Source organism: Pseudoalteromonas sp. KS88 (genome assembly GCF_004766475.1).
Classification (GTDB): Bacteria; Pseudomonadota; Gammaproteobacteria; order Enterobacterales; family Alteromonadaceae; genus Pseudoalteromonas.
The window spans coordinates 57672-115342 of the sequence record NZ_PYHV01000001.1 but is presented as its reverse complement, the minus strand read 5'-3'; the positions used below and the strand labels follow the sequence as shown (position 1 = coordinate 115342).

Here is a 57671-nt window from a genome sequence, read left to right as displayed (position 1 = left end):
CATTTAGCCCATTTAGAGCTTGAGTTAGAACGTTACACACTGGCACTCGATTATATCCAGCACCCAATTAATTTTTATGTAAATAAAAATGCGGAGCGTGCTGCTTTAATGTACCTTTGGCAGAGCAAAATATATTTAACAATGGGGAGTTATTATCAAGCTCTCAAAGCAAATAAAGACGCTCTGCAGATTATATCACCTTCCATGGATATTCATTTAGATTTAGCTGTAAATCTAGCTCAAATTGAACTTAAGCTTGGTAATACAAAGGATGCAAAAACAGCATTAGGTTTGGTTAACGTAGAAAAATTAAATGGTTCGAAGGCGCGCCTCAAACTGCAATATTATTTAGCTTCTGCAAATAGTCATTTACAAACAGGTGAATTTAACCAAGCAATAGAAATTGCACTGATACAATTGGAAAAACCAACTAGTCTTCGCTTTTTAGATGAACAAGCGCAATTACAATATTTAATCGCTGTAGGATATAGCCAGCTGGGGGAGCACAAATTAGCCTATAAATATTTAAAACGTTATTCTTTAAGTAATGATGCACTTAGTTTGCAACGTCGAAATAATAAGGTACTTCAACTTGAATCGCATTATAAGTTTGATTTACAAAACCAGAAGCTTGAACTGCTCGGTAAAGATAATACGTTAAAAGAGCAACGTTTAGCACAACAAGAACAAGCCTTTACTAACCATCGACTGCAACAACAGCGTTGGGTCTTAGGTGCCATACTATTGCTAAGTATAGTTGGTTTTGTGTATTGGCGGTGGCAAAACCAGCGTTATTTAGTGGTATTAAAACAGCGCGTTAACGAGCGAACACAAGAATTAGCAAAAAGTAATGAGCGATTAAAAGCAATGAGTTTTACTGATAGTTTAACTGATCTACACAATCGTCATTACTTTTTTAGTGTTATAGATGAATTGCTAATCGATTTTAATTCTCCACCAATTAACACTGAGCGCCAGCGTTTAGTATTTGCCTTAATTGATATTGATAAGTTTAAAAACATAAATGATACCTTTGGTCATAATGTTGGTGATCAGGTATTGGAGCAATTCTCTAATATTTTAAGGCAACAAATTCGCAGCGAAGATCTACTCATTCGCTGGGGAGGAGAAGAGTTTCTGCTTGTAATTAAAAATGTCAGTTATTGTGAAGCCGAGCAAATAGCAGAGACGTTGCGCAGTGTAGTTGCCAACCACATTTTCAAGTTAAATAACGACGAAAGCCTAAACGTAACGTGCTCAATTGGGTTTGCTTGTTACCCATTGTTAGCGACAGAACCAGATTTATACAATTGGGAGCAAATTATCGAATTGGCAGATGGTGGTTTATATTTAGCAAAAGAAAATCAAAGAGATGCCTGGGTGGGTATTAAAGCTGGTAATTCAATTTTGCACCACCAAAGTAAAGAGGTAGTAAAAAATTATCGTGCTCACTTAGTGCAACAGACACTTCACGCTTCGACCAACATTGAAAGAACATTAAACTATTAAGTCCAATGTAATTTAAGGTGAACAAGACGGGCCTTAGTTGGTTCATTGTTATTGAGTAACGATGTGTTTGGAGCTAATGGTATGCCAAGTCGCCCAGTATAAATCGGAATGTGTTATAAGATTTTAAATAGTTGCTAGGCTGCTAATTTATATTGATTTAATCAATAGGTTCATATGGCATTTATCAAAAGTATTAATTTTACTGGAGTGCTTGGTTATCTGTATTTCCTGATAACAATTAGTATGATTGGTATCGCAAGCGCTAGAAAAATTTTTTGGTGGTTTGATTGGCAGGACAACTTTCACTTTTATCATATAGCGCAAAACTTTTTTGGAATTGGGTTAGCTGCGCTTTTACCTGCTTATCTTATTTTATGCTATGAGCGTACGCGGATGTGGATGGTTAGTTGCTGTGTCGTATTATTTTCGATGTTGTTTCAGGGGAATATAAACGCTTTTATTTAAACCCTATAGGAATTTATCGGTTTTTACATGTGTCTCTATTTTACGGTGATATTGGTTCAATTGGTGTGTTTTTAGAAATACTTGTTTTGCCTTTTTTTTGGTTGTGGATTTTTAAGTGTATATCAAAATCTCAGTGGCAAAACAATCTCTAAGCGCTAGATTTTTTAAGCAACAATAACGAGGGAACTGTTATGGATGTAGATGATATTCGCGTGTTTATACCCTGTAAAGATTATGCAGCGTCGCAGTCTTTTTATCAGGCACTCGGCTTTAAAATGGATTATGTGACAGATGATTTATCGTTGTTTGAAAACGGCGGATGTGCCTTTTTTCTACAGCGATTTTACAATGAACAATTTGCAAAAAACTTAATGCTGCAATTATCAGTTACTGATATTAACGTGGTGTTTGAAGAGGTGAAAAAGCTAGATGAGTTTAATATTAAATTTGAACCTATTAAAACAGAGCCTTGGGGGAAAGTAATCTATCTTTGGGGACCAGCAGGTGAGCTCTGGCATATTACCGAGTTCAGCTAGTGATGGCAATTAGCTTGTAATGTATAAAAAGTCATGGTGTCAGGTATTACATATCAGGCCGCGTTTATGCATAAATATCTGTAGTTATACTGACGGGCTTTTATAACTAAACGGACTAAATTCATCCATAATAATTAGTTGATAAATTTAAAGCTGGGTTGTGTATCGTTTGTCTTGTCGATACTATTTTAATGAATAAGGTTATTAAACGAAGATGTTAGGCGAGTTTAAATTTAAACAGCGCATAGATAAAGAGTTACACATGGATCGAACTGCACCCACCTTCAATTTTTCAACCCAGCCAAAACTCACAAATGGATTAAAATACCTCGGTATATTTGGTGTTATTTACTTGGTCTTTATTTTTGTTTATAGCGTATTTTATTGGCAGTTTGTTTCCAAAATCAGCACTGATTTTATAGATCATGTTCTATGGTGGCTAAAAAACACCGGAGTGTGGTATCTTTTTGCGCCAATATGCTTGGTGTATTTTTCTTATTACTCTGGGCGTCAATCACTCATCAAATGCTTTTTGACTGTAGGTTTTCCTATGGTTTTGAGCTCTGTTATTTTGCAAATTAGCTTTGATTATAGCTATTTAAAAGCTGATCTTTTTGGTTACTTTGTGCTGTACTTGCCTAAGCAAATAGGGATTTTTATGATTACCTGTTTGTATTGGTATTTATTTGTAATGGACGATAAAAATACTGCAATTAATGTATGTGATGAACCTACCACTAAAAGCGAATACATTAACCTAGAACATAAAGGCCGCCCTTATAAACTTGATATGGAGTCTATCTGGTTTATAAAATCCGCAGGTAATTATATTGAAATAGAAAGTATACATGGGCAGTTTTTAAAAAGAAGTAGCTTGAAAAAAATACAGCTTGATGCACCTTCGTACTTTTGCCAATGCCACCGAAGTACCCTTGTAAACTTAAAACATATTTGTGCTCTCAATAATCAAGCCTCTGGACACGCGATAGCAACATTAAGTAATGGCTCTGAGATTAATATAAGCAAACGCTATAAAAATAGCATTAAAGAGCAGTTAATTGACTACCCAATAAAAGCGCGTTAACCCAACCGCTGTAAACGAGTATTGATCACTTTGTCTATCAACTTAGTTTATTGGCCCCTTAAAATGTTCATTCGTACCAAAGTCACTGTTTTTAAGGGCTGCAGCGCATACACTGCACTTCGAATTAAAACTCACAGGTACAAATTATGGCATATCAAACTCAGCAGGTTACACGTGTTTTGCACTGGTTAAGTGCATTTTTTATTATTGGTTTACTCGGATCAGGTATATATATGGCTGATGGTAATGACTATGCCTTGTATGACTGGCATAAAGCATTTGGTGTTATTGCATTTTTACTCGTTATCATTCGTCTTTATCACCGAAAAGATAATCCATGGCCATCCTCAGCAAAGGGAACGTCACACGAAAAATATGTTCAGTATATGCATCAGTTTCTATTAATAGCCTGTGTTTTAATGCCAGTATCTGGGCTTATTTACTCTGGATTAGGTGGCTTCGGCGTTGATGTTTTTGGTATTGAAGTTATTCCATCTCGCTATAACGAAAAGGCTGAAGTGCTCGCGTACAATCAAGCTGGCAGCGATCTAGGCAAAGCAGTCCATTATTACTTAGGGTATTTAATGACAGCGCTTGTCATTGTTCATGTATTTGCCGCTTTGAAGCATCACTTTATTGATAAAGATAATACGCTTAGCGCTATGATAAAAGCTAAAAACACCCATTAAAAATAACAAGGAATTTTTATGATGTACGATGACAGTAAAATTAGTTGGATTTTTAGAGTATTGCTCTGGTGTGGATTGCTTTTCACTTGCACAGTCAATGGGAAAGCGCATGTTAAAATCGATTTAACTGACACTGATGATTTCAGTGATTTAACACATTTTGGCGATGCAATAGCAGATAAACGGATTGTTTATTTAGATGAGCTGACCCATGGCGAACATGAGGTCTTTGCACTGAAATCTCGGTTAGTAAAGTATTTGCATCAACACCATGATTTTGATGCTTTAATTTTAGAAAGTGGCTTGTTTGATGTCAATGAAATAGACAAGGCCTCTCGTAACACAAAGGATAAACGAATTACGAATATGGCTGCTGGAAATATATTTTTTTCATACGCTAAAGATCCTGCTTTTTTAGATTTAATGGACTACATAGATTCGCAACGTAAAACGCATAATCCATTAGCGCTGTCAGGTTTTGATGGACGGTTAAGCGGTGAATTTTCGCTAACACGTTTTGTAAGACAGCTTGAGAAACAAGTAAAATCGATACCCGTTTCAGACTCACTCTTGGCTGAGTGGCCTATATTTTCAAAGCAATTACAAGCAACACTATCACGCAACTTTTATCACTGAATGAAATGCAAATTAAACAACACATACAAACCGGTTATGACTATATGGATGCACTTAATGGTGCGGATAAAGCCCATGAGTTTGATTCACCCAGTTATTACGCACGATTGCTAGAGGGAGTAATTCGTCTATTTGAAGTTCATTATTCTGTTCGTCGTTTTGATGAACATGATCTGGTCATGGCAAATAACATACATTGGTTACTACAAAATATTTATAAAAATCAAAAAGTCATAATATGGGGTCACTATGTGCATGTTAATCGCCAAGGCTATTTAGACTCGCGATCGAATAATGTGACCACTGCTTTGGATAAAGCCTATGGTCAGGAAAGTTACATTGTGAATTTTGCAGCCATGTCAGGGGAGTATCGTGAATTTAGAGATGGCACAATAAAGAAGATACCGCCAATTAATGATCAACATCTGGCTTATACATTTAACGATACATTTTCAGATGCGCCTCAGGCTATTTTTATACAACCCAAACAGTTTACTACCGCAAAGCAACATGGACTTCTTTTGTCTGGTCATGAATATATACCGGCGAGTTCGATTCCTGTTAACTTGTGGCGCAACCATTTTGACGGTGTGTTTTTACTAAACAAGGTATCAGCAAGCAATTGATAGGCTTGAGTATATTAATCTCATTTTAAGATCAGGTGTCTGCGCGCTATTAGCCTCTTACCTTAATGATTAATTAAAGTAAGAGGTTAATTGCTAAGCTGAAAGCTCACTTCTTACAATTGCGGCGCCTGCACTTAGAGCATTGAGTTTCGCGTTAGCAATCTGCTGGGGCAGGGGAGTCATGCCACAGTTGGTACAAGGGTAGAGTTTATTTGCATCAACATATTGCAATGCTTTACGAAGGGTATTAGCTACTTCTTCAGGTGTTTCAATGTGGTGCGTTGCAACATCAATGGCACCGACCATTACTTTTTTGCCACGAATGAGTTCGAGTAATTCCATCGGCACGTGTGAGTTGTGGCACTCAAGCGAAATGATATCAATACTTGACTGTTGTAGTTTAGGGAATGCTTCTTCGTATTGTCGCCATTCAGAGCCCAACGTTTTTTTCCAATCTGTATTGGCTTTAATACCATAGCCATAACAAATGTGTACTGCGGTTTCGCATTTTAGTCCTTCAATAGCTCTTTCCAAACAGGCAATGCCCCACGCATTTACCTCATCAAAAAATACATTAAATGCGGGTTCATCAAATTGGATGATATCGACACCTGCAGCCTCAAGCTCTTTGGCTTCTTGGTTTAGAATTTTGGCAAATTCCCATGCAAGTTTTTCACGGCTTTTATAATGCGCGTCATAGAGGGTATCAATCATGGTCATTGGGCCTGGTAGCGCCCATTTAATTGGTTGATTTGTGTGTTTACGCAAAAATTTCGCGTCTTCAACAAACACCGGTTTTTGCCGGCTAACGGGACCTACAACCGTTGGTACATTGGCATCATAGCGGTCACGAATTTTAACGGTTTGGCGTTTTTCAAAGTCAACACCATTAAGGTGTTCAATAAATGTGGTAACAAAATGCTGTCGTGTTTGTTCGCCATCACTGACAATATCAATTCCTGCTTGCTTCTGATCGAGAAGCGACAAGCGTAATGCATCGAGCTTTCCTTGAGCTAATTCGTCATCATGTAATTTCCATGGTGACCACAGAGTCTCAGGCTCACCTAGCCACAATGGTTTTGGTAAGCTGCCAGCAGTTGAAGTAGGTAATAGTGTATTCATACTTGTTTCTCAAAAATAGATTAACCCGAAGGTATTGGCCGACTATGGCTGTGAAAAATTAGCAGACCACTGCTCAAGCACATTTTGATAGGGCTTAATAAAGTGCTCATGGGCAAACTTACCTTGCTCTGTTGCTAATTGACTGCGCTCTTGTCGGTCATACACTATTTGTGTTAGCGAATGATCTTGGTTTTTTAAACTTGGGCGATACGCTTTACCTGCAGCTGCATTGGCGTTATATATCTCTGGACGATAAATCTTTTGAAATGTCTCCATAGTACTGATAGTGCTTATAAGCTCAAGACTGGTGTAGTCATTGAGTAAGTCACCAACAAAATAAAATGCCAGCGGTGCGACGGTATTTGAGGGCATGAAGTAACGCACATTCAAGCCCATTTTTTTAAAGTATTGTTCAGTTAATGAGGTGTCGTTAGGTTGATACTCAACGCCCAATACAGGGTGCTGATTCTCAGTGCGATGATAGGTTTTATTATCAGACACGCTTAAGCAAATAACTGGCGGCTTCGAGAAATTTTCCTTATAAACGGATGAATCTACAAAATATTGAAACAGTTTGCCATGCAGTTCACCAAAATTATCTGGGATGCTAAAAGTTGGCTGATCTTTATTATAATTTTGCAATAAAATACTAAAATCATAATCTCGTACATAAGACGAAAAATTATTGCCAACAATGCCTTCAATACGTTTATTGGTTGTATGGTCGATAATATAAGTCTTTAAAACTTCAATTGATGGAAAAGTTTGGCCGCTGCCTGCCACATCAATGTTGACCGAAATAATTTCAAGCTCAACTGAATACCGCTCTCCTGTGCTGTTATCCCAATTAGCTAATGCATTAAAACGATTATTTATCATTTTTAAGGCGTTGCGTAAATTTGCTTGACGATGGTGGCCACGGGCTAAGTTAGCAAAGTTGGTGGTAATGCGTGTATTGTCTGAAGGTTCATAATGCTCATCTAGATTGATACGCTTTAATGTAAATGAAAAATCTGTACTCATAATATGTGTATCCAATATTGTGTATTTCTACGAATGTAATGGTTCAACCGTCACTGTGTGACGTTGAAAGTTGCATTATTTATACGTGGATCGGTACATGAATAAAAACGGTATAATTTCACATCAAACATGAGTCATATTCATGACTTTTTATTGTAGGTGATGGCTTGGATGGTATTTATGGTTTTTCAAAAAGATTATATGTAATAAATGGTTTTAGATGGCTAGACGTTCATAGGTGGCGTGAGTTACATGCATTAGTTTCATTTCAAACATGAAGATTATTCGTCTGTTATCGTCACTATTTTTGCCAGATAAGCCAGGCTGTATTGGTATACTTTAGCTTGGGTATAGTTACCAATAATAAAAGAGACGAATGGAATGAGTGAATTAGTATCGATAGTAGTTGCTTGTGCTTTATTAGGCAGTGGAGTTGGATTTTTAGCAGGGTTATTAGGAATTGGCGGGGGGTTAGTTATTGTGCCTATTCTGAGTTGCATCTTGCTTTACTGGCAAGTACTACCTACTGAACAAGTCGTATTGGTTGCGATCGCGACGTCACTTGCGTCTATTTTATTTACGTCAACATCTTCAGCTATTGCACATCACAAAAATGGGAATGTGCCATGGGATATAGCACCCTGGATCATGTCAGGAGTTGCGCTTGGTGCACTACTTAGTGGCTTTATGGCTGCACTGCTGCCTGAACAGATTGTGCGCTGGGTATTTGCTGTCAGTGTTGTTTTAATTGGACTGAAAATGTTGTTTGGCGGTAATGCAGATTCATCAAGTTCGCACAGAATACCCAATAAATGGCTTCTTAGCGTTTATACAATGCTTACAGGTGGACTGTCGGCGATGATAGGGATAGGAGGGGGAGCTGTACTTGTGCCTTTACTGACTTTTTTCTCAATCGATATGAAAAAAGCGATCGGTTGCGCTTCTGCATGCGGTATCGTCATCGCCTTATTTGGCTCGCTTGGGTATATTAGTACAGGGAGTACTTATTTGTCATTGAATGATGGGTTTGCAGGCTTTGTCTATATACCGGCTTTAATAGGCATTATTTGTACTTCATGGTTTACGGCACCCCTTGGTGCTCGGGCAACACACTATCTACCAGTCAAAACAATCAAAAAGATATTCTCATTACTGTTGTTTGTTATGGCAGCAAATATGCTGATTAATTAAAAGCAGTTGCAGCGTATAAACATCATGTAGATAAATACGCTGCTTGTAATTGTGTCAATAAAGGGAAAAGTGGTTCTGTTGACTTTACATGTTAGCTACTAGTACCTAAGTGACCCACTTTCACTAATATAATCGTATCTTGTTCTACAAAAGGGTGGTGCTCGCTCATATGTGGACTGCGTATCCATGTGCCTTTTGGATACTGTCCATGTTCATCGCAAAATATACCACTTAAGACCAAAATCTCTTCACCACCAAAGTGCCTATGCGGGACAAAAATTTCTCCTGCGGGCCATTTAACTAAAGCAGTGTGTTCAACATCATGCTGATGTAGTGGCATAACCTGTAACCCACCTTGACCTTGTTGCCAAGGTGTCTCAAGCGTATTAATTCTTACAGTAACGCCGTCATCAGGTAGAAACTGGTTCAGCTTAACAAACAATGTACATCCTGATTCACTGAAAGGTTGATGGGCGCTGCCTGGGGGGTTACGAATATATGTTCCAGCAGGATAATCACCATGTTCATCACTAAATACACCTTCAAGGACAAAAATCTCTTCGCCGAGAGGGTGATTGTGGCTTTTAAAGTGAGAACCTGGATCATATCGCACAATGCTGGTGGCATGACCGCTTTCAGCTTCTTCTCGGGCGAGAATTTTACGTGTTACTCCCTTTAATGGGCTAGGCTGCCATGTTTGGTGTTCGCTGTTTATTACAACCTGTTGGCTGAAATCTAAATTAATATGTTGCATGGGTGCCTTATCAATAGATTCTAGTGTATATAAAAATTTTTATACGCATCAAGCTTTAGCCAAGTTCACCTCATATAATTTAGAATAGAACTCAATGTAAGCGTAGTTACACTGAGCTGAGATTTCTATTTATGTAAGCTCAATAATTTAGGCCGCCTTGACTAACTTTTTATGTATTTTTATTTTAGGTAGTCAACAACGAGTTGCGTCATTGATTCTACACCGAGTTGCAATGCTTCTTCATCTACAAAAAACTGTGGAGAATGGTTACTAGGTGCTGTTTTGGCGTTTTGATCTCGAGGAGTGACACCTAGAAAGTAGAATAACCCCGGTACTTCTAATGCATAATAACTAAAATCTTCAGCGCCTGTGATTAAATCGGTGGTTATAATATTTTCAGCCCCTGCAACGCTTGCTAATGAAGGCGTCATTTTTTCAGTGAGTTCTACATTGTTTATAGTGACAGGGTAACCATGATCGATATGAACATCTGCTTGTGCGCCTGCAGATTCCGCCACAAGCTCGGCGGTTTTGGTTAGACGCGTTTTTATATCGGCGCGCATAGCTTGATCAAATGTACGAATAGTGCCTATTAATTCCACATTATCAGGAATAATATTAGATCGAACCCCGCCATTGATAGCCCCGTAAGAGATAACAGACGGGGCTTTAGTCACATCTACCTGACGAGATGAAATTGTTTGTGTTGCCATGACAATTTGTGATGATGCTACAATTGGATCTACACCATTCCATGGTCTTGAACCATGCGTTTGACGGCCTTTTACGTTAATCGTAAAAGAATCTTCACTTGCCATTAAAGGGCCAGCACGAAATCCTATTTGATCAGTGTTGAGTGAACTGGTGACATGTAAACCAAACACGGCAGCGGGCTTTTCTTTAAACAGGCCTTCTTTTAACATTAGCTCTGCACCTCCTTCCTCACCTTTGGGGGCACCTTCTTCAGCAGGTTGAAAAACAAATAAAATATCGCCCGCTAAATCTTCTTTTATTTGTACGAGCGATTCAGCAACAGCCATTAAAATAGCAACATGGGTATCATGCCCACAAGCATGCATGACGCCGACCTCATTGCCACGGTATGTTGAGGTTTGTGTTGAAGCGAATGGAAGATCAACTTGTTCGGTTACTGGAAGGGCATCCATATCAGCGCGTAAGGCAACAAGAGGCCCTTTTTTACCGCCTTTTAATCGTGCCACAACCCCGGTATGTGCAATGCCTGTTTGCACTTCTAGACCTAACATCTTTAAATGTTTTGTAACGTATTGCGCGGTTTTAAATTCACGATTACTTAATTCTGGGTATTGGTGCAAATGTCTTCGCCATGTGATGACTTTTTCACTGACACTCAAATTAGCCTGCTTTAATGCATTATCAATATTATTTGCATAACTAGGCGCTGTCATTGCAGCAAAAAATACACTGGTATAAATAATTTTGTGTAACATGAGATTCCCTTTTATTATTGATTTATCAAAGTCAATGTAGAGTAACTTATGCTGAATGAACAGGATAAGGCGATAATTAACCAAGGTGAATGGTTTAATAACTGCGCTGTAGAGTTACAAGCCGCACTATTAGAAAACGCAAAAATTGTTACTAAAAATGCAGGAGAGGCTCTATTTTTGCGCGGTGATAGTAACTGTGGTCTGTATTGTGTTTTAAAGGGGGTCGCGCGCGTCAGTGGCGTTAATGGTGAAGGCAAGGAGGCTGTATTGAGTTTTATTCCTCAAGGTGTTTGGTTTGGTGAAGTGGCTCTTTTTGATGGTGGTACCCGTACGCATGATGTTTATGCCCAAACACCACTTCGACTCGTGCATATTACAGTGCGTTGTTTATCGCGGCTTGTAGAGCAATCTCCAATCTATTGGCGAGACTTTGGCGTTCTCTTATCACAAAAAATGCGGTTAGTTTTTTCTTCATTAGAAGATCATGCACTATTGTCTGCATTACAGAAGATATGTAAACGCCTGCTGTTGGTCGCGTCATACGATAAACAATCGTATTCGATAGTCATGTCGCAACAACAACTTGCAGATATGACTTATCTTACCAGGCAAACGGTTAATCAAATATTACAACATTTACGCCAGCAAAAGGTGATTGCGTTACATTATCAACGAATCGACATTATTGATAAACCTGGCTTATTAGCAATATCAAATCTGAACCTATAAATGAAACTTGGTGTAAAACTTGCTATGTATTCTTATCTTAATAAATACGAAAGGGAAGTTTTGCGATGGTGGGGCATTTATTTAATAATCAATACCGGGTAAAGCCTTATACAGCACCAAGTGCTGCAGAAATTCAAGTACCACCAAGACCCGTCGCACGCATCAATGAAGCGGCCAAAAATAGCCAGCCTGATATTGCCGCACAGTTAAAGTCTCCCCATTATGATAAGAGTTTTTTAGAAGAAGCTAAAGAAGCCTTGGTTTATCAACGTTTGGGCGTTGATAAAGAAAAAATTGATGAGTTAAAAGCGGCAATAGAAGATCTTGCCAAAAAAATGCAATCCAATGATGACAAAGACTTAAGCGCGCAGATGGATGCGTTACAAAAAATGTTAGAGCAGGAGTTTCAAAAAGGAAGGGAGCGCATGGACTCATTACCTGAGCATGAAAAGGGGAAAATAATTAGTGCATTGGTTTAAATTAACCTAAAGCCTGGATAATGAAACTATCTCAAGCGGCTACTTTTAACGCTACCTGCGTTGAATTTACTTACAATAGGGCTGCTATTGGCTCTTAAATTTACCTTGTGATTCCAAAAAGTCTCCGACCGGAGACGGATAAATAATCTGTTATTTATTACTCTTTAGCAGATTTCAAGCTAAGTTAGAATGTCGTGTAGCCGACATTCATACCTAATTTAATTTGTTACTCTGGATTCATGCATAATAACAAGAGAAAAATCATGAAAACACTTGAGCAGCAATTAGGTAATTATGGGCTTTATCATCGCTCAAAAAGGAATGTACTGACTCACTTTTTTGGTATACCAATGATTGTGTTTGCTGTGCTCTGTTTACTCGCCCGAATTGAACTTACTTTTACTGGGTATGAAATCAATGGTGCTCATGTATTTATTTTGGCCAGCGGAGTTTACTACTTAGTTTTGAGCCTTTCGTTAGGTTTAATAATGACAGCAATTTTAGTTGTAATGGGCTTAGCTGCAACCGTAATCTCTAAATTAAGCTTTCATGAATGGCTGATTATTAGCATCAGCTTATTTGCAATAGGTTGGATACTGCAGTTTATAGGTCATTATTTTGAAGGTAAAAAGCCCGCTTTTGTTGATGATATAGTAGGTTTAATTATTGGTCCATTGTATGTCCTTGCTGAAGCGCTTTTTTTGCTAGGCTTATATCGTGATTTAGAACAAAAAATTGAAACTATCTCGGGCTCACCTAAACCTTAATAAGCGTCATTATGAATTTTAAAAATAAAACAGTATGGATCACCGGTGCATCATCAGGTATCGGGCAAGAATTAGCGGTTCAGTTGGCACATTTAGGTGCAAATATTATTTTATCTGCGAGAAACACTGATAAATTGGAAGAAATTAAAGCGGCTTTAGATGGTGATAATCACTCTGTTATCCCATTAGACTTATCTCAACCAGAACATGTTTTTGAATACGTTAAATCAACAATGGATGAAATAGGGCGTGTTGATATCTTAATTAATAATGGCGGTGTATCGCAAAGAAGTTTGTTTTTAGAGAATGACTTTTCGGTTTATCGACAGTTAATGGAAGTCAATTATTTTGGATTAATTGCACTGACTAAAGCGGTGTTACCCTCTATGGTTGAACGTGGTTGTGGCTCTGTCGTTTCTATAAGCAGCGTTGCGGGTAAAGTGGGGTCTAAATTTCGTACCGGATACTCAGGCAGTAAGTACGCAGTGGTTGGCTTCATGGATTGCTTAAGGGCGGAAGTAGCTGATAAAAATATACATTGTTTAACTATTTGCCCAGGTTCAATAAAAACAGCAATTGCGCATAATTCACTTAATGAGCATGGCGTTGCGCAAAATAAGCCGGAGCACTCGATTGAAAATGGTATGGATGTGTCAGTTGCCGTTAAACAAATGATAGATGCGATAGCTAAACAAAAAGACGAAGTCATCGTAGGCCAAGGATTAAGCGGGCTTGCACCAACAATTAAACGGTTTTTCCCTGGTTTATTTAATCGTATAACAGCTAAAACAAATTACAGGTAACGTTTCTATATACTGTTTTGCGTAACGAGTTTTGTATTGCTGCGTTTACAGTAAATGCAGTGGATACACCCAACCCACCTTAAGGTGCGAGCGTCGTTGGAAATAAAAGCGATTTAGGTCATGGATTGATTGCAAGTAATAGTGGTGCTATTGGTAAAATCGATAAGGCAAAATAAATTGCTTTTAAACCAACCCTTTGGGCGCTCCACCGGCACTTTTTCTCAGTGTTATTCCTTCTTAAAGGGATGGTCATTCTTGCAAACTAACGCGTTGATATTAAGCCCCTGTGAAACGCTGAATTCTGCATCTTGAGGTGGTTTGGTTATAATCCTGTATTTGTGCTTGCACGCTGGGGTTATAGCACTTAAAGTGTCTACAAGTTGTAAAAGAGTAATTAAAAATGACACAAAAACAAACTCAACCTGATCAATCTAAAGAATTAACGCCCGAAGAACATGCTAAAGCACAACAAGAAAGTGCAATGTGGCAGCGTGAGTGTTTTCAAAATGCGCAAAAGCATTTAGCTGAAAAAGGTATTCTTCCGAAAACATTAATTGAAAAAGAGAGCCGTTTTATTGCTCCTTTATGTGCACTGTGGAAATTTAAAGCACAAACGGGTAAAAACTATTGGGTGATAACAGGGCGTTTACCTACAGATCATGCCCAAGATACAGCAGCTGAAAACCCGCGTGATGCGCTGCGCTATTTTTCTCTGCAATGGCAATTAAAAGCAGACCAAATCATGCAGTCTGGAAATCTGGATAAAACCCAGGTGGATTTTGCAAACTTATTAGTTAATCGTGCTCACGGTTTATATGAAATGTATGAAAGAGATCACCTTTGGGTTAACGAAGCAAGCTAGATAAGTCCAGCTTATTAAGAACTGTTGAACTTTCAAGGTGAAATTCAAAGCAGCCTGATTAGTATTTAGGCAAGGCGTCGGCTATATAGGTTGGTGTACGCCTTATAAATAGGCGATAATGCAGCATCAATGCTAAACATGCGCTGTCCTTAGGGTATTGCGTTAGCCCACTATTTTACAAACCTGGTGCCGCGATTAAATCGATACATCGATACTAGGAACAGACAAAAATAAAGCGAGCTTTGTAGCTCGCTTTTTAATGCACTAACGTGAATGGTTTGGTATCAAACTGATTTATAGGACATTGCATGCGTTGGCGCGCAATACCAGCTTCCATAAATACGATACCTTGTTGTGTGAAACCATTGCGTCTAAAACGTTCAACCTCGTTTAAAATACAATTTATACTAATATTGTTAAAGCCCTGTTGTTGAGCTAAATTAACCATATAGTTTAATAGTGACTTATATACAGACCGGTTACGATGTTCAGGTAATACCGCAATCCTACCAATTAAACCGTCATTGCATAATCTACCTGTCGCGACTGGCGATTCAGTGTCATCTGTTACGAGTACGTGTAATGCGTTATTGTCTAAGTTGTCGAACTCTATATGCTTTGGTATATGTAGTTCACATACAAAAACACGCTCTCTAATATGTTGTAATAAATCCTTTCGCGTATCCCATTCTACCTTGTCGATATGATAACTCATTGCATCTTACCTCTAACAAAACCAAATACCTTCATTTAGTAGTGTAGTAAAGGATTGAGTAAATTTTAAACTATTTTTTGAACTTTTAATTTGTTCAGCGGTCACGCTAACGTCATCAGTTAATAATTTTACTACTGCTAGGTCTGTTTTTGGCAGTAAAAAGTTTTGGCCGTTTACACTTAAAATAATTTCATTATCAGTACTTTGGTATATTGCTCTGGTGCCGCCTAAACGTTCAAAAATCTCGTCAGAATCATCTATCAATTGAGCGACTTGTTCAGTTGTATAAAGATCTTCTGGTGGCATTAAATCCATTTCATGCTTAGGTTCACTGGTTGTTTGACCTAACCATGACTTAAATAAACTATCGTCCTTTAATAATGCGCTGAGTAATTGCTTAACCTCAGTCGCTTCTGTAGTGCTAAGAAGTCCCTTTGACTCTCTGGTTTCAAGGAGCGGATCAGAGTAGCGGGTGCTGCCAGCTTCTTTATCAATCACATAATCGGCAAAGCTCGATAATAAATCCTGCTGATTCGGGGCTCTAAATCCAACAGAATAGTTAATTGCATTTTCAACCGCATAACCTTCATGGGGACAACCTGGTGGGATATATAAAATATCACCTGGTTCTAAAATACAATCAATAACAGCAGGGAATTGTTCTACCTGTAATAGTGATTTATTTTGTGCAAACTGTTTTAAATTACTGTCTGGCATACCTACACGCCAATGCCTTTTGCCTTCACCTTGTATAATAAAAACATCATATTGGTCTAAATGTGGGCCTACACCACCACCGGGCGTGGAATAGCTGATCATTAAGTCATCAATCCGCCAATTAGGAATAAATCTAAAAGGTTCAAGCATTTGTGCTGCATCTGGGTGCCAATGATCTACGGCTTGTACGAGTAAAGTGGAATGTTGCTCTGTTAATAACTCGAAATCTTCAAAAGGACCATGGTGAGCTTGCCAGTCGTTATTTTGGTTGGTGATAATACGAGATTCAATACTTTCTTCCATGGCAAGGCCTGCAAGCTCATTTGCATCAAGAGGGTCTTCAAAATCGCGAAACCCTTGTTTAATTAGCAAAGGTTTTTTCTGCCAATATTGATTTAAAAATTCTTGTTCTGACAGGGAGTTAATCGTTAATTGATACATGTTTTTCACCATTTACAAACGAATAGAGATAAAAAAAGCGAAAGGGGAGCCTTTCGCTTTTTAAATGTTTTAGCTTTTTGTTTACGCTAAATTGTCGATGAACTCTACTGCGCGGCCGATATAGTTGGCTGGCGTCAGTTTTTTCATTTCTACTTTAGCTTCTTCTGGTAAATCTAAACCATCTATAAACTCAGCCATAATTTCTTGATTAACACGTTTACCACGAGTTAAATCTTTAAGCTTTTCATAAGGTTTTTCAATGCCGTATTTACGCATAACGGTTTGAATAGGCTCAGCAAGAAGCTCCCAGTTTTGGTCAAGCTCTTCAAGTAAACGCTGCTCGTTTACTTCTAACTTGCTAACACCTTTAAGTGTAGATTGGTATGCAATTAACGCATAACCCATGCCTACACCTAAGTTACGAAGTACTGTTGAGTCAGTAAGGTCACGCTGCCAGCGTGAAACTGGCAATTTTTGAGCCAAGTGACCAAAAATTGCATTAGCAAGACCTAAGTTACCTTCTGAATTTTCAAAATCAATAGGATTAACTTTGTGCGGCATTGTAGATGAACCAATTTCACCTGCAATGGTTTTTTGCTTAAAGTGGTTAAGGGCAATATAGCCCCATGCATCACGGTCAAAATCAAGTAATACGGTATTAAAACGCGCAATCGCATCAAACAGCTCTGCAATATAATCATGAGGTTCAATCTGAGTCGTAAATGGATTGAATGTTAAGCCAAGGCTAGTTACAAATTGCTCTGCATGGTTATGCCAATCGTAATCAGGGTAAGCACTCAGGTGGGCGTTGTAGTTACCAACAGCGCCATTAATTTTACCTAGCATTTGTACTTGCGCAATTTGGTCACGTTGACGCTTTAATCGCATGTATACGTTAGCAAACTCTTTACCCATAGTAGAAGGTGTTGCTGGTTGACCGTGAGTACGGGTCATCATGGGTACAGCTTTGTACTCAATCGCTTTTTCTTTGATTGCATTCAGTAGTTGATCACAGTAAGGAAGTAATACTTCATCACGTGCTTCAGTGAGCATTAAACCATGAGACAGGTTATTGATGTCTTCTGACGTACATGCAAAGTGAATAAATTCATTAATTGCATGTAACTCGGCGTTATCAGCTACTTTTTCTTTAAGTAAGTACTCTACCGCTTTTACATCATGGTTTGTAGTACGCTCGATATCCTTTACACGTTGTGCATCGGCTTCGCTGAAGTTATCAACAATCGCGTTAAGTAAAGCATTTGCTTCGTCGCTAAATGCCGGTACTTCTTTGATGGCATCAGCAGCAGCAAGGGCTTGTAACCAACGAACTTCGACTGTTACACGGTATTTTATCAAGCCAAATTCGCTGAAAATACTGCGTAGTTCAGTGGTTTTGCTGCCATAGCGACCATCCACCGGAGAGATAGCTGTTAACGCTGAAAGCTCCATAATAACTCCTAAATTTTAGTTTTGAACGATAATTATATGTGGTTTTTAGCAATGGCGATTATTTTTCTTTTTGCAAAGAAAAAATGGCGGCGCTTACCGCCCATTTGTCGCCAAAGTACTGCACTTCGAATGCCCGCTAATAATAATGCGCGTATTTTGTGTTGTACTAATTGCTGTTTTAATAAATCAGGTTTGCCATAAACCTGAATGCGGTGCCCAAGGGGGCTAAGCACCTTTGAATATATATCTGCAAGGGCTGCGATTAATGTTGCATCAGTAATTGCAAAATGGTCTAAACGACGCTTTATATCATCAATACCTTTGCCAAGATCAGCTAAGCTACTTGATTTTGCACTTAGTGCGCGCTCAAGCTGCATTAGGCCGCCGACATACTTGACGATTTCAACATCTTTCTTCTCGCCAGCACTGAGCTGATCCAGTAAGCATTGATAACCAGCTCTAAGATTTTCAGTCCCTTGATACACGTCTTCTGGTGAATCAGGGTTAGTTACGACAATACTTGAAAGTAATTTTTCAAGGTCATAATCATTGCTACTGCCATACTGGGCAATTTTTTGTACTTGCTTGGCAATTTGACACATTGCTGCCAAAGCCATTACTTGGTTTTCTGTCATTATTTGATCACCGAGTCGATGATTCCGCCACCAAGGCATACTTCATTTGCATAAAAGACAGCTGATTGGCCTGGCGTTACGGCTTTTTGCGGCTCATCAAAAAGTACACGTGCCAAACCATCATCGCCTACAAGAAGGGTGCAGTTAATATCTTCTTGCCTGTAACGTGTTTTAACTGTGCAGCGTGTTGTGCCTTTAGGGCCGACTCTATCAACCCAATGTAATTGGTTTGCATTTAAACCATTACTATAAAGGCGAGGGTGATCTTTGCCTTGGCCTACAACAAGCACATTGCGTTCTATATCTTTATCCACAACGTACCATGGCTCACCAGAGCCTTCTTTCATGCCACCAATTAGTAAACCTTTACGTTGACCAAGTGTATGGTACATTAATCCTTCATGCTCACCGACATTATGACCCTCGGTGTCTTCAATCACACCAGGTTGTGCGGGTAAGAATTTTTGTAAAAAGTCTTTAAATTTACGTTCACCGATAAAGCAGATACCTGTGCTGTCTTTTTTATCGTGAGTAATGAGGTCTTGTTCTTCAGCAATACGGCGAACTTCAGGTTTAGCAATATCACCTACAGGAAAAAGTGTTTGTCCAATGTGCTCATGGCTTAAGGTATACAAAAAGTAGCTTTGATCTTTATTATCATCAAGGCCACGGCACATTACATATTTATCATCACGTAATTCTCGACGCACATAATGGCCTGTGGCGATATAATTAGCACCAAGTGCACCTGCTGCAAATTCAAGAAATGCTTTAAATTTTATTTCTTTGTTACACATGATATCAGGGTTCGGCGTACGGCCGGCTTTGTATTCTGCTAAAAAATACTCAAAAACATTATCCCAATACTCGGCTGCAAAATTAACAGTGTGCAGTTCTATATCAAGCTTATCGCAGACCGCTTGCGCGTCTTTTAAGTCTTCAGCAGCAGCGCAATATTCATCATTATCGTCTTCTTCCCAGTTTTTCATAAACAAGCCTTCAACTTGATAGCCTTGTTGTTTTAATAAATAAGCTGATACAGAAGAATCAACACCGCCGGACATGCCAACAATGACTTTAATGTGACTATTTTCGCTCATGGATATTTTCGCTTATACAGGTTGCTGTCATTTTATACTACTAACCACAAGAGAGAGTCAGAGTGCGAATTATAAACACTCATATAGCTTATGGCGTATGAAAGGCCGCGATTATAGCATGTAAAATAGAAGGCAAGCCACCCAAAATATCAGTTTTGTCTTGCCTAAAAAACACCAGTGAGTGATATGAGGAGGGCTCAAAAATGGAGTTGTATTGACCAGGGCAATAGTATTCTCGCAAACGGTAATTACTCGCCTTGGAGTAACTTATATTCGCCATTTTTAATATTATCTAAGGTGTATTGACCAATCTGATATCGAATTAACCGCAATGTTGGGTGACCAATGTGGGCTGTCATACGTCGCACTTGGCGGTTTCTGCCTTCAGTTAAGCTGATGCTCAACCAGCTTGTAGGAATGTTTTTGCGCTCTCTAACAGGAGGTGTGCGTGTCCATAAATGCGGTGGCTGAAGACGTTCAACTTTTGCAGGTAGTGTCATCCCGTCTTTTAACATAATGCCTTTTCGCAACATATTAATGACTTCGTCTGACGGTTCACCTTCAACTTGTACCCAATAAGTTTTGCTGGTTTTTTTATTCGGGGAAGTGAGCGCGTTTTGCAATTTACCGCAGTTAGTCAAAAGTAAAAGGCCCTCACTGTCTCTATCTAAGCGTCCTGCAGCATAGACGTGTTTAATATCAATAAAGTCAGCAAGTGTTTGGCGATTACTGTCATCAGTAAATTGACATAACACATCAAATGGTTTGTTAAACAAAACAATTTTTCGCTCACTTAAAGGGATCTGCGCTTTTATTTCTCTTTTGTTCTTTGTATTTATTGGCTGTTTGCTGGGAGAAGACAAATCTCTGTTAAAACTTCGCCCGCTGCTGCGTCTGTTCTTGGGTTTATTTGTTGTCATCATTAAATACACCGTGCTGGTTTTGGCAGTCCTGCAATTTTAGTTGCTTGCTTAGCCGGGCCTTTTGGGAAAAGCTTATAAAGATAAATACTGTTGCCTTTGTCTTCTCCAAGCGCTTTAGCCATGGCTTTAACTAACATTCTGATGGCGGGACTGGTATTGTATTCAAGATAAAAATCGCGGACAAAGTTTATAACTTCCCAATGCTGTTCAGTAAGAGCAATACTTTCTTGTTCGGCTAAAATTGGTGCAAGCTCAGGTGTCCAAAGTTGATGATCAAGAAGATAGCCTTGTTTATCTGTTTCGATTTGTTGATTTTTAAATTCTAGCATGAGTTACCAAGTTATAGACTGAGAGGAAGATAGGGTTTTTGCTACGAATATTTCATAATCGATTGCGGTATTTTGTTGCATAATTTCAATGTTACGGGCTTTAGCGTCGTCGGATAAAAGTAGAAGCTTGTCACAAAGCTGGAAATAAAGCTTCTGTGAGTAACAAGCATCCCCGACCAATAAAACAGTGTCGTTTTGTTGTATTAAGTTTACTAGACGTTCGTTATCGTAATAACTAATTGGTTTAGAAAAAATGTGTAATGTGCTCATAAATTAACAACCTGTTGTTGCGCACTAATTAATTGACTTTGAGCTTTAAAGTTTAAAGGTTTTGCATTGATTATCAGATCATTTTTACTCAGATTATAGTCAAGTAAAGACTTCTCACATACATAGATATTTTCAACGTCATAAATTTCTAATGTTTTTATACTTTTAAAATAATTTTTCAGCCCTAAAGATTCAGGGTTTTGATTTTCTTTTAATGCAAGAACAGCAGGGCCAGTAAATAACCAGCTTATATTTTGTTCAATAGCAGCAAATATGAGTGTCATGTCTAGAGCATCTCGAATATGCATATCATCAAAAGGGCTATGTTGACTTAATACAAGGACGTTAATCATTTAAATTGCACCCATTTATCAGCTTCACTGGCGAGCATCGCAAATTCGGCAAGGCCTGCAACGGTAAATAAATTCGTGGCTGCAATATTAAGACCACGCTTTTCAGCCGCAGTAATACACAGCATAAGTTTAATACCGCGTTGATGTAGCGTTTGCCAAAGGTTTGCAATAGCAAGCTCATCTGTTGCTAAATTAATGTCTTCGCTGGCATGGTACACGCCTTGTTGATATAAAAAAATAGTATCAACGCTATGCCCTTGTTCTAGACAAGTGGTTGCAAATTTGAATAGTCGTTGAGTGGTGTCGTGATCTGACGGTGCGCAGTGTAATGAAAGTACAAATCGTGCCAAAACATATCCAATAAAAAAGCCCCTAAAGAGGGGCTATTTTAACAGAACTTTTTAATTAGTCATTATTTGCGCCAAGTAGAGCAAGTAATGAAGTAAATAAGTTATATACGCTCAGGTATAAAGAAACAGTTGCGCGGATATAATTTGTTTCGCCGCCGTTAATAATACGGCTAGTATCAAACAAAATAAGTCCAGACATAATTAATACTACAGCTGCATTAAGCACCATAAACATTAAAGAACTGCCAATAAAAATATTAACAATACTTGCAACTATAACAACGATTAAGCCAACCGTTAAAAAACCACCCATAAAAGAAAAATCTTTTTTGGTATTCAGAGCATAAGCTGAAAGACCTAGGAAAATTAATGCTGTAGAACCTAGCGCTTGCATGATAAGCATAGAGCCATTAGGCATTGCTGCATAGTGGTTTAAAAGTGGGCCTAAACCGGCACCCATTAAACCTGTAAAAGCAAATACCCAAGCTACGCCTGATGCGCTATCGGCTTTTTTGTTGACTACAAAGAGTAAGCCAAACGAAATAAGTGTGAAAACTAACCCCATAAAATAAGGTAGTTGTAATGCCATTGATATACCAGCCGTCACTGCACTAAATGCTAATGTCATGGCCAGTAAGAAATAGGTATTTTTAAGTACCTTGTTTGTTTCAATGGTCGACATAACCGGTTTAGCGGTATTGTACGAATGATTAAATGCCATTGTAGAGCTCCTTTAAGTGAAACTTGTTGTAGTTCCGATAATTAACTAGAGTTAGATTATCAAGAGTTACATATTTGGGCAAATGTTTGTACTTCAATAGACCATTAAATAAATATAAAAGTTCCCATTTGTCTGATAATTCGACTGGTTTGTGTGAAGAGTGTGCAAATTAATTGTTTTTTAAGCACTTGAAAAGTTTTTTGCAAAAAAAGCTTCACAAAGAGCACGGGTTTATCTATTATGCACGCCGTCGGAGAGATGGCAGAGTGGTCGAATGCACCGGTCTTGAAAACCGGCAGGGGTTTGTAGCCCCTCTAGGGTTCAAATCCCTATCTCTCCACCACCTAATTTAAAATAGTTATGAGTACACTCTTACTCGTAACTTATAGCAGTTTCGGAGAGATGGCAGAGTGGCCGAATGCACCGGTCTTGAAAACCGGCAGGGGTTTGTAGCCCCTCTAGGGTTCAAATCCCTATCTCTCCACCATATATAAAAACCCGCTATCAGCGGGTTTTTTTATGTCTTGTGAAAAATAATTACGACCATAGTCTCTGTTTCGAAGTAGCAAAACATCATGCATGATTAACTTAAATACTTTTTATATCTAGGACGCTTAATGAAACATAGGCTTGCAAAGAGCGTTGCATTGTCGCTACTTTCTCCCATTATCATCGGTAGTTTGTTAGGTGCTTATTACGCACTAACCTTAAATGGTGATTCGATCACAATCTTTTTTAATTTGCTCATGAGTGCAATTGCCAATGCCCATATCGTCGGCTTAACGATGGCAGCATTTGTTGTACCTGGATATTTGTTGATGTTTAAATATGCCAAAGTGAATTATTCGGGTGTGCTTACACTCGGGTTACTCGGTGGCGCTATTTTTAGTTATTTGCTTAGTGCAACGCAAGGAATGGTCTTTTTAGTGAATACCTCAATGTCTGCTGTTGCCGCTGGTTTATTTTTATATGGATTAAGAAAAGCAAGTTTAAAAAAGACTGAGCGCCAATAGTGGAAATAATAACCAAGCCTGCTGAAAATTAGCGTAAATTATCTTTTTTTGACTTGAAAAGGTTTCAATTATTGGCCACAAAGAGTACCTTTAACTACTGTATGTTTGATAAGAAGTAGTTTGGTATGCAAAAGCAAGAATTTTACCAGTCATTAGTTAAACAAACTGAGTCGCTAATTACTGGTGAGACAAACATTATAGCTAATATGGCTAACATTAGTGCGTTACTTTTTACATCATTAGACGATGTAAATTGGGCGGGCTTTTATCTAATGGATTCTCCATCAGAATTAGTACTCGGTCCGTTCCAAGGCAATCCAGCGTGTATACGTATTCCTGTAGGAAAAGGGGTCTGTGGAACAGCTGCTGCGACTGCAAAAACTCAACTTGTTGAAGATGTGCATGCATTTGCAGGTCATATAGCCTGTGATGCTGCTTCAAACTCTGAAATAGTAATACCGATCCTTAAAAACGGTAAAGTGTTTGCTGTTTTAGATATTGACAGCCCGAGTATTGCTCGCTTCAGTAGCGACGATCAAAAAGGTCTTGAAGCATTAGCTGCCTGTTTTGAGGCAACGCTTGCATGAAAGACTTATTAAATGTACAGGATTATCTGTTTGCCATTGCTGATGTTGGTGATTGGGAAGGGGATGAAGAACACGTAGCGGAAACGCTAAACGATTTGATTCATATTGCTTGGGAACGTCTTCCAGATGACCTTGAATGTGAATTAATCGATGAAATTATTAATGGTATTTGGGAACACCTTCGTGGCGATATGGCGCTGGTTGAGGCTGAGTTCGAAGAGTTGACCGACTGGGTAACACACTATGTCGATTCGTCAATTGACGAAAAGATGTAACAAAAGGTTCTAAAATGGAAACCACAAACAAGCTAAAAGATATCAATGAAGTACTGGATTTTTTATATCAAGAATTTCCAGAATGTTTTAAACAAAAAGACGGCATCAAACCGCTTAAAGTAGGTATCTTTAAAGATATTGCTGAGCGTATTGAAGGATCTGAGAAAGTAAGTAAAACTCAGGTACGTCAAGCTTTAAGAAAATACACATCGAACTGGCGTTATTTAGAAGCCGTTACTAAGTCTGAATTTCGTATTGATTTAGATGGGAATCAGGGTGAAAAAGTAGAGCAAGAGCACATTGATCATGCTCAAAAAGCGCTTGAAGAAAGCCGTGCTAAAATGGCAAAACGCAAAAAAGCACAGCGTCCTCGTAATGATTCAGACACAAAATCTTACAAAAAGAAACCGGGTCAGTTCGCCAAAAATGGTGAGAAAAACGCTAAGGTTAACAATACTAATGCTAAAGCAGCACCTGCTAAGCGTTCAGGTAAAATTGAACCTTTACCATCAAGTGAGGTCAAGGTTAATAACAAGGTTAAAGTTAAACTTGGCCAAGCACTTGTAAATGCGACTATCACTGAAGTGAACAAAGATGATGTTCATGTTGAGTTAGTAACAGGCATGCAAGTTAAAACAAAAGCAGACAGCCTTTACATAGTTTAAGCTGTATATAAATTAAGGAGTTGTGTATGAGTCAAAAGTTTACGCTCATTCCGTTAGTCGCGGCCCTATATTCAGGGTCTTTATTTGCATCGACAGACGTTGTTGATGTTTTGACAGTAAAAGACTTGCCTGTATTGGAGCAAGAAAGTCAGCATAGTACGGCTAGCAAACGGGTGGCGAACTTATTTACTCGTGCACACTACAAACCTATTCGTTTTAATGACGTGCTTTCTGGTAAAGTATTTGATCGTTATATCGAATCCCTTGATTTTAATAAAAGCGTCTTTTTGGCTGCGGATGTTGCGTCCTTTGAGCAATACCGCAACCAATTTGATAATGCATTGACGACTGGCAAGCTTGATTTTACGTTTGATATATTCAATTTGAGTATGAAAAGACGGTTCGAGCGATATGATTATTCATTAAAATTGTTAGAAACTGAAATGACGTTTGATAAAGACGATGAATATTATTTTGATCGTGAAGATGCACAATGGGCATCATCTCAAGCCGAGCTTGATGAGCTGTGGCGAGAGCGTGTTAAATATGATGCGTTACGATTAAAAATGACAGGTAAAGATTGGCCCGGTATTAAAAAAGTACTTACCAAGCGATACCAAAACGCACAAAAACGTTTAGTACAAACTAAAAGCGAAGATGCGTTCCAAATTGTTATGAATTCATTCGCTAGAAGTATCGAGGCTCACACTTCTTACCTTTCACCGCGTCGAGCTGAACAGTTTAAAATGGACATGGATCTCGAATTAGAAGGGATTGGTGCTGTTTTAGGCTACGATGAAGATTATACTGTGATCCGTAGTTTAGTACCTGGTGGTCCAGCGGACAAATCAGAACAAATTAAGTCGGATGACCGTATCATTGGTGTAGCGCAAGATGGTGAAGAGTTTGTTGATATTATTGGTTGGCGTTTAGATGATGTAGTTGACCTAATCAAAGGCCCTAAAGGTACCAAAGTTCGCTTACAATATCTTAAAGGCGCTGATACACACGGTACACCTAAAGTCGTTGAGATCATTCGTGATAAAATTAGGTTAGAAGATCGCGCTGCCAAATCGGAAGTATTCGAAGCTAAATACTCTGATCTAACCAGTAAAATTGGTGTAATTGAAATTCCGGGTTTTTATAATAATTTATCGAAAGATGTCAAAGTTGAGCTCGCGAAATTAAAAGAAGCTAAAGTTGACGGCATTATTATAGACCTTAGACAAAATGGCGGCGGTTCGCTATACGAAGCAACGCAACTTTCAGGGCTGTTCTTTGATCAAGGTCCTGTGGTACAAATTCACACACTCAACAACCGAATTGAAGAACAAAAAGACAGGGATGGTATAACGTTTTACGATGGCCCATTAACTGTTTTAGTTGACCGTTACAGCGCGTCAGCCTCTGAAATTTTTGCCGCTGCTATGCAAGATTATGGTCGAGCGATTGTGATAGGTGAGCAAACCTTTGGTAAAGGGACTGTTCAGCAGCATAAAGGTTTAGGCCGCGCTTATGATTTGTATGATAACCCTTTAGGCAGCGTACAATATACCATTGCTAAATTTTACCGCATCAATGGTGGCAGCACTCAGCATAAAGGTGTGATCCCGGATATTTCATTCCCGTCAGCAATAGACCCGGCAGAGTGGGGTGAAAGCCAAGAAGATAATGCGTTACCATGGGATAGTATTATCAGAGCAAAATATAATTCTGTTGATAATTTAAAATCTGCTATTAACCATGTATCGCAACAACACATTGATAGAATCAAGAAAGAGCCTGAATTTGGTTATGTGTTTGAAGACATTGCTAGGTATAACGAAGAAAAAGATCGTAAAACAATTTCTTTAGTTGAAGCAAACCGCATTAAAGAAAAAGAGCAGAATGATGCACTAGCACTTAAGCGTACAAATGAGCGCTTAGTTCGTCTTGGTGAACAGCCAGTAAAAGACTTAGAAGATGTTCCTGACGTTCTTGATGATTTAGACCCATTTCTTGAAGAAGCGGCATTAATCACACAAGATTACATAAAGTTTGGACGTATAGCTAAGAAATAGTAACGATTTAAAACTACAAAAAAGGCGCTTAAGCGCCTTTTTTGCTGCCTAAAGCATATGAAATTGATATAATCGATGATTAAACCCAGAACGAGATGATGTATTATTGTATCGTTTCTGTGCTAAAAAATAATAATTAAGCGTGTAGACAACAACACGTGGGAGTTTCAATTTTGAATCCAGTAGAAGAAAAACCAATCAACAAAGCGAGTTTTTTTGACGCGCTAATACCTATTTCTGTGCTCATCTGTTTATTAGGTGCTGCCGTATATTTATTCGGTGATAGTTCATCATCAGGCCCAAATCAAATTGCATTGTTATTTGCAACGTTTACAGCGGCTTTAATTGGGCTAAAAAATGGCTATACATGGAAGAAGTTAGAAGATGCCATGATCGAAGGGATTACTTTGTCGTTAGGTGCGATTTTAATATTACTCATGGTTGGAGCCTTAATCGGTACGTGGTTGCTTTCAGGCACAGTGCCAACTTTGATTTATTACGGATTGCAGGTTATTGATCCTAGTTGGTTCTATGCCGCAAGTTGCTTAATATGTGGCATAGTTGCTATGAGTATTGGTAGTTCATGGACTACAGCTGCGACCATCGGTACTGCACTTCTTGGTGTTGCTACAGGTTTAGGCCTAGACTCGGTGGTTACTGCGGGCGCTGTTATATCAGGAGCTTATTTTGGTGATAAGTTAAGTCCTCTTTCAGAAACCACTAACTTAGCTCCAGCTGTTGTTGGGGCTGATTTGTTTGAACATATACATCATATGCTTTGGACAACTGTTCCGAGCTTTATTATTGCTTTGATTATTTTTATTGTAATGGGATTTAATGCTAGTGCAGCAAATGAAGCAGGGCGTATTGATGAAATTACGCTTATTCTAGAACAGAATTTTAATATTGGTTTAGAAATGCTGGTCCCTTTGATTGTGCTACTTGTTTTAGCCATTAAGAAAATGCCGGCATTCCCTGCAATCTCGATAGGCGCCGTTATTGGTGCTGTTTGGGCAATGCTATTTCAATCGGACTTAATAGCGAGCCAAATTGACGTTTCTCAAGGGCAGTTAGTTGGTTATTTTAAACTTATCTGGGCCACTTTTTTCGACGGGTTTAATATAATCACTGGTGATGAAAAAATGGATTCACTATTAAGTGGTGGTGGCATGGCAGGTATGTTAACTACAACTTGGTTGATCATGACTGCTTTGATGTTTGGCGCGATTATGGAAAAAACAGGTTTATTAGATATATTTGTTAAAAGTATCTTAAAAATAGCTAAAAGCACGGGTTCATTAATTACAGCGACGATTGCTACTTGTATAGGTACTAATGTGATTGCTGCTGATCAATATATTGCTATTGTTGTACCTGGTCGTATGTACAAAGACGAATACGAAAAGCGCGGTTTGAAGCCTGTTAACTTATCAAGAACGTTAGAAGATGGCGGTACTATTACCAGCCCACTAATCCCTTGGAATACGTGTGGTGCATATATGCAAAGTGTTTTACACGTAAACCCGTTAGATTACCTTTTCTATGCTTTCTTCAATTTAATAAATCCATTTTTGGCCGTAGTTTATGCTTATCTAGGCATTAAAATTTTACGCATAAAGCCAAAGCAACACGCATAAAATAAATGCTCCTCCAAAGAGGAGGAGCAAATTTGGAGTTACCCTATGACTGCAATTAAAAAGCCTAAAGCGCAATATCTTAAAGACTATAAAGCCCCTGAATTTAAAATTGAACATGTTGATTTAACCTTTGAATTAAAACCATTAAACACGCGTGTTAGTGCTGTTTTACAATTAGAAAGAACAGATAAATCAGATGCAGACTTAATCTTGGATGGGGTGGATTTAACACTTATCTCAGTAGAGTTAAACGGCTCAAAGTATGCTGATTATCAAGTAGAAAAAGAACAATTAATTGTAAAGAACTTACCTCTTAGCTGCCAGCTACGTATTGTTACTGAGACGTCTCCTGATACCAACTCTTCATTAGAGGGTCTATACCTTTCAGGTGGAGCCTATTGTACCCAGTGCGAAGCACAAGGTTTTAGAAAGATTACCTACTTTTTAGATAGACCCGATGTTCTTGCGAGCTTTGATGTAACAATAATAGCAGAGCAAAAATATGAGCACTTATTATCAAACGGTAATAAGATTGCTGAAGGTCAATTGGATAATGGGCTTCATTTTGCTAAATGGCAGGATCCATTTAAAAAACCGAGTTACCTATTTGCACTTGTAGCAGGCAGTTTTGATGTACTAACAGATAAGTACATTACTAAAAGTGGTCGCAGTGTGGATCTGGCATTATTTGTTGATAAAGGAAATTTATCTAAAACACCGCATGCTATAGCCTCTTTAAAGAAATCAATGCAGTGGGATGAAGAACGCTTCAATCTTGAATATGACCTTGATATATATATGATTGTTGCTGTTGATTTTTTCAATATGGGTGCAATGGAAAATAAAGGGTTAAATATTTTTAACTCTAAATGTGTTTTAGCAAATCAAGAAACTGCAACAGATAAAGACTACCACACGATTGAATCGATAGTAGGACATGAATACTTCCATAATTGGACTGGTAATCGTGTTACTTGCCGTGACTGGTTTCAGCTCTCATTAAAAGAGGGGCTGACTGTGTTTCGTGATCAGGAGTTTAGCAGTGACTTAGGTTCGCGAGCGCTCAACCGTATTGATGCGGTAAAAGTGATGCGTACACATCAATTTAGTGAAGATGCAGGCCCAATGTCACATGCAATTAGGCCAGAAAAAGTCATTGAAATGAATAACTTTTATACTGTAACTGTGTATGACAAAGGTGCAGAAGTTATTCGTATGATGCATACCCTTTTGGGTGAGCAGAAATTTCAACAAGGTATGACACTTTATTTTGAGCGTCATGATGGTCAAGCTGTGACCTGTGATGACTTTGTCTGTGCAATGAGTGACGCATCAGGTATTGATCTTACTCAGTTTAAATATTGGTATAGCCAACCAGGCACACCAAGGTTGTCTGTTAAGCAATCGTTTGACGAAAACAGCGGAACATTAAAAGTAGCGATTGAGCAGCATCCTCCAAGTAATTATCCTGCGCATAAACCTCTGCATATTCCGTTTGCAATAGAACTGCTCGATGATAATGGTAGGAGTCTGGATTTAAAATATCAGAATGTCTGCATTGATTCAGTATTGAATGTGACAGAAACATATCAGGAATTTAACTTTGATGGCCTTACAAAACAGCCTGTAGCTGTGCTACTAGAAGACTTCTCAGCACCATGCATTCTTGATCATGAAATTAACGAAAGCCAACTTTTGCATATTATGCGCTATGCTCGCAGTGATTTTTCTCGTTGGGATGCTCAGCAAACCTTGTTCATAAATGCTGTGAAAAATGCCATTATAGAATCTGAAAATGCTGTACTTAGTGACGCTGTAATAAATACTCTGTCTGAGCTTGTATCAGATAGTACTGGCGATCTTGCACTGACCGCAGAGCTATTGAAACTTCCAACGTTCGATACACTCGCAGCTGAGTTTGAAGTTATACCCGTAGATGAGATAGTTGATGTTATCGCATGTTTTGAACAACAAATTGCGCAACAACTCTACCATCCAATTTTGTCATGCTATAACAGCCTCGTTGATGATGGTTCGCTTAATGCCAGTGCAGTTGCAATACGTGCTTTAAAAGGGCAATGCTTACATTATCTAGCTAAGCTTGAAACTAATGATGTAGCAGCTTGCTTAGCCCTTGGTGCAAAATCAACTAACATGACGAATGTGCTAGCGAGTCTGAGCGCCGTTGTTAAGGCTCAACATCCGTTGTGTGATGAGTTACTTGCTAGCTTTGACAGCCAATGGCGACATGATGTGCTCGTAATGGATAAATGGTTTGCTTTACAAGCGATGCAATCCAAAGAAGGGGCAATTGAGCATATAAAACGCTTATATGATCACCCATGTTTTGATTTTTCCAATCCAAATCGAGTTCGTGCACTTGTGGGTAGCTTTAGCCATTTTAATACTGCACAGTTCCACCGTGAAGATGGCACAGGGTATGCGCTTTTGGGTGATTTACTTATTAAGCTCAATTCAATCAATCCTCAAAATGCATCTCGTATGTTAACACCATTTATGTCGTGGAGACGCTATGACACTAATCGGGCCCAAGGAATGAAAGCTCAATTAATGCGGTTAGCGACCTTAGAAAATTTAAGTGATGACTTATTTGAAAAAGTTGAAAAAGCTTTAAAATGACTTATGCGTGAGTATTACTTTTTTTTAAACCTGACTTACAACCAGTGCTTAGATTACTACGATGGTAAATATAGATCAGTCCAGGTTATTGAGGATGGGGGTAAAAAAGTTCGCTTTGATGCCCACCATTTACGTCCTTTTATTTCTTCTTTAGGAGTGAGAGGGCGCTTTCGTTTATTGTTAACATTAGATAATAAGTTTATTCGCTTAGAGCGGGTTAGCTAAGTATTTTCTAAAAAAATTAATATTTATATTGTATTTTTGTTAATTCAATTTGTCCTATTGTTAATTTACGTGTATAAATTATCTGGTAGGACGTCTTACCATTACGTAAACGCTAATTAAATTGTAAATTTATAGTCGTTTGAACGCGTTCTGTTTGTAATTTTTATGTTTCGGTTCTATCGTTACTACTACACTAAAAACAACAACTTGATCACAAAATGCCCGCGACAAGGGGAACACACAATGATAAGAAGATCGCTTTTTGTTAAAAACAAAATAGTTTTAGGCCTAGCTGCTGCAACGCTTGGTTTATCTGCCGGTTCAGTTAATGCTGCTAATTTTGATGTTGGTGGCTTTGACGTAACGTTTGATTCAAATTTTTCATATGGGCAAAGTATACGTGTCGAAGACCGTGACTTTTCTCATATAGGTAAAAGTAATAATCCTGCATTTAATTGGACAGGTTATAACTCTGCACTTAATCCAATTTACTCATCAGCAGATGTTTGGGCGCAAGACGGCGCTTATTCGAATAACGGCGATGCTGGAAACCTTAATTTTGATAGCGGTGAGTCGTTCTCTAAATTATTAAAAGGAACACATGATCTATCAATAAGTAAAGATAATTACGGTCTCTTTACCCGCTTCATGTATTTTTATGATTTTGAATTGATGGACGGTGATCGTGCTTACATCAATCCGACTTCTGGTTCTGGTGTTGACCCATGTGATGATGACAATACTAAAGAGCAAGTTTGTGCTGACTTTAGGTTACTAGATGCATACGTTTGGGCTAATTTTGACTTGAATGATGGCAATAACCCACTTTCAATTCGTTTAGGCCAACAAGTGGTTAACTGGGGGGAAAGTACACTGATATCTCATGGTATCAATGTAAACCCTGTTGATATTGACCGTTTAAAAGCACCTGGCTCTGAGCTCAAAGAAGCATTTATTCCTGTAGGCATGCTTTGGGCTTCTTTAGGAATTACTGATAACATAAATCTTGAAGCGTTCTATCAGTATGACTGGCACGAGACACGTTTGCCTGTAGCTGGCAGTTATTTTTCTACCAATGATTTCGCATCAGAAAATGGCTATCAACAAAATATCCAATTAGGTTTTACTGCTAACCCTGATATTGACCTTGAGTTTTTGACAAACAGTCTTAATTCACTGCAACAAAATTGGGTTGCTGCAGCCACTGCGCAGGGTATAAATCCGCAAAGTGCTGAAGGTCAAGCGCTACTTGCAAACATGTATTTGGCTTACCCAACAAAAGTTGCTCTTAAGGGTAAAGGTAACGCGGGTAAAACTGACCCTGATAATGGTGGTCAATATGGCTTGCGTCTAGGTATGTTCCTGCCAGAACTTAATGACACAGAAGTAGCACTATACCACATCAACTATCACAGTCGTCGTCCACTTATTTCTGGTAAAGTTTCAAACTTTACAGGTGAAGCAATTGGCGCTGACTTAGCAATGATTTTGTCTCCTGATGTAACAATTACAGAAGACAATGTGACTGATCTAAACGCGTTTACGCAAGGTCAATTAGTATATCCTGAAGATATTAAGTTATATGGTCTTAGCTTTAACACCTCTTTGGGTGAAACTGCATTTGCTGGTGAATTTACCTTCCGTGAAGATGAGCCACTCCAGATTGATGATGTAGAGTTACTGTATGCGGGTATGCCTGAGCAATTAGCTGTTGCGGGACTTCGTCCAGACCTTGCTGGCATCTCACAAATGAGTGAAGGCGATGCTACAAGCGTTGTAGGCCCTGGTGAAACAGCACAAGGTTATATTGAGCGTAATACAGCACAAATTCAATTTACCGCAACACACTTGTTTGGCCCGTCACTAGGTGCTGACAGCTGGGCTGTGGTGGGTGAAGTCGGCGGTGTTAGAATTAATGACATGCCAGAGTACGATGAGCTACGTCTGAATGTATCAGGTACTGGACGAAGTGGTGTAATTACAGGCCCAGGGTCTGTTGATTATTCTACTTTGCACCTAGGCCTTTCGAATGGGCCTGAAACAAACCCATTCCCAACAGCCTCTGCTTGGGGTTATCGTTTAATCGCAAAAGGTGATTATTATAACTTTTTCAAAGGTGTGAATTTTTCACCACGTTTTGTATTTTCTCATGACGTAAATGGTATTACCCCTGATCCTATGTTTTTATTTATTGAAGATCGTAAATCATTGGGTATGACTATGAACTTTAACTATCAAAATGCGTGGTCATTTGACTTTAGTTACAATACGTTCTGGGGTGGCGGTCAAACAAATACTTTCTCTGACCGTGATTATGTTTCTTTCAATATTAAATATTCAATATAAGGGTATCATCATGATAAAAAAACCTACCCTCATCGCACTAGCAGTGTGTGGCTTGTTCGCTACAAACGCTTCTTTTGCTAAAATGACAAGTGAAGAAGTTGCTCGTTTAGGCAATGATTTGACGCCAGTGGGCGCAGAAAAGGCAGGTAATGCTGATGGTTCTATTCCAGCATGGACTGGCGGAATAACAAAGGCCCCAGCAGGTTATTCGCCGGGTATGCACCACATAGATCCGTTTGCAGACGATAAAGTATTATTTACAATCGATAAATCAAATCTAGCTAAGTACAAAGAACATCTTAGCCCAGGCCAAGTTGCATTATTCGAAGCGTATCCTGATACCTTCAAAATGAATATATATAAAACGCACCGTAGCGCTTCAAACCCACAATTTGTGTATGATGCTACCAAAGAATATGCACCTACAGCCGAGTTAATTGAAGGCGGTAATGGTATTAAGAATACGGCAATTGGTATTCCGTTTCCAATTCCAAAAGATGGTTTAGAAGCTATTTGGAATCACTTACTTCGTTATCGCGGATTATCGATTGAACGTTTTGGTGGTCAAGCTGCACCGACTGCTTCAGGTTCATACAACATGGTTGGCTTCGATGAGCAGTTACTTGTTAAGTACTCAGATCCAGAAGCGACCCCAGCAGAGTTGCAAGAATCTAATATTTTGTTCAAGTTTAAACAAAAAGTAACACAGCCAGCACGTTTAGCAGGTACTGCATTACTTGTACATGAAACTATGGACCAAATATTAACTCCTCGCCAGGCATGGACATACAACTCAGGACAACGCCGTGTTCGTCGCGCACCGAATGTTGCTTATGATGCGCCGGGTACAGCTGCTGATAGCCTTCGTACAACGGATGACTTTGATATGTTTAACGGTTCTCCAAACCGTTACACGTGGACGCTAAAAGGTAAGCAAGAACTGTATATTCCGTACAACAGTTACAAGCTGCACAGTGATAAGCTAGAGTACGATGATATTCTGATGGCCGGTCATATTAATCCTGAACACGTTCGTTATGAAAAACACCGTGTTTGGGTTGTTGAAGCAAACTTAAAAGAAGACACTCGACATATTTATAAAAAGCGTGTTTTTTATATTGATGAAGACAGCTGGCAAATACACGTAACCGATATTTATGATAATCGTGACCAAATGTATCGAGTTGGTATGGCGCATGGTTTAAATTATTATGATGCGCTTACAAACTGGAGCACGCTAGATGTTTATCACGATCTTAACTCTCGTCGTTACCTTGCAATTGGTTTAGATAACCAAGAAAAAATGTATGATTTCTCAAAATCATTCAACGATAACGAGTTTACGTCTAACGCATTACGCCGCGCTGGTCGTTAAATAAAAGACAGGCACCTAATGTTTATTAGGTGCCTTTTATCAATTCACGTTTGTCTTTCTGACACACACTGGTTTTTCCATTTGCACGATTGATGACAAACTTACTCTCCTCAAGGCGATTTTAATATATGAAGTATTTGCTTTATGCGGGGTTAACCACCTTGGCCTTTCTTACATTTATTGTTTCGGCAGCAACGCCACGTCCTGCTATAAGTGCAGCTAAAGCACAAGAAACGCTTTTAACTGATATTGAATTCAATGGCGAAAAAATCGTCGCAGTTGGTAAGCACGGCACAATTGTTACCAGTAAAGATGCAATTAAATGGGACCAAGCTTTCGTACCTACCCAAGTATTACTCACTGCTGTTGATTTTATTGACGGTCAAGTTGGCTGGGCTTGTGGTCATGATGCCACCATTATTCATTCACTAGATGGAGGGGCTAACTGGCAATTACAACAAGTCAATGAGCAATTAGATAAACCGTGTTTAGATATTATGTTTACTGACAATTTAAATGGCTATGCAGTTGGCGCCTATGGCATGTTTTATGAAACATCAGATGGCGGTAAACAGTGGAACAAACGATTTTTAGCGTCACTATTGCATGAAGATGATAGAGATTATCTTGCTGATCTTAAAGAAACTGATCCCGAAGGTTATGAGATTGAAACAAGCTCTATTTTACCGCATTTCAATAGAATAGTAGCTACTGAAAATGAACTTATTATTGTTGGTGAAATGGGCTTGATGGCGCGTAGTTCAGATAATGGAAAAACTTGGCATCGCGACGACGAAATCTATCCAGGTTCATTTTTCACCTATGCAAAAAATGATCAAGAACAGGCATTAGTCGCAGGCTTAAGAGGTAACATCTTTACCCGAACAGCGACAGAGCCGTGGGTGCACTTAAAAAACAATAAAACAGCTACAGTGAACAGTATTTTAGACATGGGTCAACAAGGTTGGTTACTACTTGCCAATAGTGGTGTTATTTTTCACTTAAAAAATAACAAGCTACAAGTTGAACAATTACCAAATGGTAAATCAATACTAGATGCAGTTATCTTTAAGGATCAACTTATTATGGCATCTGAAGATGGGATTAAAGTGAAGGGGATTACTCCGTAATGCAAGGGATATTAGATTTCTTAGAAAAAGCGGTGTTTCGTCATCGATTAATCATGCTCATCAGTTTTGTATTGTTGACATGCATACTTGCCTTTAAAGCAACTCATATTCAACTAGATGCTTCTTTTAATAAAAACATACCATTGAATCATGACTACATGAAAGTGTATTTGAAACATGAGAAGCAATTCGGTGGTGCAAATAGCATTTTGATTTCTGTTTGTGATGATAGTGGCAACATATTTAACCCTGACTTTTTCACGCAGTTGAAAGCAGTCCACGACCAGCTTTATTTTATACCAGGTGTTAATCGACCTCTTGTAAACTCTATATTCTCGCCAAGTGCGCGTTTTGTTGAAGTTGTTGAGGATGGTTTTGCTGGTGGCCCAATTATTCCCGCAAACTTTAAAGCAGATCAACAAGGCTTAGCTGTAGTTAAGCAAAATATTGAGAAAGCGAAGGTTGTTGGTCGAATGATCGCGTCTGATTATTCGTGCGCTATGGTAAGTGCGCAGTTATTAGAAACAGATCCTCAAACACAAGAGAAGCTAGACACTTTAGCTTTCGCTGAAAAGCTTGAGTCTCAAATTCGTGAGCCACTAAGCACTGAGAATGTCAGTATACATATTATTGGCTTTGCTAAAATGGCAGGTGATATTGCTGAAGGTGCCAAAGGGGTTGTGCTGTTTTTCGCAATCGCTATTGCCTTTACTTTTATCATGGTTTGGTTATTTTGTGGCAGCCTTAAACTGACTGTATTACCTATTGCTTGCTCGATCATTGCGGTTGTTTGGCAGTTAGGGTTATTGTCAAGTCTTGGTTTTGGTCTGGACCCAATGTCAATTCTGGTGCCGTTCTTAGTCTTTGCCATTGGCGTGAGTCATGGTGTGCAAATGATTAATGCAATTGGCAAGAAAGTGGCGCAGGGTAAAGCAACGCGCGTTTGCTGTCAGTCAAGCTTCAGAGCATTACTTGTACCTGGAGGTATTGCATTACTTTCAGATACAGTCGGTTTCCTAACCTTGCTGACGATTGATATTGGTATCATCCGAGAGCTTGCGATTACGGCTAGCTTAGGTGTCGCGGTTATCATTTTTACAAATTTAATATTGCTTCCTGTGTGGGCGTCATACATGCGCTTTGAAAACACAGTGCACATTCAATCAGGCAACACTGACAAACCCAATGCGTTAGATAAACTACGTGAGTTACTGGTTAAGGCAACAGATCTTAAAATTGCTAAAATCATCATAGCATTCACTTTAGTACTTTTTGCATTGGGTTACTGGCAAGCAGATAAAATGCGAATTGGTGATTTACATGCAGGCGCACCTTCATTGCACCAAGATGCTCGCTATAACCAAGATACCTTTTTGATATCGGACAAATACACAATTTCTTCAGATATTTTGAAGGTGTTGGTTGAAGCTTATCCTGCCGCATGTACAGATCATGATGTGATGCAACGGATCAGTCGTTTTCAATATAAGGTTGAAAATTTAGCAGGCGTACAATCTGCGGTTAGCTTAAGTTCAGTCGCGCAGTCCGTTAATGCCGGATACAACGAGGGTAATTTGAAGTGGCAAACATTACCGCGTAATACGGCAAGTTTGGTTCAAGCAAGTGCACGAGTTGAAACAAGCACGGGCTTGCTCAATGGTGATTGCTCGGTGATGCCTGTGATTATATTCTTAGATGATCATAAAGCTGAAACTATCGACAATGTTATTAGCAGGGTTAAGGAGTTTGCTGTGCAAGAGCAGACCGATAAACTACAGTTTAAGTTAGCATCGGGTCCAGTGGGTGTTATGGCGGCAACCAATGAATCAGTCGCAGCTGCGCAATTACCTATGATGATATATGTATATGGTGCTGTAATTATTTTATGTCTGATTAGTTTTAAAAGTGTTAAAGCGACTATTGCTGTTGTGTTACCGCTTTATATCGTATCTACTCTTGCACAGGCCTTAATGGTACAACTGCAAATTGGGTTAACAGTATCTACATTACCGGTAATAGCGTTAGGTGTGGGTATAGGTGTCGATTATGGAATTTATATTTTGTCATCAATGATGGGGCAACTTAAGCAAGGTGTTTCTCTACCTACAGCTTACCGTAATGCATTGGTAGAAAGGGGCAGTGCCGTATTGTTCACAGGTATTACCTTAGCGATTGGTGTAAGTACATGGATTTTCTCTGATCTTAAGTTCCAAGTTGATATGGGTATTCTTCTAACCTTTATGTTCTTGGTGAATATGCTCGGTGCTGTGCTGTTATTACCAGCGATAGGCAGCCTGCTCTGGACCGACCAGAAAAAATAATGTGAATATTTTTGCTCCTAAATGGCCGTAATAGGCCATTTATATCTATATTTTGTGAATAGATGACCAAATAGCTGAAATGCTTAAAATGTTTTCATCGAAAGGGCTGTTTATTAGCTGTAAAAGGGTTAGAATTTACCTGACTCCACACAATTAAATTGCTGTACACATATTCTATCCAGTAAGGGTAGTAATAGATTAAGGAACATACAATGACACGAAATGAAGGGCAAGCCTCGGTTATCTTAGATAATGTCTGCAAGCTGATCCAGAAAAAAGTTCACGCTGATAATGTGTTACTCGTTGAGAAATTCGCCAAAGCCTTGTACAGCAATATGTCTAAAGAGGATTTGGCAAATCGCAATGATAGTGACTTATATGGCGCTGCACTAAGCCTATGGAATTCGCTAGAAAAAAATACCTCTGATAATGCGGTCATCCGTGTTTTCAATCCAGAAGTAGCTAAAGATGGTTGGCAGTCATCGCATACAATCGTTGAAATTATTGCTAAAGACATGCCGTTTTTAGTTGATTCTGTTCGTATGGCTATGAGCCGCGCAAACATTGCATCTCACTTACTTCTGCATTCTCCATTAAAAGTTAAACGCAATAATGAAGGTCAAATTGCTGCAATCTCAAACCTAAAAGCAGATCAAGAATCAACTTCTACAAAAACTGTTTTCTTTATTGAGATTGACCGCCAAACAGATTCTGATGTTATTGATTCGTTCAAACGAGAGCTAGAATCCGTTTTGGTTGATGTGTCTACCGCTGTAGAAGATTGGCAGCCAATACGCGAGAAACTTATCGCTGTAAGTAAAGAGTTACCAAACAGAAAACAGCACACCAACGAAATTGAAGTTGCAGAAACTGTTGAGTTTTTAGATTGGCTGGTAAAAGATAACTTTACTTTAATGGGATACCGTCAATACGACTTACAACCCGTTCAAGGTGATTATCAGTTAAAAGGTAAAATGGAAACAAGTCTAGGCTTGATGAAAAACGTGACAGACGATCACACTCGTTTATTGTCAGAGTTACCTGAAGTTGCACGCCAAGAAGCACGTAGTAGTAATTTACTGATTCTAACTAAAACGAATTCTCTTTCTCGTGTACACCGCCCAGCCTATATTGACTATGTGGGTGTGAAGCGTTTTGACGACGAAGGTAATGTAATAGGTGAAGACCGTTTTATCGGTTTATTCTCATCTAGTTTCTATAATAACAGTGCCGCTGATGTTCCTGTTTTAAAAAGTAAAATAAACCGCATAATGGAAATGTGTGATTTTGCCCAAGGCACTCATGCATATAAAGCAGTATTAAATATTTTAGAAACTTATCCACGTGATGAATTAGTACAAGCACGCGAGAGTGAACTTCTTGAAGTCGCAATGGGTGTACTTCAAGTACAAGAGCGCGATATGTGTCGCCTTTTTGTGCGTAAAGATGCCTATGGCCGCTTTTTCTCATGCATGGTTTATGTTCCTCGTGAACGATATAACACCGCACTTCGCCGTGAAACACAAACTATCTTAGCTAATGCATTTAATTCTGATGAAAAAGTTGAATTTACTACTTTCTTCTCAGAGTCTACCTTAGCCCGTACTCATTACACTGTGCGTGTAAATAACAACGATATCGAATTTAAAGTGAAAGACATAGAAAATAATTTAATCGAAGCGGCCCGCACATGGGAAGACAAACTCCAATCTGCTCTTCTTGAGTCAGCAGGTGAGTCTCGAGGTAATGACCTTAACCGTAAATACAGCAACTCTTTTGCCCGTTCATACAAAGATGAAGTTTTACCAAGCGCAGCGGTTGTTGATATTGAAAAGCTTGAAATGCTTAATGACGAAAACAAGCTCGAAATGTTGTTTTACCGTCCTCAAGAAGAAGCTAACACAAATATTGTACGCCTGAGTTTATTCCATAAAGACGAGCCAATTCATTTATCAGATGTTATGCCAATGCTTGAAAACTTTGGCTTACGCGTTATTGGTGAAACTCCTTATTCTGTTAAGACTAGCGATGGTCGTATCAATTGGATCATGGACTTCTCAATGCTCCTTGATAGCCAAGGCGTTGCTGATTTTGACAAGGTGTCGGCGCGTTTTCGTGCAGCATTAACTAATGTATGGGCTAACCGCCTTGAAAACGATGGTTTCAACCGCTTGGTTCTAATGGGTGGGCTGACAGGCCGTGAAGCATCAATTTTACGTGCTTATGCTAAGTATATGCGCCAAATCGGTGTAACATTCTCACAAACTTATATCGAAAGCACTTTTTCGAATTACCCACACATAGCAACGCAGATCGTTAATTTGTTTGCGAAAAAATTCTCAGTTAAAAGCCCTGCAAGTAGCAAGACACTGGATAAACTAATCTCGCAAATTTATCTTGAACTTGAAAACGTTGCTAATTTGGATGATGACCGTATCATTCGACTATACGTTGACATGATAATTGCAACGCTTCGTACTAACTACTTCCAAAAAGATGATACTGGCACGTTTAAGTCTTACGTATCATTTAAAGTACAGCCAAGCTTAATTCCAGATATGCCTTTACCTCTACCGGCGTTCGAAATATTTGTTTACTCGCCACGCGTAGAAGGTGTTCATTTACGTGGTGGTAAAGTAGCGCGTGGTGGTTTACGTTGGTCTGACCGTCGTGAAGATTTCCGTACTGAAGTACTGGGTTTAGTCAAAGCACAACAAGTAAAAAATACTGTTATTGTGCCGGTTGGTTCTAAAGGTGGTTTTGTTTGTAAACAGCTACCGACTGAGCGCGATGCGTTCTTTAAAGAAGGCCAAGAGTGTTACAAAATTTTCATTCGCGGTTTATTAGATATTACAGATAACATTATTCAGGGTGAGATTGTTCCTCCTAAAGATGTTACTCGTCATGACGAAGATGATGCTTACCTTGTTGTAGCTGCCGATAAAGGAACTGCAACCTTCTCAGATATCGCCAATGGCATTGCCAATGAGTATAACTTCTGGTTAGGAGATGCGTTTGCATCAGGTGGTTCAGTCGGTTATGACCATAAGAAAATGGGTATCACCGCAAAAGGTGCATGGGAGTCAGTTAAACGTCACTTCCGTGAAATGGACATAGATTGTCAATCAACCGATTTCACAGTGGTTGCTGTAGGTGATATGGCAGGTGATGTATTTGGTAATGGTATGCTTTTATCAAAGCATATTCGTTTACAAGTAGCTTTTAACCATATGCACATATTTGTTGACCCTACACCAGACTCTGCTACTTCATACCCAGAGCGCGAGCGTTTATTTAATTTACCGCGCTCATCATGGGAAGATTATAACAAAGACTTAATTTCTGCCGGTGGTGGCATTTTCTCTCGCGCAGCTAAATCAATTAGCTTAAGCCCTGAAATGAAGAAAATGTTGGGCACTAAAAAAGCGAGCATGACGCCAAATGAATTGATCAAAGCATCACTAATGATGGAATTTGATTTACTTTGGAATGGTGGTATCGGCACATACATTAAGAGTAGTGATGAGAGCGATGCTGATGTTGGTGACCGCGCGAACGACGCATTACGCATCAATGGTGCTGACTTAGGCGCTAAAGTATTAGGTGAAGGTGGTAATTTAGGTGCAACTCAATTAGGTCGTATCGAGTTTGCTGCTAAAGGCGGTCGTGTAAATACTGACTTTATCGATAACGTAGGTGGTGTTGCGTGTTCTGATAACGAAGTAAATATCAAGATTCTATTAAATGGCTTAGTAACTGCGGGTGATTTGACGCGCAAACAACGCGATGAGCTATTATATTCAATGACGGATGAAGTATCTGAATTAGTTCTAGATGACTGTTATCGCCAAACACATACACTCTCTATCACTCAGTCGAAGGGTTCTTCGACACTGAAAGAAAAAGTACGTTTTATTCATGCACTCGAAAAAGAAGGCAAGCTTAATCGTGCTATCGAATTTATCCCAACAGACGAAGAGCTAGCAGAACGTGCAGCTGCGGGTAAAGATTTGACGCGTCCTGAACTTTCAGTTTTAGTGTCTTATTCAAAAATGGTTCTTAAGGAATCATTAGTATCAGAAGAAATTACTGAAAACCCTTACTACCGTCAATTGTTAGTTAACTCATTCCCAGTTCCATTACGCGAGAAGTTTAACGATGCAATGGATAATCATCCACTGCGTAAAGAAATTATTGCCACTAAATTAGCGAATAATATTGTTAATGATATGGGCTTGAACTTTATGATTCGAATGCAAGAAGAAACAGGTGCCAATGAAGCAGAAGTTGCACTTTGTTATTCTGTTGCAAACGAAGTGTTTGAAATGGATGAGACGTGGGAAGCAATCGTTGCGCTTGATAATAAGATCCCTGCGGCAGTACAAACAGAAATGTTGTATCAACTTCGCAGGACTGTTCGTCGTGCAACGCGATGGTTCTTACGCCATCGTAATAAGTCACAAAACATTGAACAAACAATTGCGTTCTTCGCGCCTACATTTAGTGACCTCAGTACTAATTTAAATGGCTACATGGTTGAGAAAGAAGGCGAGCGTTTAGTTAAAGCGGCAGATAAGCTAATTGAAAGCGGTGCGCCGGCTGACTTGGCTAAACGAATTGTTGCTCTTTCAAGTCTATTCTCAGTAATGGACTTAGCTGAAGTGGCTAATAATTCTGGCCGCAGTATCGACATGGTATCTAATACGTACTTTAAGCTTGGTGCTCGCATGGGTCTTCATTGGTTCCTTGACCAAATTACTAATCAACCTGTTGCTAATCATTGGCAAGCTCTTGCAAGAGCTTCTTATCGCGAAGAGCTTGATTGGCAACAACGTACATTATCGGAAGTTGTGCTTAACTGCTTTGAAGGCGATGATAAAAATGTTGATAGTCAAATTGACCAATGGATGGATAGTCAAGAATTACTACTTCAACGTTGGAAGCATATGCTTGCAGAGTTTAAAACATCGCAGAGTCATGACTTTGCTAAGTTCTCTGTGGCTTTACGTGAGTTAATGCTACTTAGCCATAACTGTGATACGTCAGCTAAATAACCCTTTTTGCACGCTTAGTAGTTTCTAGCGTGAAAATAATAAGTTAATAGCTTACAATACCCCAGCCTAGTCTGGGGTATTTTTTTATATAGAGGATTTTTTAATGTTTTATGATCTTGCTCGCCGTTTTATGTTCACCCGTGATGCGGAATGGGCCCATGAATTTGCATTACATAATTTGCGTCGCTTTTCAAACACACCATTTAGTGCTGCATGGTCACAATCAGTGGCAGATCACCCTGTAGAGTTCTTAGGTTTAAAATTTAAAAATCCAGTCGGTTTAGCAGCTGGTTTAGATAAAAATGCTGAGTGTATAGACGCTTTTGCTCAAATGGGCTTTGGCTTTATCGAGGTAGGAACTGTTACACCTAGGCCGCAAGCAGGTAACGACAAGCCTCGTATATTTCGTTTACCTGAGTCGAATGCAATAATTAATCGCATGGGCTTTAACAACAAAGGCGTTGATAATTTAGTTAATAATGTAAAAGCAGCAAAGTACGATGGCATTTTGGGGATTAACATCGGTAAGAATAAAGATACCCCAAATGAGCAAGGTAAAGACGATTACATTCATTGTATGCGCAAAGTGTTCGAACATGCATCTTACATAACAGTTAATATTTCATCTCCTAACACACCAGGGCTTCGAGATTTACAATATGGCGAAGCATTGGACGATCTTTTGCAAAGTCTTAAAAACGAGCAGCTAGATCTAATTGCTAAACACAACAAGCAAGTCCCAATGCTAGTTAAAATTGCACCAGATTTGGATGAGGTTCAAATTGCTCAGGTGAGTGAGTCATTAATTAACAATAATATTGATGGTGTTATCGCAACGAACACTACGTTAGAGCGTGCTGCTGTTCAAGGTCTGCAATATGCGGATGAAGCAGGGGGGTTATCAGGGCTTCCTGTACGAGAGCGTTCAACTCATGTTGTCAAAGAGCTTAAACGCCTTACACAAGGTAAATTGCCAATCATTGGTGTGGGTGGTATTGATGATGCAGCAAGTGCCAAAGAAAAGTTAGAAAGTGGTGCAGATTTAATTCAAGTATATACTGGTTTTATATACAAAGGTCCACCATTGGTAAAAACGATCCTTTCAGGCTTATAAGGATCAGTTATGTAAGCTTTTGATCATTCGATAAATGTTCTAATAGAATTTGGATTAAATGGTCAAAAGCAACTATAATTAAAGGCTATAGCATAAAAGGAGTCATTAGGAGCGCATGTTACAAGCATCAAAACAATGGAAATGGATAGCTTGTCCGAAACGAAATCGTTTGTTGGTTGACCTAAACCAAGAGATGCAATTGTGCACGCCTTATAAACTCCGTCAACTAACAGATTCTGTTTTACAGTATTCAGAATTTAGCCTTGAAGATGCAGCCTTTTATCAACAAGTTTACCAATATCTTGACTCTTTTAATCTGTGGCAACCCGCAGAAATTTGTCAAATAGCGCTTAATGCAACTGCAGCAAAATACCATTTAAAGCCAGTACTAGCCAAAAGTTGGTTTTTTGATACATACACAGGCAGTGAGCCAAGCGTAGAGGCAATAATTAAGTTACAGTCTCGCCAACAATGCGGTGAGTTTTTAATTATTGAACATAATAAAGATGCCTCTTTGTGTATTTGTTTATCTGAGCACTTCCAATTAGATGAAAACCTTAGTTTGAATCAATTTGAGGTAATCAAGGTTCTCAACAATCGTGTCCACCCTATTTACACACAAGCCCAAAGCAGTATAACTGCTTAAGTAAATTTTACGCCTTCAACCCATAATCACGTGTTTGTCTGCCAACCTATGTTATAATCCCGCGCAATTAGCTACTAAGGGTTTTTACTTTGCAATTTATCGCGCTTACTTCTATCGGAATCGAAAATTTATTGGTTGATGAACTTACTGAGATTGGGGCTACAGTCACCAAACAAACAGTGGGTTCTGTGCGTTTTGACGCGGATACAACACTAGCACAAAAAGTGTGCTTAATGAGTCGTTTTGCCACTCGTGTCATGATGTTGATTGAAGAAAAAGAAGGCGTGAACGACAAAGATAGCCTTTACAAATTTGCTCGCTTTCAACCTTGGCAAGAGTGGTTCGGTCCAACTCAAACATTTGCTGTTGATTTTAACGGGACTAATGATTCACTAAAAAACACACAGTTCTCTGGTCTTGTGATCAAGGATGCGATTGTTGATTATTTCAATGATTTATATGAGCAACGGCCTAACGTAGACAAGCAAGATGCTAACGTACGTGTTGTCGCGCGTTTATCTCGCCAAGGCGTTGCCATGTATATAGATTACTCAGGACCTCGCTTGTCTGAACGCGGTTACCGTGAAGGGCAAGGTAAAGCACCTATTAAAGAGCATTTAGCCGCGGCACTTATTAAGCGCAGTGGTTGGCTCGAGAACGTACAACAGCCTTTATTTGACCCATGTTGTGGTGCTGGTACCATTTTAATTGAAGCGGCTGGTATGGCACGTAATGAAGCGCCTGGTTTATTCCGAGAAGGGTTCGCTTTTGAAAGGTTACCAAGCTTTCGTGTTGCGAAATTCAACGCATTAAGAGAAGAGCTTATTGCTCAAATAACAGACCCTAAATTGTGGCTAATTGGTCATGATTATGACGCTCAAGTGTTAAGTAAAGCGGTTGATAATGCGAAGCGTGCAGAACTGGGCGATATTATTAAATTTAAGCAAAATGATGCCACAAAGCTGACATCCGTTGCGAAACTGCCAGGCGTAGTTATATCGAACTTACCGTATGGTGAACGTATAGGTTCAATGGCAGAGCTAGTTGATTTACATCGCAGTTTAGGCACGGGTTTTAAAAAGCATTTTAATAATTGGAAGCTAGCGCTGCTTGGCATGGATGAAAGCCTATTTAAGCTGTTAAAGCTCGTTAAGCTTAAACGTTATAAATTTAAAAATGGCCCGCTTGATGTGGTATTAAATTTATATCAACTAGATGACAAACAAGTAAGCCAAACAACAGAAGATAAGCCTGCTCTTAATTTTGAAGGCTCAATGTCTTTTGCAAACCGTGTTAAAAAGAACAAGCAAGGTTTAAAAAATTGGCTCAAGCAAAATGATGTGCAAGCATATCGAGTTTATGATGCAGATATCCCAGAATATAACGTGGCTGTTGATGTATATGGTGACTCAGCGGTTATTTTTGAGTATGCAGCACCAAAAGAAATAGATGATGCAACAGCACATAAACGTCTACAAGATGTGATCACTTTAACTGCACAGCAGCTCAAAATTGCACCAGAAAATATAGCCGTAAAAGTACGTAAAAAGCAAAAAGGGGAAGAGCAATATACCCCAATGGCTAAGCAAAACCGGACTCAAGTGATTGAAGAGTTTGGTGCAAAATTTAAAGTGAATCTGTTTGATTACTTAGATACGGGATTGTTTTTAGATCACCGCTTAGCTCGTCGCTACATTCAACAAAATGCAAAAGACAAACGCTTTTTAAATTTATTTGCTTATACTGGCACGGCATCCGTGCATGCAGCCCTAGGTGGAGCTAAAGCAATTACGACTGTTGATTTATCTAAAACCTACTTAAAGTGGGGCCAGGATAATTTTGAACTTAACAATATTAGTAATACGCGCTACCGTTTTGAGCAAGCTGATTGTTTAAAATGGTTAGAATATGCAACAAGCCAATATGATTTGATATTTTTAGATCCACCGACTTTTTCAAACTCAAAGCGTATGAAAGACGCGTTTGATGTGCAACGTGACCATATTAAATTATTAACGTGGGTTAAAAAGATCTTAAGTCCTTCTGGTACTCTCATCTTTTCTAACAACAAACGTGGTTTTGCAATGGATGAAGTTGGTTTAATTGGCCTTGGCTTAAAAGCGGTTAATATATCTGAGAAGACACTATCGCCAGATTTCAAACGTAACAAACAAATCCATAATAGTTGGTTAATAACCCATGGTTAATTGGACGCTCTACCATACCGATGGCTGTCACTTGTGCGAAGAAGCGTTTGAACTTATTGAGCCACTGACAACCGATTCAGTCTCATTGCAACGTGTTGACATTATGAGTAGTGAACAGCTTATTGCTGAATTCCAACTAACAATCCCCGTTTTAAAAAGCGAACGCGGTCAACAGTTAAATTGGCCGTTTACTGCGTTACAAGTGCAGCAGTGTTTTACGCAATCAGAATAAGAGTAAAGAGACAACATGGATTTAATTAGAATTTCAAAAGCGCAGTTAGCTTACGGCACACACCCTTTACTAGATGATGCAGATGCAGTCATTGAAACGGGTGAGCGAGTGTGTATCGTTGGTCGAAATGGCGCGGGTAAATCAACACTTTTAAAGGTACTTGATGGTCAAGTCATTTTAGATGATGGCGAAATTAACCAGCTTGGTGGCATCAAGATTTCTCGTTTAGAGCAAGATCCGCCAAAGGGTGCGAGTGGCACTGTTTTCGATTATGTTGCTCAAGGTATGCCAGATATTGCAAACTTACTGATTGATTATCACCATGTAAGCACGCAACTTCAAACTGATTGCACTGATAAACTACTCAACCAACTTGAGCGTTTATCAAATCAATTAGAGGCGGCGGATGGTTGGCGTTTTGATAGCCGCATTCAGCTTGTTCTCACTCGTCTTGAGCTTTCACCAGAAGCAAAACTTGAATCGCTTTCTGGCGGTTGGTTACGTAAAGTTGCGTTAGCGCGTGCGCTTGTTAGTGAGCCTGACTTATTATTACTTGATGAGCCTACCAACCACTTAGACATGGACAGTGTTATGTGGTTAGAGCAATTTTTAAAAGAGTTTAAAGGCGGCATTGTTTTCATTTCTCATGACCGTGCATTTATTCGCGCTGTTGCGACACGCATCCTAGATTTAGACCGTGGTAAATTAATCTCATACCCTGGTGATTATGCGACATATTTAGAACAAAAAGCGCATGATTTAAAAGTTGAAGAAACACAAAATGCCCTTTTTGATAAGCGGTTAGCTGAAGAAGAGGCGTGGATACGCCAAGGGGTAAAAGCACGTCGTACACGTAATGAAGGACGAGTGCGTGAACTCAAACAACTTCGCGTTGAGCGTAAGCAGCGAGTAGAGCAGGTAGGCAAGACTGACTTTAACATCGAAACTGCTGATAGATCAGGCAAGCTTGTATTTGAAGCAAAACATATCCACCATGCCTTCAAAGATAAAGTAATTGCTGATGACTTTTCTACATTAGTAATGCGTGGCGATAGAATTGGACTGGTTGGTCCAAATGGTATTGGTAAAACTACATTGCTCAAATTATTGTTTGGTGATTTAGCTGCGGACAGTGGTGATATTAAACAAGGAGTAAACTTAGAGTTTGCCTATTTTGACCAGTACCGTCAAAAGCTTGATGAAGAAGCAACCGTGCAAGATAACGTTGCTGAAGGTAAGCAAGAAGTGATGATGGGTGGCCGTTCACGTCATGTACTTGGCTACCTGCAAGACTTTTTATTCCCACCTGCACGTGCTCGTACCCCCGTTAAAGCATTGTCAGGTGGTGAAAAAAATCGGTTGTTGCTTGCTAAGTTATTCTTAAAACCATCAAACATTTTAGTACTGGATGAGCCGACGAATGACTTGGATATCGAAACGCTTGAATTATTGGAAGATATAATTAATCAATACCAGGGCACAGTGCTAATTGTAAGCCATGACCGTGAGTTTATTGATAATACGTGTACCAGTGTTTGGGCATTTGAAGGTAATGGCAAAATCACCGATATTGTAGGCGGTTATAGTGATTATGAAGCTTATATACGCTACCTTGCTGATGAACAAAAAAAACAAACTGCTGCCCCTGTAAAAGCAGTTGAAAAACAAGTTACAAAATCACAAAGTAAAACAGAGAGCAAAGCGAATAAGCTCTCTTACAAATTAAAACTTGAATTAGAACAATTACCCAGTAAGCTTGAGCAAATTGAAAATGCAATTGAAGATCAGCAAGTACTTGTAAACGACGCTGATTTTTTCAAACAAGATGCTGCAATCACTTCACAAGCATTGAACCATTTAGCGCAACTAGAGTCAGACCTTGAAGCTGCGTTAGAGCGCTGGGAAGAATTAGAAGATTTAAAGAATCAGTAGTAAGGACTAAAATGAAATATAAATTACTCGCTGCTAGTATATTAGCGACGATGAGCACGACAGCATTAAGTGCTACCTATAAGTTGACTGAGCTGGGTTCATTTGACGAAGCTAAACATACCTACGTGACAGATGTAAGTGAAAGTGGTCATGTAATTGGACTAGCAAATGGTTTATACAATCTTCCAATTGATATCAGTTATATAGATTTCACAGATAGTATAATTACAGATTTCTATGATGCAGCGGAAGCCAACTTTGAGCTCATTGATAAAGAAATTACATTTACATTAGATGATATCGAAAACAATAACGCAGTAGCTACAAACCCAGATGCGCATGCATTTATGCATTCGTTTTTGAGAAGCGAAAGGGTAGTAAATAACAGCCAATACCAAAATGTCGGCAATTTAGCAGCACTTAGATACCCAGGTAATCAACAACCTGCTCAGGAACAGTTATTTTTTGATATTGCATCCGTTGATTATGATGGAGTCACCCGCTCTGTAAATGCATTTTATAATGGCATTGCTGAAGACGGCACCTCTGTAGGTTGGGGAAGTGCACCCTTTGATAAACTGAAATTTACACCAGATGATGAAACAGAAGAGGAAACTCACTTTGTTCGTGATTTTATAAATCGTGCGGCAATCATATCTGACTCAGGTGTCGTATTTGAAATCCCCCCTGAATTTGATGAGTTTGGTGGTATCAGCGCAGCTAATGATATTGTTAAAACGGATGATGGATACGTTGTTGTTGGACAAACTTCAGTGGGTATTCCTAGTGATAGGCAAGAAGATATCGATGATGACTGTGATGGTTTAAATATACCTGTCAGCGCGTGTATTGAAAACTTATATCGCTCTTCATCCACACGCCTTTTCGACCTTCGAGCTGTAAAGTGGACGTTAGACACAAGCTTTAACATTACAAGTACTGAGAAATTAGGTGTTGGTGTTACACCAGAAGACGATGAAAACTTTGCTTTCGTAAGTAATGCATTAGCTATTAATAGTAACGGTATTGCTGCAGGCACATCAGACATCCGTGACAGTAGCCGCTCTAGTACAATTAGATCACTTCCGGTGTACTATAAAGACGGTAAAGTTGAAGAAATAGTGGATCAAGATGATGATTGGTTTGATGGCAAGTCAACGGCTATTAACAATAATAATATAGTCACGGGTTATGCACTTAGACCAATTGAAGGGGCTAATCGCTATAAGTTTTTCTATCACGATATAGCAACAGGTTCTACTGTTTTCCCAACCGACTTCTTTGGCAGCTCAAGTTCATTCGCAAATGACATAAATGATAATGGTATTATTGTTGGTGAAGGTGAAACAGACGTATTTAATGTTGGTTCTCGCCGTCGTGAAGCGTTTATGTACCAAGTTGGTGACGATAAGATAACAAATATTAATGATTTACTGCCATGTTATGAAAGTGATGGTGAAACGCGTTACAAATACCTAATGTCTGAAGCCAAAGCCATTAATAACGATAATGAAATATTTGGTGTTGCAACTAAAACAGTTGAAAAAACAGATAGCCTAGGTGGAGTCGTTACAGACACTAATGGTGATATTGAGTATGAAAGCGTTGTGGTTGCAGTTAAGCTAACCCCAATTGAAGGTGAGATTGACAAATGTTCGGACGAAGAGACTGAAACGTATGAGCGTCAATCTGCCAGCTTCCCATGGTACAGCTTATTATTATTACCACTTGTTGGTTTACGCCGCTTATTAAAGTAGTAAACACGTTAAATAAATTAAAGGCACGCATGAAAGCGTGCCTTTTTTATTTATATTGAGTACTGTATCTGTTTAACGACTTAGCTCACCACGCAGGTTGTCTTGCATAAGATGGCGAATAGTTTCCACTTCAAGGCTCTGACTTAATAAATAATGTAACTTGGTTAGACAGGCTTCAAGTGTCATATCATAACCACTAATGACACCACTGTTTAATAGCGCATTGCCCGTTGCATACCCACCCATGTTTACATGACCTTTTAAGCACTGTGTGAGATTAACAATGATAATACCGCGTTTGCTCGCGGTTGATAAAATTTCTAAAAATACGGGATCTTGAGGTGCATTGCCCACCCCAAAGCTTAACAAAACTAATGCTTTAATGTTGTCGTTAACCAGACTCTTTACCACTGCGTGGCTAATTCCTGGGTATAAATAAAGGACACCGATAGGTTGTGGTGTAATATTAGTCACTTGTAGCGCGTGTTCCACATATGGACTTAGTTGGCCTTTCAATAATTGAATATTGATCCCTGACAGAGCCAATGGATCAAGGTTTGGTGAAGCAAATGCATCGAAACCATCTGCATGCGCTTTTGTCGCTCGATTACCTCTGAATAATTGATTATTAAAAAATAAACTAACTTCTGCAATTGGGTAGTTTGCAGCTAGGTACATAGCATTCAATAAGTTTACTTGGCCGTCAGAACGTAATTGCGATAAAGGAATTTGTGATCCCGTTACTATTACTGGCTTGGTAAGGTTTTCAAACATAAAAGAGAGTGCAGACGCTGTATAAGCCATTGTATCTGTGCCATGAAGGACAACAAAGCCATCGTAATCGTGGTATTTAGTTTTAATATCATCTGCGATTAGCTGCCAATGGGTAGGTGACATATCTGACGAATCGATTAGTGGAGAATATTCGTGAATATCAAATAGCGGCATTTCATCACGGTTAAATTCTGCGTTGTTGACCACTGTTTGAGTTAAAAAACCTTCCGCAGGGATATAGCCGCGACTTGATTTTTTCATACCGATGGTACCACCAGTATATGCGATGTATATGCGTTTGCGTTTCATAAAAAAGCCCAGTAAAAAAACTGGGCTTAGTATAACCTGTGAGGTTAAAGAATACAGGTGTTGTTGGTTAAATTACTTGATGACATCACACACAATACAACGAGAATATATATTCTGTGGGTCATTGTAATCTTTAAGGTTATTTACCTCAGTGTTAAATTGATTGATAAGTGAGTTAACGCCTACCTTATCTGCAATAAGACTGCCGGTAGTGCTATTACCGATAAACGATTTAACCATCGCGCTGCCAAAGATATCTTGCAGCATTTGCTCTTGAGGAGAAAGGCTTTGTTTAACTGTTTTAACCTCGTAAAAGTCTAATTTAGCTAAAGCAGCAGCTGCTTCAATTGCATCTTGTTTGTTGCCTAGCTTATCTACTAAACCCAGTTCAAGTGCTTGTGAAGCTATCCAAACACGCCCTTGTGCGATTTTGTCTACTTGCTCTGGTGTCATATCACGGGCATCAGCAACAACATCTAAAAAGCGTCTGTATGCATCTTCAACACTCAGTTGGATCACCTGCGCCATCTTTTCATTAAGTGGACGCGTGATTGATAAGCCAGCCATTTCAGTGGTAGCAATGCCGTCAGAGTATATACCTAGCTTAGCCATGGTGTTTTCAAAAGTCATAAAACTACCAAATACACCAATAGAGCCTGTAATTGTACTAGGAGCAGCCCATATTTCATTAGCGGCAGAGGCAATCCAATAACCACCAGATGCTGCAACCGAACTCATTGATGCAATAACAGGTTTACCAGCGGCTTTAATTGCAAGTACTTCGGCACGAATTACTTCTGATGCGAACATACTGCCGCCACCTGAGTCGATGCGTAATACAACCGCTTTTACTTTGTCATCTAAACGAGCTTTACGTAATAATGCTGCGGTTGAATCACCACCGATCTCTCCAGCACGTCGTTCGCCATCAACAATAGTACCTCTTGCCACAACCACAGCCACTTTTTCAGTGATTGGGTTATCAAATTGAACAGGGGGCTTAACAAGAGTCAGATAATCGTAAAAAGAAACTTGATTAAATGTTTTCCCTGTTTCTTCAGCGCCAACTAAATCAATTAACTGCTGTCTTATTTGTTGATTAGATTTGAGTGAATCTACCCATTGATTTTCTAAAGAGTACTTACCAGAGTCACCATTGACGGCTTGCATTTTAACTAATAATTCATCCATCGTTTCATCAAAATTTGACTCATCAAATGGGCGAACAGCAGCCACATCTTGTTTATATTCTTGCCATAAAGCACCTAACCATACTCTGTTTGCTTCTTTCGCTGCATCAGACATGTCATTACGAATAAAAGGCTCAACGGCTGACTTGAAAGTGCCCACTCTAAAAATATGCTGTGTAACGGCGAGTTTTTCTAAGGCATCTTTAAAGTACAATGGGAACATGCCATAGCCTTCGATTGCTACACCACCATATGGGTGCATTGTGACTTCATCAGCATGTGCAGCAATGTAGTATTGAGCTTGGGTATAGTAATAACCCGTTGAGATTACTTTTTTGCCGGTAGCTTTAAAACGCTCAATAGCCTGTGTTATTTGTTTAAGCTTATTAAGATGCGCGTTAGGCATTTTTTGAAGATCGAGTAAGATAATGCTGATACGCTCGTCATTAGAGGCTTCATCAATGACGGTGATGATATCATCAAGCAAAATTTCAGCTGGAACCTCATTACCCATAGTTGCGTCATTTATCGCAGCCTCAACAGGGTCTACGTAGGTTTTTTCCTCAACTATTGGACCGTTAAGGTTAAGCCTAAGCACAGATTTGTCAGCCACCGTTATTTCATCTTCGTCACTGGTAATTGAAAGAAAAAATACAATTACAAGTAACACGAATAAAAAGTTTAGAACTAAGCGGCGAGAGAAATTTAACCCTGCCCAAAGACCTTTAAATATCTTTGCTATCAAAATAAATCCTTAATTTGGTACACCTTATTACTCAGCTTATAGTAGCCCAGAACGAAAATAAACTTAACTGTTAAATCGTAACTAAGTGTTTATATTTAAATAAATCCTTAGCTTAACTGGCTTATTTTATGTTTTTGTTATTCACTTATTGCTTAATGCTTGCCAATCCAGCAGAATTAGCTAATGTTAGAGGTTAGACCAGTTGAATGGGGCACAGAATGTTAGAACAACAATTACAACTAAAACACACACATTTACGTAACCGCTTAGTAATGGGATCAATGCATACCGGGCTTGAAGAGGGCTGGCATAATAGAAAGCGCTTAAAAGCATTTTATCAAGCGCGTGCCAAGGGCGGCACGGGTATGATTATTACAGGAGGTTACAGCCCAAATATACGTGGTAAGTTAACACCTATTTCATCATCGTTTAATAATTTTTATGATGTGATAAAACACCGAGCTTACACTGATGTTGTGCATGAAAATGGCGGTAAAATTTGCTTACAATTGTTGCATGCTGGCCGCTATGCTTATCATCCATTTAATCAAGCCCCGAGCGCTATTCAAGCACCTATCAATCCTTACAAACCTAAATCAATGTCAATTGGCTCGATTAAAAAGACCATTAAAGATTTTGCCCATTCAGCAAAACTTGCTCAAAAAGCCGGTTATGATGGCGTTGAAATAATGGGTTCTGAGGGTTATCTTATTAATGAATTTATGGCTGAGCACACGAATAAACGTGATGATCAGTACGGTGGTAGCACAGAAAATCGAATGCGTTTAGCGATTGAAATTGTTGAAGCTGTGCGTGCGAATGTCAGTGACAGCTTTATCATTATTTTTAGATTGTCTGTGATGGATTTAATTCCAAATGGTTCTACGCCCGATGAAGTGACGATTCAAGCCAAAGCACTTGAAAAAGCGGGAGTGGATATTTTCAATACAGGCATAGGTTGGCACGAAGCAAGAGTGCCTACGATTGCAAGTATGGTTCCACCTGGTGCATTTAAAGAAGCATCAAAACGATTAAAAGACGTAGTATCAGTTCCTGTAATCGCTGTAAACCGAATCAATACACCGCAAATTGCCAACGATATTTTAAATGCTGGTGAAGCGGACCTTATATCAATGGCTCGACCTTTATTGGCTGACCCTGAGTTATTTAATAAATATCAAGCAGAGCAAAGTAAACATATCAATGTGTGTATTGGCTGTAACCAAGGATGTTTAGATCAGGTGTTCAAAGGTAAGCGTGCTACATGTTTGGTGAATCCTCAGGCCGGTTTTGAATTAGATTATCCCTTAGCGCAAGCACAAAAGGCTAAAAATGTATTGGTTGTTGGAGCAGGCCCTGCTGGGCTTTCTGCCAGTTGTTATTTAGCACAGAAAGGCCATAAAGTTACTCTAATTGACAAAAAGCAAGATATGGGTGGGCAATTTAACTTGGCAATGCGGATACCCGGCAAAGAAGATTTTAACTACACACTAACGTACTTTATCAACGAACTAGCCCGATTAAATGTAACAATAGAGCTTGGTAAAAGTTATGTTGAATCTATGCTTGATAGTTATGATGATATTGTATTTGCTACAGGCGTTAGACCAAGAGAGGCGTCCTTCAAGTGTGAAGATGGAAAACGTGTATTTGCTTATGATGAAGTAATAAGAGGCGAAGTTGAGCTTGGCAATTCAATTGCAATTTTAGGTGCAGGTGGCATTGGTTTTGATATGGTTGCTTTTTTAAGTGAAAGCCCAAAACAATCAATAAAGGATTTTAAATCCCAGTGGGGAATTGAGTGTGATGCCACACCACACAAAGATAGTCGTCAGTTGTATATGCTTAAGCGAAGTGCTGGACGTTTTGGCAGTGATTTAGGCAAAACAACAGGTTGGATCCATCGTCAAGTAGCAAAACAACATGGCGTAAAACAAGTTGCAGGTTGTGAATATATAAAGTTTGATAATCAAGGCCTAACAATCAATGTGGCAGGAGAGGAGCAAGTTTTACCTGTTGATACGGTAATTGCATGTATCGGGCAAGTGTCAAATAATGAAGTAATTAGTACATTAGAACAAAACCCTAAAGTACATGTAATAGGCGGCGCAAAATTAGCTGCAGCAATTGATGCTAAACGTGCTATTTTTGAAGCTTTGCAAGTTGCTCGTAAAATTTAACTGAAATAAGTTCCTAGCAAAAGCGGTCTTGTAATTTAGAACAGCAAAATTACAGGACTGCTATGATTTCATCTCTTTTTAATACTTACTCTCTGATTATAAAACGCCTATCAATTGCTGATGGTATTCCCGCGCTTATCTTTAGGTTAATACTTGCCCCAGTTATGATCATTGCAGGGTATAACAAGCTTAATATTAGCCAAGAGGTGTCAAATTTCCCTGAGTTTTTTTTAGCATCAAGCGATGTTGTCAATTGGTTTGGCAATCCACAGTGGGGTCTAGGCTTACCGTTTCCTGATTTACTCGCCTTTTTAGCGGGTTGGACGGAGTTTATAGGCGGTTGGTTATTACTTATTGGGTTATTAACAAGGCTAGTGACAATCCCATTAATGTTTACCATGGTTGTGGCTGCTACTACGGTGCATTGGGAGAATGGCTGGTTCGCGATTACACCAACAGACCCCAGTACTAGTGCTGCAAAAGTGCTAGATTGGTTAGCTATACCGG

Annotated in this window: 50 protein-coding genes and 2 tRNA genes (2 of these 52 cut by a window edge); 35 read left to right on the top strand and 17 right to left on the bottom strand. The window is 39.1% G+C overall.

All coding sequences use genetic code 11. The features are described from left to right. From C7Y70_RS00490 to C7Y70_RS00465, 6 genes are all read left to right on the top strand, one after another. On the top strand, positions 1-1509 hold the 3' portion of the coding sequence (locus C7Y70_RS00490) for a GGDEF domain-containing protein (protein ID WP_135473014.1). 351 nt of this gene lie to the left of the window's left edge; 1509 of the gene's 1860 nt are visible here — the last part of the coding sequence; its start codon lies beyond the left edge, outside the window; it ends in the stop codon at positions 1507-1509. 656 nt (positions 1510-2165) lie between these two features. Then, entirely contained in the window at positions 2166-2510 is a 345-nt protein-coding gene (locus tag C7Y70_RS00485; RefSeq protein WP_135473013.1) for a VOC family protein, read from the top strand. A gap of 262 nt (positions 2511-2772) precedes the next feature. Further along, positions 2773-3594 carry a LytTR family DNA-binding domain-containing protein gene (locus C7Y70_RS00480; protein ID WP_167850776.1) on the top strand — a complete coding sequence of 274 codons (822 nt, stop codon included), beginning with the start codon at positions 2773-2775 and terminating at the stop codon, positions 3592-3594. Positions 3595-3740: 146 nt separating this feature from the next. Next, positions 3741-4283, top strand: a complete 543-nt coding sequence (locus C7Y70_RS00475; RefSeq protein ID WP_099294061.1) for a cytochrome b — start codon at positions 3741-3743, stop codon at positions 4281-4283. An 18-nt stretch (positions 4284-4301) separates the two neighbouring features. Next, entirely contained in the window at positions 4302-4919 is a 618-nt protein-coding gene (locus C7Y70_RS00470) for a hypothetical protein (RefSeq protein ID WP_135473011.1), read from the top strand. 5 nt (positions 4920-4924) lie between these two features. Further along, complete coding sequence (locus C7Y70_RS00465; protein ID WP_135473010.1) at positions 4925-5545, top strand: erythromycin esterase family protein; 621 nt, start codon at positions 4925-4927, stop codon at positions 5543-5545. Positions 5546-5638: 93 nt separating this feature from the next. Here C7Y70_RS00465 and C7Y70_RS00460 read toward each other — a convergent pair whose 3' ends face one another. Both C7Y70_RS00460 and C7Y70_RS00455 read right to left on the bottom strand, forming a co-directional pair. After that, on the bottom strand, positions 5639-6667 hold the full coding sequence (locus C7Y70_RS00460; protein WP_135473009.1) for a methionine synthase: 1029 nt from the start codon (positions 6665-6667) through the stop codon (positions 5639-5641). 42 nt (positions 6668-6709) lie between these two features. Continuing rightward, on the bottom strand, positions 6710-7690 hold the full coding sequence (locus C7Y70_RS00455) for a DUF1852 domain-containing protein (protein ID WP_135473008.1): 981 nt from the start codon (positions 7688-7690) through the stop codon (positions 6710-6712). 381 nt (positions 7691-8071) lie between these two features. On the opposite strand from C7Y70_RS00455, the gene C7Y70_RS00450 reads away from it, so the two are divergent. Then, positions 8072-8881: a sulfite exporter TauE/SafE family protein gene (locus C7Y70_RS00450; RefSeq protein WP_135473007.1), complete on the top strand. Its 810-nt coding sequence runs from the start codon at positions 8072-8074 to the stop codon at positions 8879-8881. Positions 8882-8972: 91 nt separating this feature from the next. On the opposite strand, the gene C7Y70_RS00445 is transcribed toward C7Y70_RS00450, so the two are convergent. Further along, a complete protein-coding gene (locus C7Y70_RS00445) occupies positions 8973-9635 on the bottom strand; it encodes a cupin domain-containing protein (protein WP_135473006.1) in 663 nt (220 codons plus the stop codon). Between the two features lie 179 nt (positions 9636-9814). Then, positions 9815-11104: an amidohydrolase gene (locus C7Y70_RS00440; protein WP_135473005.1), complete on the bottom strand. Its 1290-nt coding sequence runs from the start codon at positions 11102-11104 to the stop codon at positions 9815-9817. Positions 11105-11152: 48 nt separating this feature from the next. On the opposite strand from C7Y70_RS00440, the gene C7Y70_RS00435 reads away from it, so the two are divergent. The 5 genes from C7Y70_RS00435 (at position 11153) to C7Y70_RS00415 (ending at position 14744) form a co-directional block, all read left to right on the top strand. Next, positions 11153-11833 carry a Crp/Fnr family transcriptional regulator gene (locus C7Y70_RS00435; RefSeq protein WP_237113947.1) on the top strand — a complete coding sequence of 227 codons (681 nt, stop codon included), beginning with the start codon at positions 11153-11155 and terminating at the stop codon, positions 11831-11833. A gap of 65 nt (positions 11834-11898) precedes the next feature. Continuing rightward, complete coding sequence (locus C7Y70_RS00430; protein WP_135473004.1) at positions 11899-12312, top strand: hypothetical protein; 414 nt, start codon at positions 11899-11901, stop codon at positions 12310-12312. Positions 12313-12575: 263 nt separating this feature from the next. Next, the gene (locus C7Y70_RS00425) at positions 12576-13079 is read left to right on the top strand and encodes an Mpo1-like protein (RefSeq protein ID WP_135473003.1); all 504 of its coding nucleotides are present in this window, start codon (positions 12576-12578) and stop codon (positions 13077-13079) included. A gap of 11 nt (positions 13080-13090) precedes the next feature. Then, positions 13091-13882 carry an SDR family oxidoreductase gene (locus C7Y70_RS00420; protein ID WP_135473002.1) on the top strand — a complete coding sequence of 264 codons (792 nt, stop codon included), beginning with the start codon at positions 13091-13093 and terminating at the stop codon, positions 13880-13882. 400 nt (positions 13883-14282) lie between these two features. After that, the gene (locus tag C7Y70_RS00415) at positions 14283-14744 is read left to right on the top strand and encodes a DUF4826 family protein (protein WP_099294040.1); all 462 of its coding nucleotides are present in this window, start codon (positions 14283-14285) and stop codon (positions 14742-14744) included. A gap of 256 nt (positions 14745-15000) precedes the next feature. Here C7Y70_RS00415 and C7Y70_RS00410 read toward each other — a convergent pair whose 3' ends face one another. From C7Y70_RS00410 to C7Y70_RS00360, 11 genes are all read right to left on the bottom strand, one after another. Then, positions 15001-15459 carry a GNAT family N-acetyltransferase gene (locus tag C7Y70_RS00410; protein ID WP_099294038.1) on the bottom strand — a complete coding sequence of 153 codons (459 nt, stop codon included), beginning with the start codon at positions 15457-15459 and terminating at the stop codon, positions 15001-15003. A gap of 12 nt (positions 15460-15471) precedes the next feature. Next, positions 15472-16617, bottom strand: coding sequence for a cupin domain-containing protein (locus C7Y70_RS00405; RefSeq protein ID WP_135473001.1), 1146 nt, complete (start codon positions 16615-16617; stop codon positions 15472-15474). A gap of 81 nt (positions 16618-16698) precedes the next feature. Then, on the bottom strand, positions 16699-18069 hold the full coding sequence (purB, locus tag C7Y70_RS00400) for an adenylosuccinate lyase (protein ID WP_099294034.1): 1371 nt from the start codon (positions 18067-18069) through the stop codon (positions 16699-16701). Positions 18070-18101: 32 nt separating this feature from the next. Beyond that, the gene (gene hflD, locus C7Y70_RS00395) at positions 18102-18704 is read right to left on the bottom strand and encodes a high frequency lysogenization protein HflD (protein ID WP_099294032.1); all 603 of its coding nucleotides are present in this window, start codon (positions 18702-18704) and stop codon (positions 18102-18104) included. Next, complete coding sequence (mnmA, locus tag C7Y70_RS00390) at positions 18704-19804, bottom strand: tRNA 2-thiouridine(34) synthase MnmA (protein WP_135473000.1); 1101 nt, start codon at positions 19802-19804, stop codon at positions 18704-18706. Before mnmA ends, hflD begins: the two co-directional genes overlap by 1 nt. Before the next feature lie 248 nt (positions 19805-20052). Then, positions 20053-20727: a pseudouridine synthase gene (locus C7Y70_RS00385; RefSeq protein WP_135472999.1), complete on the bottom strand. Its 675-nt coding sequence runs from the start codon at positions 20725-20727 to the stop codon at positions 20053-20055. Continuing rightward, positions 20727-21056: a TusE/DsrC/DsvC family sulfur relay protein gene (locus C7Y70_RS00380; protein WP_099294026.1), complete on the bottom strand. Its 330-nt coding sequence runs from the start codon at positions 21054-21056 to the stop codon at positions 20727-20729. Before C7Y70_RS00380 ends, C7Y70_RS00385 begins: the two co-directional genes overlap by 1 nt. A gap of 3 nt (positions 21057-21059) precedes the next feature. Next, complete coding sequence (locus C7Y70_RS00375) at positions 21060-21326, bottom strand: DsrH/TusB family sulfur metabolism protein (protein ID WP_099294024.1); 267 nt, start codon at positions 21324-21326, stop codon at positions 21060-21062. Beyond that, the gene (gene tusC, locus C7Y70_RS00370) at positions 21323-21679 is read right to left on the bottom strand and encodes a sulfurtransferase complex subunit TusC (protein WP_099294022.1); all 357 of its coding nucleotides are present in this window, start codon (positions 21677-21679) and stop codon (positions 21323-21325) included. Before tusC ends, C7Y70_RS00375 begins: the two co-directional genes overlap by 4 nt. Continuing rightward, positions 21676-22029: a sulfurtransferase complex subunit TusD gene (gene tusD, locus C7Y70_RS00365; protein ID WP_099294020.1), complete on the bottom strand. Its 354-nt coding sequence runs from the start codon at positions 22027-22029 to the stop codon at positions 21676-21678. The genes tusC and tusD overlap by 4 nt, the downstream gene beginning before the upstream one ends. Positions 22030-22084: 55 nt before the next feature. Next, complete coding sequence (locus C7Y70_RS00360; RefSeq protein WP_135472998.1) at positions 22085-22750, bottom strand: Bax inhibitor-1/YccA family protein; 666 nt, start codon at positions 22748-22750, stop codon at positions 22085-22087. A 252-nt stretch (positions 22751-23002) separates the two neighbouring features. Between C7Y70_RS00360 and C7Y70_RS00355 the strand changes: the two genes are divergently transcribed. The 21 genes from C7Y70_RS00355 (at position 23003) to C7Y70_RS00255 (ending at position 51966) form a co-directional block, all read left to right on the top strand. Next, positions 23003-23093, top strand: a tRNA-Ser gene (locus tag C7Y70_RS00355). Between the two features lie 53 nt (positions 23094-23146). After that, positions 23147-23237, top strand: a tRNA-Ser gene (locus tag C7Y70_RS00350). 130 nt (positions 23238-23367) lie between these two features. Next, positions 23368-23763, top strand: coding sequence for a hypothetical protein (locus C7Y70_RS00345; RefSeq protein WP_099294016.1), 396 nt, complete (start codon positions 23368-23370; stop codon positions 23761-23763). 125 nt (positions 23764-23888) lie between these two features. Further along, on the top strand, positions 23889-24350 hold the full coding sequence (locus tag C7Y70_RS00340) for a GAF domain-containing protein (RefSeq protein ID WP_099294014.1): 462 nt from the start codon (positions 23889-23891) through the stop codon (positions 24348-24350). After that, the gene (locus C7Y70_RS00335) at positions 24347-24625 is read left to right on the top strand and encodes a hypothetical protein (RefSeq protein ID WP_099294012.1); all 279 of its coding nucleotides are present in this window, start codon (positions 24347-24349) and stop codon (positions 24623-24625) included. The genes C7Y70_RS00340 and C7Y70_RS00335 overlap by 4 nt, the downstream gene beginning before the upstream one ends. A gap of 14 nt (positions 24626-24639) precedes the next feature. Then, the gene (proQ, locus tag C7Y70_RS00330; RefSeq protein ID WP_099294010.1) at positions 24640-25290 is read left to right on the top strand and encodes an RNA chaperone ProQ; all 651 of its coding nucleotides are present in this window, start codon (positions 24640-24642) and stop codon (positions 25288-25290) included. Between the two features lie 26 nt (positions 25291-25316). Next, on the top strand, positions 25317-27350 hold the full coding sequence (gene prc / locus C7Y70_RS00325; protein WP_099294008.1) for a carboxy terminal-processing peptidase: 2034 nt from the start codon (positions 25317-25319) through the stop codon (positions 27348-27350). A gap of 173 nt (positions 27351-27523) precedes the next feature. After that, positions 27524-28987 (top strand): Na+/H+ antiporter NhaC, encoded by a 1464-nt coding sequence (gene nhaC / locus C7Y70_RS00320; protein WP_135472997.1) that lies wholly within the window; start codon positions 27524-27526, stop codon positions 28985-28987. Positions 28988-29032: 45 nt separating this feature from the next. Further along, on the top strand, positions 29033-31627 hold the full coding sequence (gene pepN, locus C7Y70_RS00315) for an aminopeptidase N (RefSeq protein WP_135472996.1): 2595 nt from the start codon (positions 29033-29035) through the stop codon (positions 31625-31627). A 3-nt stretch (positions 31628-31630) separates the two neighbouring features. Beyond that, entirely contained in the window at positions 31631-31852 is a 222-nt protein-coding gene (locus C7Y70_RS00310; RefSeq protein ID WP_099294002.1) for a DUF2835 family protein, read from the top strand. A gap of 243 nt (positions 31853-32095) precedes the next feature. Further along, entirely contained in the window at positions 32096-34198 is a 2103-nt protein-coding gene (locus tag C7Y70_RS00305; protein WP_135472995.1) for a DUF1302 domain-containing protein, read from the top strand. Between the two features lie 10 nt (positions 34199-34208). Further along, entirely contained in the window at positions 34209-35573 is a 1365-nt protein-coding gene (locus C7Y70_RS00300) for a DUF1329 domain-containing protein (protein ID WP_099293997.1), read from the top strand. A gap of 128 nt (positions 35574-35701) precedes the next feature. Beyond that, the gene (locus tag C7Y70_RS00295) at positions 35702-36703 is read left to right on the top strand and encodes a YCF48-related protein (protein ID WP_135472994.1); all 1002 of its coding nucleotides are present in this window, start codon (positions 35702-35704) and stop codon (positions 36701-36703) included. After that, positions 36703-39024: an MMPL family transporter gene (locus C7Y70_RS00290; RefSeq protein ID WP_135472993.1), complete on the top strand. Its 2322-nt coding sequence runs from the start codon at positions 36703-36705 to the stop codon at positions 39022-39024. Before C7Y70_RS00295 ends, C7Y70_RS00290 begins: the two co-directional genes overlap by 1 nt. A 212-nt stretch (positions 39025-39236) precedes the next feature. Further along, positions 39237-44078 carry an NAD-glutamate dehydrogenase gene (locus C7Y70_RS00285; protein WP_135472992.1) on the top strand — a complete coding sequence of 1614 codons (4842 nt, stop codon included), beginning with the start codon at positions 39237-39239 and terminating at the stop codon, positions 44076-44078. A 103-nt stretch (positions 44079-44181) separates the two neighbouring features. Further along, the gene (gene pyrD / locus C7Y70_RS00280; protein ID WP_135472991.1) at positions 44182-45192 is read left to right on the top strand and encodes a quinone-dependent dihydroorotate dehydrogenase; all 1011 of its coding nucleotides are present in this window, start codon (positions 44182-44184) and stop codon (positions 45190-45192) included. Positions 45193-45307: 115 nt separating this feature from the next. Then, complete coding sequence (locus tag C7Y70_RS00275) at positions 45308-45838, top strand: cell division protein ZapC domain-containing protein (protein ID WP_135472990.1); 531 nt, start codon at positions 45308-45310, stop codon at positions 45836-45838. 89 nt (positions 45839-45927) lie between these two features. Continuing rightward, complete coding sequence (rlmKL, locus tag C7Y70_RS00270; RefSeq protein WP_099293982.1) at positions 45928-48045, top strand: bifunctional 23S rRNA (guanine(2069)-N(7))-methyltransferase RlmK/23S rRNA (guanine(2445)-N(2))-methyltransferase RlmL; 2118 nt, start codon at positions 45928-45930, stop codon at positions 48043-48045. After that, a complete protein-coding gene (locus C7Y70_RS00265; RefSeq protein ID WP_135472989.1) occupies positions 48038-48277 on the top strand; it encodes a glutaredoxin family protein in 240 nt (79 codons plus the stop codon). The genes rlmKL and C7Y70_RS00265 overlap by 8 nt, the downstream gene beginning before the upstream one ends. 15 nt (positions 48278-48292) lie before the next feature. Next, positions 48293-50209 carry an ABC transporter ATP-binding protein gene (locus tag C7Y70_RS00260; RefSeq protein WP_099293976.1) on the top strand — a complete coding sequence of 639 codons (1917 nt, stop codon included), beginning with the start codon at positions 48293-48295 and terminating at the stop codon, positions 50207-50209. A gap of 11 nt (positions 50210-50220) precedes the next feature. Continuing rightward, entirely contained in the window at positions 50221-51966 is a 1746-nt protein-coding gene (locus C7Y70_RS00255) for a DUF3466 family protein (protein WP_135472988.1), read from the top strand. A gap of 72 nt (positions 51967-52038) precedes the next feature. Here the strand turns inward: C7Y70_RS00255 and ansA are convergent, their stop codons facing one another. Together ansA and sppA are read right to left on the bottom strand one after the other, a co-directional pair. Further along, a complete protein-coding gene (ansA, locus tag C7Y70_RS00250) occupies positions 52039-53049 on the bottom strand; it encodes an asparaginase (RefSeq protein WP_099293969.1) in 1011 nt (336 codons plus the stop codon). A gap of 72 nt (positions 53050-53121) precedes the next feature. Continuing rightward, positions 53122-54984, bottom strand: a complete 1863-nt coding sequence (sppA, locus tag C7Y70_RS00245; RefSeq protein WP_135472987.1) for a signal peptide peptidase SppA — start codon at positions 54982-54984, stop codon at positions 53122-53124. A gap of 218 nt (positions 54985-55202) precedes the next feature. Between sppA and C7Y70_RS00240 the strand changes: the two genes are divergently transcribed. Beyond that, complete coding sequence (locus C7Y70_RS00240; RefSeq protein WP_135472986.1) at positions 55203-57164, top strand: NADPH-dependent 2,4-dienoyl-CoA reductase; 1962 nt, start codon at positions 55203-55205, stop codon at positions 57162-57164. Between the two features lie 62 nt (positions 57165-57226). After that, positions 57227-57671, top strand: partial view of a DoxX family protein gene (locus C7Y70_RS00235; protein ID WP_135472985.1) — the 5' portion only. Its footprint extends 242 nt past the window's final position; 445 of the gene's 687 nt are visible here — the first part of the coding sequence; the start codon lies at positions 57227-57229; its stop codon lies off the right edge, out of view.

Excerpts from the sequence above, each read along its gene's own strand:
- C7Y70_RS00485 (WP_135473013.1), top strand. The coding sequence starts at position 2,166 with ATGGATGTAGATGATATTCGCGTGTTTATACCCTGTAAAGATTATGCA.
- C7Y70_RS00385 (WP_135472999.1), bottom strand. The coding sequence starts at position 20,727 with ATGATGACAACAAATAAACCCAAGAACAGACGCAGCAGCGGGCGAAGT.
- C7Y70_RS00240 (WP_135472986.1), top strand. The coding sequence starts at position 55,203 with ATGTTAGAACAACAATTACAACTAAAACACACACATTTACGTAACCGC.
- C7Y70_RS00310 (WP_099294002.1), top strand. The coding sequence starts at position 31,631 with ATGCGTGAGTATTACTTTTTTTTAAACCTGACTTACAACCAGTGCTTA.
- C7Y70_RS00460 (WP_135473009.1), bottom strand. The coding sequence starts at position 6,667 with ATGAATACACTATTACCTACTTCAACTGCTGGCAGCTTACCAAAACCA.
- C7Y70_RS00420 (WP_135473002.1), top strand. The coding sequence starts at position 13,091 with ATGAATTTTAAAAATAAAACAGTATGGATCACCGGTGCATCATCAGGT.
- C7Y70_RS00305 (WP_135472995.1), top strand. The coding sequence starts at position 32,096 with ATGATAAGAAGATCGCTTTTTGTTAAAAACAAAATAGTTTTAGGCCTA.
- C7Y70_RS00260 (WP_099293976.1), top strand. The coding sequence starts at position 48,293 with ATGGATTTAATTAGAATTTCAAAAGCGCAGTTAGCTTACGGCACACAC.
- C7Y70_RS00440 (WP_135473005.1), bottom strand. The coding sequence starts at position 11,104 with ATGTTACACAAAATTATTTATACCAGTGTATTTTTTGCTGCAATGACA.
- C7Y70_RS00360 (WP_135472998.1), bottom strand. The coding sequence starts at position 22,750 with ATGGCATTTAATCATTCGTACAATACCGCTAAACCGGTTATGTCGACC.
- C7Y70_RS00405 (WP_135473001.1), bottom strand. The coding sequence starts at position 16,617 with ATGTATCAATTAACGATTAACTCCCTGTCAGAACAAGAATTTTTAAAT.
- purB (WP_099294034.1), bottom strand. The coding sequence starts at position 18,069 with ATGGAGCTTTCAGCGTTAACAGCTATCTCTCCGGTGGATGGTCGCTAT.
- tusC (WP_099294022.1), bottom strand. The coding sequence starts at position 21,679 with ATGATTAACGTCCTTGTATTAAGTCAACATAGCCCTTTTGATGATATG.
- C7Y70_RS00410 (WP_099294038.1), bottom strand. The coding sequence starts at position 15,459 with ATGAGTTATCATATCGACAAGGTAGAATGGGATACGCGAAAGGATTTA.
- C7Y70_RS00255 (WP_135472988.1), top strand. The coding sequence starts at position 50,221 with ATGAAATATAAATTACTCGCTGCTAGTATATTAGCGACGATGAGCACG.
- C7Y70_RS00465 (WP_135473010.1), top strand. The coding sequence starts at position 4,925 with ATGCAAATTAAACAACACATACAAACCGGTTATGACTATATGGATGCA.
- C7Y70_RS00345 (WP_099294016.1), top strand. The coding sequence starts at position 23,368 with ATGAAACATAGGCTTGCAAAGAGCGTTGCATTGTCGCTACTTTCTCCC.
- C7Y70_RS00375 (WP_099294024.1), bottom strand. The coding sequence starts at position 21,326 with ATGAGCACATTACACATTTTTTCTAAACCAATTAGTTATTACGATAAC.
- C7Y70_RS00425 (WP_135473003.1), top strand. The coding sequence starts at position 12,576 with ATGAAAACACTTGAGCAGCAATTAGGTAATTATGGGCTTTATCATCGC.
- prc (WP_099294008.1), top strand. The coding sequence starts at position 25,317 with ATGAGTCAAAAGTTTACGCTCATTCCGTTAGTCGCGGCCCTATATTCA.
- C7Y70_RS00300 (WP_099293997.1), top strand. The coding sequence starts at position 34,209 with ATGATAAAAAAACCTACCCTCATCGCACTAGCAGTGTGTGGCTTGTTC.
- C7Y70_RS00265 (WP_135472989.1), top strand. The coding sequence starts at position 48,038 with ATGGTTAATTGGACGCTCTACCATACCGATGGCTGTCACTTGTGCGAA.
- pyrD (WP_135472991.1), top strand. The coding sequence starts at position 44,182 with ATGTTTTATGATCTTGCTCGCCGTTTTATGTTCACCCGTGATGCGGAA.
- proQ (WP_099294010.1), top strand. The coding sequence starts at position 24,640 with ATGGAAACCACAAACAAGCTAAAAGATATCAATGAAGTACTGGATTTT.
- C7Y70_RS00295 (WP_135472994.1), top strand. The coding sequence starts at position 35,702 with ATGAAGTATTTGCTTTATGCGGGGTTAACCACCTTGGCCTTTCTTACA.
- C7Y70_RS00430 (WP_135473004.1), top strand. The coding sequence starts at position 11,899 with ATGGTGGGGCATTTATTTAATAATCAATACCGGGTAAAGCCTTATACA.
- C7Y70_RS00475 (WP_099294061.1), top strand. The coding sequence starts at position 3,741 with ATGGCATATCAAACTCAGCAGGTTACACGTGTTTTGCACTGGTTAAGT.
- C7Y70_RS00415 (WP_099294040.1), top strand. The coding sequence starts at position 14,283 with ATGACACAAAAACAAACTCAACCTGATCAATCTAAAGAATTAACGCCC.
- hflD (WP_099294032.1), bottom strand. The coding sequence starts at position 18,704 with ATGACAGAAAACCAAGTAATGGCTTTGGCAGCAATGTGTCAAATTGCC.
- C7Y70_RS00340 (WP_099294014.1), top strand. The coding sequence starts at position 23,889 with ATGCAAAAGCAAGAATTTTACCAGTCATTAGTTAAACAAACTGAGTCG.
- mnmA (WP_135473000.1), bottom strand. The coding sequence starts at position 19,804 with ATGAGCGAAAATAGTCACATTAAAGTCATTGTTGGCATGTCCGGCGGT.
- C7Y70_RS00290 (WP_135472993.1), top strand. The coding sequence starts at position 36,703 with ATGCAAGGGATATTAGATTTCTTAGAAAAAGCGGTGTTTCGTCATCGA.
- C7Y70_RS00450 (WP_135473007.1), top strand. The coding sequence starts at position 8,072 with ATGAGTGAATTAGTATCGATAGTAGTTGCTTGTGCTTTATTAGGCAGT.
- C7Y70_RS00455 (WP_135473008.1), bottom strand. The coding sequence starts at position 7,690 with ATGAGTACAGATTTTTCATTTACATTAAAGCGTATCAATCTAGATGAG.
- C7Y70_RS00435 (WP_237113947.1), top strand. The coding sequence starts at position 11,153 with ATGCTGAATGAACAGGATAAGGCGATAATTAACCAAGGTGAATGGTTT.
- C7Y70_RS00285 (WP_135472992.1), top strand. The coding sequence starts at position 39,237 with ATGACACGAAATGAAGGGCAAGCCTCGGTTATCTTAGATAATGTCTGC.
- C7Y70_RS00445 (WP_135473006.1), bottom strand. The coding sequence starts at position 9,635 with ATGCAACATATTAATTTAGATTTCAGCCAACAGGTTGTAATAAACAGC.
- C7Y70_RS00335 (WP_099294012.1), top strand. The coding sequence starts at position 24,347 with ATGAAAGACTTATTAAATGTACAGGATTATCTGTTTGCCATTGCTGAT.
- pepN (WP_135472996.1), top strand. The coding sequence starts at position 29,033 with ATGACTGCAATTAAAAAGCCTAAAGCGCAATATCTTAAAGACTATAAA.
- C7Y70_RS00275 (WP_135472990.1), top strand. The coding sequence starts at position 45,308 with ATGTTACAAGCATCAAAACAATGGAAATGGATAGCTTGTCCGAAACGA.
- C7Y70_RS00380 (WP_099294026.1), bottom strand. The coding sequence starts at position 21,056 with ATGCTAGAATTTAAAAATCAACAAATCGAAACAGATAAACAAGGCTAT.
- C7Y70_RS00470 (WP_135473011.1), top strand. The coding sequence starts at position 4,302 with ATGATGTACGATGACAGTAAAATTAGTTGGATTTTTAGAGTATTGCTC.
- C7Y70_RS00480 (WP_167850776.1), top strand. The coding sequence starts at position 2,773 with ATGGATCGAACTGCACCCACCTTCAATTTTTCAACCCAGCCAAAACTC.
- ansA (WP_099293969.1), bottom strand. The coding sequence starts at position 53,049 with ATGAAACGCAAACGCATATACATCGCATATACTGGTGGTACCATCGGT.